Raw genomic sequence first — 56,539 nt, forward strand, 5'->3', positions numbered from 1 at the left:
TGGCGTCCGCGAGGTGTGCCAGAACCGCCTGCGAGAGCCGGGGCCCGCTCTTCTGATCGTCGTTCTGCTCAGTCATGCCCGCCTCCTTGAGTCGTGGCACTCCGGCGAAGGTCGCCGGTGACCTCACAGTCGCAGATCGCACCGACAATTTCGCCGGCCGGGAGATCCCGTGAACCGCTCGAGATCGCCCGACGCTTTCTCAGGCTCCCGTGGGCGGCCGGACGAGGAGCTTCCCCTCTCCCCGTCCGGCCCACGCCGCGGGCCGTGCCGCATCCGTCTCCGCCGACGACGAAGGCACGAATCCAACGGGGTGGGCGCGAGCCGCGAGTCCCACGCCCACTCCATCGAACATAGATTCGATCATGTCCACTGTCAAGGCTGTCAACGAATACGTGTTCGAGGAGTGCGACGCAAACGCGGGCACGAGACGACGGAAGGGCCCCGCGCGACCACCTCGCGCGGGGCCCCTCCGGGGATGGCGTCAGCGCCTGAAGGCGCCCCTGACGTGCACCGGGACGCCCTTGCCGAGCATGCCCGGCAGGACCTCGGCCACGTTCATGGGCAGCCGCACGCAGCCGTGCGACGCCGGGTACAGCGGCACCGACAGCGCGCCGTGCAGCGCGATGCCGCCGTTAAAGAAGATCGGGTTGTAGAGCTGCCCGAGGTAGGACCGGTGCCAGCCCTTGACCCGCCAGGTGGTCTTGTAGTCGCCGGTCGGCGTGCGGGCGCTGCCGGAGAACCGCTGCCGCCTGCCGTTCCAGGTGGCGTACTCGGTGTAGGGGATGCCGCTGCCGCTGGAGATGTGGCTGATCATCACCGGCGCGCCGCCCCGGTACAGAACCATCACCTGTTTGGTCAGGTCCACCTCGACGCGGGCCGGCTTGCCCCGGGGCACCAGGACCCTGGGCGCGCGGGGGTTCTCCAGCGCCCTCCAGGTGCGGGCGGCGATCGTGCTGGTCGGCTTGATCCCCTGAACCTTCTGGAACGCCCAGACCGCCGTCAGAGTGGTCCCGCCGTACCGGCCGTCGGCCGAGCCGGGCATGTACCCGAGCTCCTTGAGCCGGGACTGCAGCGCCTTCACGGCCGAGCCCTTGGCGCCGAGCTTGAGCGTCTTGCCCGGCGCGGTGAACGGCGGGTAGGCGGCGCGCCCGGGCACGGCGGCCCGCGCCGGGAGCGCCGGGAACGCCGGAAGCGCTGACGGCACGGTGCTCGATGACAGCACGGTGCTCGTGGTCACCGTTCCCGCGGGCGCGGTGGTGCGCGCCTGCGCCGTGCCGGTGACGCCGGTCGCCGCGAACGTCACGGCCCCCACCGCGACGAGCGTGGCCGCGGCCAGTCGCCGTCGACCCCTCATCATGACCAACCCCTCATAAGCCCGATTCTCGATCAAAGGACCCACCTTACGATCCGATTGTGAGCCGCGTGATCATAAGTGGCCACAATCGGCGGCGTATGTCCTCGCAATCCGTTTAGAGTGACCGCGTGGCAGAAAAGTTGCATCCGAACGTCGTCCGAGTTCAAGAGGCCCTGCGGGCCCACGAGGTGGCGGGCGAGGTCGTCGTGCTGGACGAGGCCGCCCCGACGGCCGCCACGGCGGCGGCCCGGCTCGGCTGCGAGGTGGGCGCGATCGCCAACAGCCTGATCTTCGACGCGGACGGCGCGCCGCTGCTGGTGCTGACCAGCGGCGCCCACCGCGTGAACACCGATCTGATCGCGCGGCTGGTCGGCGCGGCGAAGGTGCGGCGGGCCACGCCGGAGTTCGTCCGCGAGCACACCGGGCAGCCCATCGGCGGCGTCGCCCCGGTCGGGCACCCCGCGCCCGTACGGACACTGGTGGACACCTGGCTGGGCAAGCACGACGTGGTGTGGGCCGCCGCGGGGCACCCCCACACCGTCTTCCCCACGTCCTACGAGGAGTTGCTGCGCATCACCGGGGGCACGGCCGCCGAGGTGGAGTGACGCCTGCCGGACCGGCCCGGCGACGTTTTGCTAAGGTGCGACGAGTGATCCAACTGCGACGCGTGGGGCCCGACCGGTTCAGGGCGGTGCTGGACACCGTGCTGGAGATTTACACGGTCGCCATGCGCCCGCCGTCGGACCAGCTCGCGGGGCGCATGGCGATCATGCGTAACCACTCCACCTATCCCGACTTCGACTGCGTGCTCGCCGAGGACGCGCAGGCGCCCGGCGGCGTCGCCGCCTTCGCGTACGGTTTCCACGGCGGCCGCGGGCAGTGGTGGCACGACGTCGTACGCGGGGCGCTGCAGGACCGGGCCGGGCCGGTCGTGGCGGAGGACTGGTTCGGCGACGCCCTGGAGATCGCCGAGATCCACGTGCGCCCCGAATACCAGGGCCGGGGCATCGGCCGGCGTCTGATCCACACGCTGTGCGAGGGCCGCCCGGAGCGCACCGCAGTGCTCTCGACGCACGACGCCCCCACGGTGGCCCGGCATCTGTACCGGGACGTCGGGTTCGCCGACCTGATGACCCGGTTCGTCTTCCCCGGCGGGTACGAGGAGTACGTCATCGCCGGGGTGCGGCTGCCGCTGCCCGAGCGCGCGGCCCGCGAGGGCTGAACGGGCCGGCCGGCTCAGCCGGCGACGGCGGCGGGCACGCTGTGCAGCGCCTGGAACACCTCGCGGGTCGCGCTCGACCGGTTGAAGGTGATGAAGTGGATGCCGGGCGCGCCCTCGTCGAGCAGCTTCTGGCACAGCTCGACGGCGTGCTCGATCCCGAGGCGGCGGACCGCGGCCGGGTCGTCGGCGACGGCCTCGAACCGCTCGGCCACCTCGGGCGGGAACGGCGCGCCGGACAGCTGCTCCGACCGGGCGATCGTGCTCATCTGCGTGACGGGCATGATGCCGGGGATGATCGGGGTGTCGCACCCCTGGGCCGCCACGCGGTCGCGCAGCCGCAGGTAGTCCTCCGCCCGGAAGAACATCTGAGTGATCGCGTAGTCGGCGCCGGCCCGGCACTTCTGCACGAAATACTTGGTGTCCGACTCGATGCTCGCCGACCTGGGGTGCTTGTAGGGGAAGGCGGCCACCCCGACGCAGAAGTCGCCCGACTGGCGGATCAGCCGCACCAGCTCCTCGGCGTACAGCACGCCCTCCGGGTGCTTGACCCACTCGTCCAGGGGGTTGCCCCCGCGCGGGTCGCCGCGTACGGCGAGGATGTTGCGCACGCCCGCGTCGGCGAACCGGCCGACGAGGTGGCGCAGCTCGCGGATCGAGTGGTCGACCGCGGTGAAGTGGGCGACGGGGGTCAGCGTCGTCTCGTGCGCCAGCCGCTCGACGATGTCCACCGTGCGGTCGCGGGTCGAGCCGCCGGCGCCGTAGGTCACGGAGACGAACGTCGGCCGCAGCGCCTCGAGCTCGCGGATGGCCCGCCACAGCTGGCGCTCCCCCTCGTCGGTCTTCGGCGGCATGAACTCGAACGAGAACGAGCGCTCGCCCGCGGCCAGCAGTTCGCGGACCGTCGGGACGCGATCAGGAAGCCGCGAGGGCAGACCGAGAGCCATACAGGAGAGGTTACAGCGCCGCTCTTTTCCTGATGGTCGCAGTCTTGCTATGTGGACGTTTTCCCTTACTGGGGGAGTTAACCCACTTGAAGGGGGATCTGGTGATGGGTGTCCGGATCAACCCCGGTTAGTCTCAGAGCATGACCGCTTCCGCCGTCTCGCTCGATTCCATCCGTACGGAGGTGGACCGCGCACTCCGGGAGTTCCTCGACCGGCAGCGACCACACTTCGGTGACCCGCAACTGGCCGCCCTGCTGACCGCCGCGGAGGACTTCCTGGCCGGCGGCAAACGGCTGCGCCCCGCCTTCTGCCACTGGGGGTGGCGGGCCGCGGGCGGCGGCGACGACCCGGGGCTGCACTCCGCGGCCGCCTCGCTGGAACTGCTGCAGGCGAGCGCGCTCGTCCACGACGACGTCATGGACGCCAGCGACGTGCGCCGGGGCATGCCGTCCGCTCATCGCCGGTTCGAACGGATGCACACCGAGGCGGGCTGGCACGGCTCCGCGCGGCAGTTCGGCGAGGGCTCGGCCGTGCTGCTGGGGAACCTGCTGCTGGTGTGGTCCGGGGAGATGTGGCGCACCTGCGGCCTGGCGCCCGAGGCGCTCGCCGCCGCCCAGCCGGTGCACGACCACATGCTCACCGAGCTGATGTGCGGGCAGTATCTCGACCTGCTCGAACAGGCGCAGGGCGAGAGCACCTACGACAGCGCGCTGCGGGTGGCCCTCTACAAGAGCGGCAAGTACTCGGTCGAGCAGCCGCTCCGGCTCGGGCTCGTCCTCGCCGCCCGGGCCCGGCACGCGTGGATCGACCGGCTCTGCGTGCAGTACGGCCAGCAGGTGGGCATCGCCTTCCAGCTCCGCGACGACATCCTCGGCGTGTTCGGCGACCCGGCGGAGACCGGCAAGCCCGCCGGCGACGACCTTCGTGAGGGCAAGCGAACCGTCCTGATCGCGCGCGCGCTCGACTCGGCCACCCCCGCCCAGGCGGCGGTCGTGCGGTCTCTTCTCGGCGACCCCGGGCTGGACGCCGAGGGCGTCGGGCGGCTGCGCGCGGTGATCGAGGAGACCGGCGCGCTGACCGCGTGCGAGGGCATGATCAAGCGCTACCTCGACGACGCGCTGCACGCCCTGGACCACGCGCCGATCGAGGAGGAGGCCCGCGCCGCGCTGGCCGCCCTCGCCGTCGCCGCCACATCCCGCCGCACCTGACGGAACTCGCCCCCGGGCGCCGCGCCCCGTCGCACCTGACGGGACGCGGCGCGCGGGCGGCTCAGTGGCGGCTCAGTGGCGGCTCAGAGCGGGACGGCGGACAGCCGGGCCTTGAGCGCGGCGGCGGCGGCGCCGGGGTCGTCGGCCTCGGTGACGGCCCGGACGACCACGGCCCGGCGCACGCCGTGCGCCATCACCTCGTCGAGGTTGCCCAGGTCGATGCCGCCGATGCCGAACCACGGCCGGTCGGCGCCCAGGCGTGCGGCGTGTTCCAGCAGCGCGGGGCCCGGCGCGGGCCGGCCGGGTTTGGTGGGCGTGGGCCAGATCGGCCCGCAGCAGAAGTAGTCCACCCCGGGCTCCACGGCGGCGGCCGACGCCTCCGCCGCCGAGTGCGTGGACCTGCCGATGAGCACGCCGGAGCCGAGGATCTCCCGGGCCACCGGGACCGGGAGGTCGTCCTGCCCGAGGTGCAGGATGTCGGGCCGGGCGGCGAAGGCGACGTCCGCCCGGTCGTTGACCGCCAGCAGCGCGCCGTGCCTGTCGCACGCCGCGCGGAAGACCTCGAGCAGGTCCAGCTCCTCGCGCGCCTCCAGGCCCTTCTCCCTGAGCTGGACGATGTCCACTCCGTTGGACAGGACCGCGTCGAGGAACTTCTCCAGGTCGCCGCGGTCCCTCCTGCCGTCCGTGCAGAGATAGAGCCTGGCCTGCGCGAGCCGCTGTCGCCGGGTGTCAATCACCCGACCACAATGCCATGCGGCCGTACGGTCAGAAACCCAGGGCCTGGGCCCTGCGCTTGACCTCGGTGTGCCGGCCCTTCACGATCGCGTCGATCGGGGACCCCGGCAGCGAGTCGTCCGGGGTGAACAGCCACCGGATCGACTCCACCTCGTCGTAGCCCGCGTCGGCCAGGAGCGTCAGCGTGCCGGGCAGGCCCTTGAGCACGTCGCCGCCGGCGATGAACACCGCGGGGATCTGCGGCTCGCCCCCGCCCCTGCGGACGCCGGCGAGCTTCTTGTCCTTGAGGAGTTGCTTGGCGCGGCCCATGCTGAGCCCCAGCCTCTTGGCGGCCTCCGAGAGGGGGAGCCACTCCCCTACGAGCTGGTCGGTCTCCCGGTCGATCTGCGCAACAGTAAGCGTCACGGATCCACCATTACCACAGGCGGGCCGCCGGGAAACACCTCGATTACGTCATAATGCAGTCGCGGAGCGGGACGGCCGGATCGGCCACCCGCCGGGGGTCGAGCCGCTGGCCGCCCTCGACGATCCTGCGGCCCTGCACCACGTCGCGCGGCCGGTCCACGGTGAGCACCGCGGCGAGCCTGTCCTCGGCCGTCAGCCAGCACACCGCCCACTTCGCGTCCGTACGCGGGTCGCCGCGCAGCAGCACACGGTCACCGGCCTCCCGGTGCCCGGCGAACTGCACCATGTGGCCGAACTGCTCGGACCAGAAGTACGGCACGGGGTCGTAGACCGCCTCCTCGCCCAGGAGGGTGGCGACGGCCGTGTCGGGGGCCTGGAGCGCGGTGTCCCAGTGCTCGACCCGCAGGCGGGTGCGGAACCTGCGCGACCACCAGTTGGCGCAGTCGCCCACCGCGACCACGTTGGACAGCGACGTGCGCAGGTGCTCGTCGACCACCACCCCGTCGTCGAGCCGGACGGCCGAGCCCTTCAGCCAGTCGACGGCGGGCCGCACCCCGACCCCGGTGACGACCACGTCCGCCGGCACCCGGGCGCCGGAGATGAGCGTGAGGCCGTCGGCGTCCACGGTGCCGACCATCGCCCCGAGGCGCAGCTCGACGCCCGCCCGCGCGTACCAGCCGATGGTGTGGCTGCCGACTTCGGGGCCGAGCGCCACGGCGAGCGGGCTCTCCCCCGCCTCGACGACGGTCACCGCGCACCCGGCCCGGGCCGCGGCGGTGGCGACCTCCGCGCCGATCCAGCCCGCCCCGACCACCGCCACGCGGGCGCCGGGGACCAGCCGCTCGCGCAGCGCGAGCGCGTCCTCGATGGTGCGCAGCACGTGCTGGCGGCCCTCGCCGCGCAGGCGGATCGGGGCCGCGCCGGTGGCGATGACCAGGCCGTCGTACTCCAGCTCGCCCTCGGTCGTCTCCAGCACGCCGTCGCGCAGACCCTTGGCCGCCGTGCCGAGGCACAGCCGTACGTCGAGGGCGTCGAGGTCGGAGTCGACCACCGTGGAGTCGGTGCCTCCGAGCAGCACCGCCTTCGACAGCGGCGGCCGGTCATAGGGGCGATGGTGTTCCTCGCCGATGAGCGTGATGCGCCCGGTGAATCCACGGGCCCTCAACGCCTCGATGCTTCGCACGCCGGCCAGGCCGGCACCCACCACCACGACGTGATCCACAGTTTGACCATAGATTGTCAGCGGGGGGCCTGGCCAACGGCCCCCTCATAACGAGTTGGGCAAGTAGCGCGCACTTCCGCGGGGGCCCTCGTTGTGAAGAAGTCCCTCACTCCACCGACGGCGCGCGTCCGGATGCCCGCCCGTGCGGCGCGGGTCCTCCGCCGATCGTGCGACGGCGGGCGGCCTCCGGCGATCGGCCATGACGGGCGGCGTACTACGCTGGTGCACGTAAGACGCGCGGGAGCCCGGCGGACCGGGCTGAGAGGAGAGCGCGAGGCTCTCGACCGCCCCGACCTGATCCGGGTAATGCCGGCGAAGGGAGCGCGGTGTGCCCCCCACATACGACGTCGTGATCGCCGGCGGCGGCGTGGCCGGCCTGGCCGCGGCCTGGCGCACGGTCCGCCGCGGCCTGTCGGTGGCGGTGGCGGACCCCGCGCCCGGCGGCGGCGCCACCCACGCGTCCGCGGGGATGCTCGCGCCGGTCAGCGAGGTGACCTACACGGAGGAGCCGCTGCTGCGGCTCGGCCTCGCGTCGCTGGCCGCCTGGCCGGGGTTCCGCGCCGAACTCGAGGACGAGAGCGGCGTCGAGCTGGACTACCGGACCGAGGGCACGCTCGAGGTCGCCCGCGGCGCGGACGACATGGCCTACCTGGACGACCTGGCGGCGTTCGAGCGGACGCTCGGCCTTCGGGTCGAGCGGCTCACCGGGCGCGAGTGCCGCTCTTTCGAGCCGATGCTCGCCCCCTCCGTACGCGGCGGGCTGCTGGCCCGCGACGACGCCTGGGTCAACCCGCGCAGGGTCGTGCGGGCCCTGCTCACCGCGTTCGAGAAGGCGGGCGGCACGCTGGTCGCCGGGCGCGTGTCCGGGATCGACGCCTCCGCGACGGGCGGCCCGTCCGTACGGCTGACGTCCGGCGAGGCCGTCGCGGCGGGCCAGGTCGTCGTGGCGGCCGGATCGTGGTCGGCGTCCCTGCTGCCCGGCCTGCCGGTACGCCCGGTCAAGGGTGAGATCCTCCGGCTTCGCGGGCCCGAGGGGTTCCTCACGCGGTGCGTCCGGGGGCTGGTGCACGGCTCCCCCGCCTACCTGGTGCCCCGGGGCGACGGGGAGATCACGCTGGGCGCCACGGTGCAGGAACTGGGGTACGACGCGCGGGTCACCGCCGGCGGCGTGTACGAGCTGCTGCGCGACGCCCGCGAGCTGGTGCCCGGCATCACCGAGCTCGAACTGGCCGAGACCACGGTCGGCTTCCGCCCGGGCACGCCCGACAACCTGCCGCTCATCGGCCCCGCCGGACCGCCCGGCGTGTTCGCGGCGACGGGGCACGGCCGCAACGGCGTGCTGCTGTCCCCGATCACCGCCGACGCCGTCGCGGCGCTCCTCACCGGCGACGAGCCACCCCCGGTCACCGGGGCCTGCGATCCAGGGAGATTCAGCGAGTGAAAGTCACGATCAACGGAGGCACGGCCGAGCTGCCCGTCGGCGCCACGGTCGGCGACGCCGTACGCACCCTCACGTCCCTCACGTCCGGGGTCGCGGTGGCCCTGAACGGCGAGGTGGTGAGCCGGAGCGCGTGGGACTCCACTGCGGTGGCCGACGGCGACGGCGTCGAGGTGCTGACGGCGGTGCAGGGAGGATGAGCATGACCGAGGACGTCTTCGTGCTGGGCGGGGAGAAGTTCACCTCGCGGCTCATCATGGGCACCGGCGGCGCGCCGTCGCTGGAGGTGCTCGACCAGGCGCTGGAGGCCTCCGGCACCGAGCTGACGACCGTCGCGATGCGCAGGCTCGACCCGGCGTCGCGCGGTTCGGTGCTGGACGTGCTGCGCGCCCGCGGCGTCAAGGTGCTGCCGAACACGGCGGGGTGCTTCACGGCCGGGGAGGCCGTGCTGACCGCCCGCCTGGCGCGTGAGGCCCTGGAGACCGACTGGGTCAAGCTGGAGGTCATCGCCGACGAGCGCACCCTGCTGCCCGATCCGATCGAGACCTTCGACGCCGCCGAGCGGCTGGTCGCCGACGGCTTCGTCGTGCTGCCGTACATCGGCGACGATCCGGCGCTGGCGCGCAGGCTCCAGGACGCGGGGTGCGCGGCGGTGATGCCGCTCGGCGCCCCCATCGGCTCCGGGCTGGGCATCCGCAACCCGCACAGCATCGAGCTGATCGTCGAGGCCGCCACGGTCCCGGTGATCCTCGACGCCGGCATCGGCACGGCCAGCGACGCCGCGCTGGCGATGGAGCTGGGCTGCGACGCCGTGCTGCTGGCCAGCGCCGTGACGCGGGCGCACCGGCCGGACCTGATGGCGGCGGCCATGCGGCAGGCGGTCACGGCCGGACGGCTGGCCCGGCTCGCGGGACGCATCCCCCGCCGCCGCTACGCCGAGGCGTCCTCCCCCGGCCGCCCGTCCTGAGGACGCCGAAGCGTGTGTCCCACCCGCCCGGCGTGCTGCCGCCGGCGGGCGGACAGGCGCGGGAATCCACGTCTGGTAAGCCCGGTTTTCGGATTCGGCACGGCTTTTCGGACGGCGCGGTAGGCTGCCGAATCGGTCTCGGTTTGGGATTCGGGAACACGCCCGGCGGCAAATCACCCGTAAACTCTGGCGAGTGGACACGACGCTGACCGACCCGCTCGTGGGGCAGTTGCTCGACGGGCGCTACCGCGTCGAGTCCCGGATCGCCCGGGGTGGCATGGCCTCCGTATACCTGGCTCTGGACGTCCGGCTCGACCGCACGGTGGCCGTCAAGGTGATGCACCGCTCGCTGGCCGAGGACCCGCAGTTCGTGCGGCGGTTCATCGGCGAGGCCAAGTCGGTGGCGAGCCTTTCTCACCCGAACATCGTGCAGGTCTTCGACCAGGGCACGGACGGGGCGAACGTCTACCTGTCGATGGAGTACGTCCCCGGCAGGACGCTGCGCGACGTGCTGCGCCGCCGCGGTCACCTGCCGGCGCGCGAGGCGCTGGAGATGGTCATCCCGGTGCTCGCCGCCCTTGGCGCGGCCCACCAGGCGGGGCTCATCCACCGGGACGTCAAGCCGGAGAACGTGCTGCTCGCCGACGACGGCCGGGTGAAGGTCGTGGACTTCGGCCTGGCCCGCGCGATCGAGGCGACCAACCAGACCAAGACCGGCATGATGATCGGCACGATCGGCTACATGTCGCCCGAGCAGGTCACGACCGGCACCGCCGACGCCCGCAGCGACGTGTACGCCGCCGGGATCATGCTGTTCGAGCTGCTCACCGGGCGGCAGCCGTACGCGGGCGAGACGCCGATGTCGATCGCCTACCGGCACGTGCACGAGACCGTCCCCGTGCCGTCCTCGATCGTGCCCGACGTGCCGCCGGCGATCGACGCGCTCGTCGCAGCGGCCACCGACAAGGACCCCGCGGCGCGCCCGGTGGACGCGACCGCCATGCTCGTCGCGGCCGTCGAGATCCACCGCACGCTCCCGCGGACGGGGCACACCGGCGCGCACGCCACCCCTCACGGCGCCCACGACAGCGGCGCCTTCACCGGCGCCCACAGCGGCGTACGGACGGGCGCGCACCGGACCCTCCCGCCGCCCGGCGGGGCCTCGCCGTTCGGCACGTCGCAGCACGGGCGCCCGGAGGCCGAGCCGCCGGTCGGGCAGACGATGATCCAGCCGCGGTCGGAGCTGCTGACCGGCGCCGGCGAGACGGGCCGGCGGCGGCGGGCCAGGGTCAGGCCCGTGTGGTTCCTCGCCGCGCTGGCCCTCGTCATGGTCGCGGGCGTCGCCTTCACCGGCTGGTGGTTCTCCCAGGGACGCTACACGACCGTGCCCGACCTGGTGAACCAGAACATCACGGTCGCCAGGCAGGAGGCTCAGAAGGCCGGCTTCGAGGTGCGGATCGGCAAGGCGAGGTTCGACGACAAGGTGCCGAAGGACATCGTCCTCGACACCGAGCCCGGCGCGGGCGCCGAGGTGGTCAAGGGCGCCGTCCTCACCCTGATCCCGTCGGCCGGCCCGGAGACGATTCCCGTGCCGAAGGTCGAGGGCCTCAGCCTGGCCGACGCCCGGGCGAAGATCGCCGAGGTCGGGCTGACCCCCGGCCGGGTCAGCAAGAGCGCGAGCGACACCATCCCCCGCGACCAGGTCATCCGCACCAACCCGCCGGTGGGCAAGCGCGTGAAGAAGCGCGGCGTGGTCAACTTCGTCGTCAGCGCGGGACTGCTGATGCCGGACGTCACGCAGATGATGCGCGACCAGGCGGAGAAGATCCTGCGCGACAAGGGCTTCAACGTCCAGATCGACGAGACCACCGACGACGCCCCGCCGGGCACGGTGATCGCCCAGGACCCGTCCGGCGGCGCCGAGGTGGTGGCCGGGGCGACCGTCCACCTGACGGCCTCGCGCGGCCCGGACCAGGGCTTCCGCTGGCCGTGGGAGACCGACCCCGCCGACCCCGGCCAGACTCCGCCCACCGTCGTCAACGTGCCCAACGTGATGTTCAAGTCCGTCCACGACGCGGTGAACGAGCTGAAGGCGGCCGGTTTCAAGGTCAACGTCCGCAAGGTGGTGGGCACCGACCGCGTGGTCGGTGAGAAGCCGCTCGGTCAGCAGCCGCCGGGCAGCACGATCACCATCTGGCACTGACGCTTCCGCCCGACCGCCGGTCGCCCACGGCCACCGCTCGTGGCCGTCGGCACGCCACCCGGGCGGAGCCCGACAGCCGTCAGGCGGCGTCGGGGCCGGCGCCCCTGAGGATGTAGAGGTCGTCGCCGAACACCGCGCAGATCTGAATCCTCCCACCCAGCGCCTGCACATAACGGGCTATGGCCTCGACGGTGGACACCTCATCACGCTCGATCTGGGAGACGCGGCTCTTGGTGACGCCCATCAGATCGGCGAGGCCGGCCGTCACGTCCGCCAGTCGAGCAGGGCTCAGGGGGTGAGGGTGCCGAGGAGGCGGAGGCGGGCGAGGCCGCCGTCGGGGTAGATGTCGAGCCGGGCGTGGGTGACCCTGCGGTCGCCGTCGAGGCGGAAGCGGTGGCGGGTGTCGGGCTGCAGGCGGGTCCTGGGCAGCAGCGGGAACCAGGCGTCCCCGTCCTCCGGCGGCGGCCGGTCCGCGTCCGCGCCCTTGAGGGACGCCCAGCCGGGGGCGTTGAAGATCAGGTTGGTCGTGTCGATCTCGGCGACGGCCACCCGGCCCGGCCCGGCGAGGGCGACCACGAGCCAGTCGTTGCCGCCGTCGCGGCGGCGCGCGGTCTCCCAGCCCTCGGACTGGTCGCGGGCCAGGCCGGGCGCGAGGACGTTGTTCGGCGAGGAGTAGAACTCGTCGGAGCAGGCCGTGACCAGGCCGCCGTTCTCCAGCGCGGCGAGGTCGACGGTGAGGCCCTCCAGGAACGCGCGGTCGGGCACGACCCGCCCGTGGACCCGCAGCCGCGCGACGCCGCCGTCGGGGAAGATGTTCAGCCGCACATGGGTGAAGCGGCGGGGATCGGTCACGGCGAACTCGTGGACCGCGTCGCCCTTCAGCGGGCTCTTCGGCACGATCTCCACCCAGCCGTCCAGCTCGTCCGGTGAGGGGTGCCCCTCGGCCGCGCACGCCTCGACCGACGCGTACGGCGGGTAGTTGCCGCGGAACCACGCGGTGTCCACCACCACGCCCCGGATGACTCCCGGCAGGCCGAGCCGGACGATCGCCCAGTCGTGGCCGGGTTCGCGCCGCCGCCGGGTCTCCCAGCCGTCGTAGACCTGGCCCTTGGCGCCGAAGGTGTGCGGCCGGAACTCGGCCGGTCCCGGCCTGATCAGGGCCTCCCGTTCGGCGAACGACTCGTCGCTGGCGGCCACGACCGACCCGCCGTACGTGCGCAGGGCGAGGTCGGGCAGGCGGGTGAAACCGGTCATCGTGCTCCTCGGGTCAGCAGCCGGCCGCGCGGGGCGGCGAAGTCGACGGGCACGCCGCGCAGCCAGGTGGTGCGCACCACGCCCGCGAGCCGCGCGCCGTGGTAGGGGGACACCGGGTTGCGGTGGTGGAGCGCCGTCACGTCGACGGTGAACTCCGCGCCGGGGTCGAAGGCGACCAGGTCGGCGTCATTGCCCACGCGGATCGCCCCCTTGCGCGGCAGACCGGCCAGGCGGGCCGGCCCCCCGGCCATCCAGCGCGCCACGTCGGCCAGGCCGTGCCCCCGGACGCGGGCCGCGGTCCACACGGCGGGCAGGCCGACCTGGAGCGAGGAGATCCCGCCCCAGGCCGCGGCGAAGTCGGGCACCTTGAGGTCGGGCGTCGACGGGGAGTGGTCGGAGACGATCCCCATGAGCACCCCCTCGGCGAGCGCCCGCCACAGCGCGTCGCGGTTGGCGGCCTCCCGGATCGGCGGGCAGCACTTGTAGGCGGGCCCGGTGACCTGCTCCGCCGCCAGGGTCAGGTAGTGGGGGCAGGTCTCGGCGGTGACGCGCACCCCCGCCGCCTGGGCCGCGCGCAGCGGCTCGACGCAGGCGGCGGCCGACACGTGCACGATGTGCGCCCGCGCGCCGGTCTCCGCCGCGAGGGCGATCACCTGCTCGACGGCCCCGCGCTCGGCCTCCTGCGGGCGCGAGATGAGGAAGTCGTCGTACGCCGGGCCGCGGGGGTCGGACAGCAGGCCGGGGTCCTCGGCGTGCGCGATCAGCAGGCCGTCGAAGGCCGCCACCTCGGCCAGCGCGGCCCGCAGCCCTTCGCGGTCGAGCGCCGGGAACTCCTCCACCCCGGACGGCGACAGGAAGCATTTGACGCCGGCCACGCCGGCCTCGTGCAGGGGCCGCAGGTCGGCGAGGTTGCCGGGGATCGCACCACCCCAGAAGGCGACGTCCACGTGGCACCGCCCCTCGGCGGCCTTCCGCTTGACCTCCAGCGCCGCCACGTCCACGGTCGGGGGCAGCGAGTTGAGCGGCATGTCCACGATGGTGGTCACGCCCCCGGCCGCCGCCGCTTTGGTGGCGGTCGCGAAGCCCTCCCAGTGGGTGCGGCCGGGCTCGTTGACGTGCACGTGGGAGTCGACCAGCCCGGGCAGCAGCGGCAGCTCGCCGAGGTCGGCGGACTCCTCCGCCGCCGGCGGCTCGTCGTAGGGGCACAGGGCGGCGATCACACCGCCGCGTACGGCGACCGCGAGCGGGCGCTCCCCCTCCGGGGTCACGGTCCGCCGGGACCTCACCACCAGGTCGTACGGTTGCCCCACGCGCCACTCCTCATGTCGTGAGATGCCGGGCGGCGATGCGCGCCGCGAGCTTCTCCAGCAGCGGCCCGGCCTCGGCCATGCAGCGGCTCGCGTCGGGCTCGATGTCGGTCAGCGCGTACGCCGCCTCGATGCCGGCCGCCCGCAACTCGTCGTCGCCCACCGACCGCCGGCCGCAGACCGCGACGACCGGTACGCCGTGCTTGGCCGCGGCCGCCGCGACGCCCACCGGGGCCTTGCCGCGCAGCGTCTGCTCGTCGATGGAGCCCTCGCCGGTGACGACCAGCCGGGCGCCCTCGGCGTGCCGGTCGAACTCCACGAGGTCCAGCAGGTAGCCGATGCCCGGCCGGATCTCGGCGTCGAGGAACGTCAGCGCGCCGAAGCCCACTCCGCCCGCGGCCCCGGCCCCCGGTCGCCCGGCCACGCCCATCGCGCGGACCACGCCGTCGTGCTCGGCGGCGCCGGCGAGGCCGTGGGTGTGCGCGGCCACGGCCGCCAGCCGGGCCAGCCCGGCCTCCAGCACGGCCACGTCCCGCGGGCTCGCCCCCTTCTGCGGGCCGTACACCGCCGCCGCGCCGTACGGCCCGAGCAGCGGGTTGTCGACGTCGCTCGCGACGATCACCTCGAACCCGCGCAGGCGGCCGGAGGCGTCGATCGCGTGCAGGTCGCGCAGCGCGGCGCCGCCCGGCGGCAGGTCGTTCCCGGCCGCGTCGAGCAGCCGTACGCCGAGGGCCTGGGCCATCCCCGCGCCGCCGTCGGTGCAGGCGCTGCCGCCGAGGCCGAGCACCACGCGGGTCGCGCCATGGCGTACGGCGTGGGCGACGAGCTCACCGGTGCCGCGGCTGGTGGCGGTCAGCGGCGCAGGGTCCGCCGGTAGCCTGCGCAGGCCGGACGCCTCGGCCAGTTCGATCACGGCGACCCGTGCGCCGGGCTCGTCGCGTACGGCGTAGCTCGCGGTGACCGGCCGGCCGACGGGCCCGGTCACCTCCGTCTCCACCCGGGTGAAGCCGCTCGCCACGACCGCGTCGACGGTGCCGTCGCCCCCGTCGGCCACCGGGAGCTCGACGACGGGCACGTCACTCGATCCCGGAGAACGCAGACCGGCGGCCACGCGCGCGGCCACCTCGGGCGCGGTGAGCGACCCGCGAAACTTGTCCGCCGCGATGACGACGTGCTCTGTCATACCCTGCTCCCTCGATCCGTCCGGGATGTCTCAGACATGATCTCCGGTGGTCAGGCGACGATGGGCACCGGCCCCGGCCCGTGCGGCCTCCTCGCCGGAGACCGTGCGCAGTTCGCCGCCCTCGACGACGGTCCGGCCGCCCACCAGCAGCCGTTCCAGCGGCGGCGTGGCGCCGTACGCGAACGCCACGACGGGATCGTCGATCGCGGCGTGGAAGCCGCCGAGCCGCCACAGGGCGACGTCGGCGAGCTTGCCGGGCTCCAGCGAGCCGATCTCGTCCTCCCGGCCGAGGCAGCGGGCGCCGCCGAGCGTGGCCATCTCCAGAGCCTGGCGAGCGGTCAGCGCGCGCGGGCCGTACCGGGCCCGCTGCGTGAGGACGGCCATGCGGATCTCCCCGGCGAGCGGGGTCATCTCACTGGAGGCCGCGCCGTCGACGCCCAGCCCGACCGGCGCGCCCGCCGCGAGCAGATCGGCGACCCGGGCGATGCCCGCGCCGAGACGGCCGTTCGACGACGGGCAGTGGGCCGTGCCCGTGCCGGTCTCGGCGAAGCGCCGCACGTCCTTGTCGGTCAGGTGCACGCAGTGGGCCAGCCACACGTCGGGGCCCAGCCAGCCGAGGTCGTCGAGGTACTCGACGGGCAGCACGCCGAACTGTTCCCTGCAGTGCTCGTCCTCGTCGGCCGTCTCCGCCACGTGCGTGTGCAGCCGTACGCCGTGGGAGCGGGCGAGGTCCGCCGAAAGGGTCATGAGCTCGCCGCTGACCGAGAACGGCGAGCAGGGGGCGACCGCGACGCGCAGCATCGACCCGAACGACGGATCATGATATTTCCGGATCGCGTCGTCGGTGGCCCGGAGGATCTCGTCGAGGTCCTCCACGACCTCGTCCGGCGGCAGGCCGCCGCGCGAGGCGCCCCGGTCCATCGACCCCCGGCAGGGGTGGAAGCGCAGCCCGACCCGGCGCGCGGCCTCGATCTCCGCCTCGAACAGGTCGCCCCTGCCCTTGGGGAAGACGTAGTGGTGGTCGGTGGAGGTCGTGCAGCCCGACAGGGCCAGCCAGGCCAGGCCCGCCGTCGCGGCGCCCGCCACCACCTCGGCGTCCATCCGGGCCCACAGCCGGTAGCTCGCCACCAGCCACTCGAACAGCGTCCCGTCCGGCGTCACCCCCTGCGACGCCCATTGGTAGAGGTGGTGGTGGGTGTTGACCAGGCCGGGGGTGGCCAGGCAGCCGGAGCCGTCGACGCGTTCGGCCCCCTCGGGGACGACCGCCGCCCGGCCGGGGCCGACCGCCGTGATCAGGCCGTCCTCCACGACGACGTGGCCGGACGGGATCTCCTGTCCGACGACCGGGACGACGTGGGCGTTCTCGATGACCACTCGTCGCGGTGCGAGATCACGCAATGGAGACTCCCAGGTCAGAGGGTGCGGGCACGATTTTCTGCATGATCACGGAGGGTTCCGGCGCAGGTCACGGGGGATGCGTGCGACAAACTACAAGATCACGGCGTGGGCTGGTGGTGGCGGCGGGCGGCGGCGAGGCGGACGGCGTCGAGGATCTTCTCGTATCCGGTGCAGCGGCACAGGTTGCCGGCCAGAGCCTCCCGGATGTCGGCGTCCGGCGGCACCCCCTCCGCGTCCGCGAGCAGCGCGTGAGCCTGGACGACGAGACCGGGGGTGCAGAACCCGCACTGCACGGCCCCGGCGTCCACGAACGCGCGCTGCACCTCGTGCAACCCGCCGCCGGCTTCACCGTCCGGCCCGTCCCCGGAGCTTGCCAGGCCCTCGACCGTCACCACCTCGCGCCCCTCCGCCTGCCCGGCGGCGACCAGGCAGGCGCACACCGGCGTACGGTCGAGATAGACGGTGCAGGAGCCGCATTCGCCCTGCTCGCAGGCGTTCTTGGCGCCCGGCAGGCCGAGCCGCTCACGCAGGACGTACAGCAGGCTCTCGCCCTCCCACACGTCGTCGGCCGTCATCGGGCGGCCGTTCACAATCACGTTCACCCTCATCGCGCGCTCCCCCTGAAGTCGTCCCAGGCCCAGCCCAGCGCGCGGCGCGCCATCACGGCGAGCGCGTGAGCGCGGTAGGCGGCGCGGCCCCGCACGTCGTCGATCGGCGCGGCGGCGGCGGCCACGAGCTCGCCGAACCGGCGGGCCACGCCGGGGCCGAGCGGGCCGCGGCCGTCCCAGTCCAGCGCGCCGGACGCGAAGTCCTCGGCGTCCCGGGCGCGGCGCGGGGTCGGCGCGGCCGAGCCGATGCCGGTGCCCACCCGCCGCTCCCCCGGCTCCAGGACGGTCGCGAACGAGCACACCGCGATCACCATGGCGTTCCTGGTGCCGATCTTGGAGAAGTACTGCGGGCCGGTGGCGGCCGGGACGCGCACGGCGCGGATCAGCTCGTCGGGTGCGAGCGCGTTGCGCTTCACGCCGGTGTAGAACTCGCCTATCGGGATCAGCCGGGCGCCGCGCACCGACTCGGCCTCCACGACCGCGCCGCTGGCCAGCAGCGGCGGGTGGCTGTCGCCGGCGGGCGAGGCCGCGCCGAGGTTGCCCGCGACCGTGCCCCTGTTGCGGATCTGCGGCGACCCGACCGTACGGGACGCCTGGGCCAGCGCGGGCAGAACGCCCCCGAGCTCGGCGATCAGCCGGGAGTAGGTCACGCCCGCGCCCACGCGGATCTCGACGCCCTCCCGCGACCACTCCCGGAGCTCGGGGATCGGCGTGAGGTCGAGCAGGGCGGCCGGGCGGCCCTTGTCGAGATTGATCTCCACCATGACGTCGGTGCCGCCCTGGATCGGCGTGGCCTCGGGCCGCCCGGCCTTCAGCGCCAGGGCCTCCGCCCAGGTCCGCGGTCGCAGGAAGTCCATCGGCTACTCCCAGGCCGGGCCGGGCTCGGGCGCGTCCTCGCGCAGCACCGTGCCCTCGATCAGCCCGTACGGCCGGTCGGCGGCGAAGAAGACCTCGCCGTCGTTGTCCAGGCCGAAGGGCGCGAGGTCCACCGGGAAGTGGTGCTTGTTCGGCAGCGACAGCCGCACCTCGCAGACCTCCGGGCACTCGGCCAGCACCCGGGTGCCCATCGCGTACAGCGTCTGCTGCAGCGACAGGCTGTAGGTGTCGGCGAAGGCCGCGAGCAGGGCGCCCCGCGCGTTCTCGTAGCTCTTGTCCCAGTCCTGTGGAGGCTCGTCGTGCCGCCACGCGGCCTCAACGGCGGTGGCGAGGACGCGGTCGCGGGTCTCCGGCAGCGTCGTGTACTCGTCCTTCGCGAAGCCCCAGAACTCCGAGTTGGTCGTGTTCAGCACGACGAGGTCGCGCAGCCCGGAGACCACCCACGACCGCGTCCCGTCGTGGTGGGCCACGCAGGTGCGGACCTCCCTGCCGGAGCGGACGAACGAGTGCCCGAACGCGCCGTTGCGCTCCCAGGCGTGCTCCTCGATCGCGACCCTCGCGTGGTGGATCGCGGGCCGGGCGTCCGTGAAGTGGCGCGCCAGCAGCAGCGCGAAGTCCTCGATCGCCCCGACGCCGTGCTTCTTGGCGAACGCGAAGACCGTGTTCTTCTGCGTGTCGGTGGGCAGGACGGCGGAGTTGTCCCCGCTCAGGTGGACCTCGGTCATGTCGCCCGACAGCGCCGTGCTGACGGTGAGGTCCTTGATCCGGTGGGCGTCGCCGTGCCGGGTCACCCGCACGACCCTCGTCTCGGCCTTGCCGTACCTGTTGGGCCCCAGAACGGCCACGCTAGCTCCCCCGGTAGGTCGAGTAGGCGAACGGGCTCAGCAGCAGCGGCACGTGGTAGTGCTCGCCGGCCTCCCTGATGGCGAACACGACGCTCACCTCGGGGAAGAACGCCTCGTCCCCCAGGTAGGCGCCGGTGTCGAACACGAGCCGGTAGGTCCCCGGGCGGGGGTCCCCGGCCGGGTCCCACTCCCGGCCCAGCGGGGTCCACTCCCGGATGCGGCCGTCGCCGTCGGTGCGGCCCTCCGCCACCGGCACGAAGCCGTGCGCGGCGCGCCGCGACAGCCGTACGAACACGTCCTTGGCCGGCCGCCCGGCGGCGGTGTCGAGCACGTGGGTCGAAAGGCTCACCGGCCCTCCCAGAGCTTGGCCAGCCGCAGGTCGACGATCTTCGCCAGTTCCTCGCGGACGACCTTCCGTTCGGTCTCCTCGTCGTGGCCGAGCCGCTCGTGCAGCAGCGCCAGCATCTCGCCGGCGGTCCGTCCGGCCGCGCAGACCAGGTAGACGTGGCCGAAGCGGCTCTCGTAGGCGGCGTTGCCCTCGCGGAGCGCGCCGCGCACGTCCCGCCCGGCGTCCGCGGTCCCGGCCTGCTCGGCGCGCGACCACGCGGCCTCGCGGCCCGCGCCGTCGGGGCGCTCGCCGATGCGCGGATGCGCCGCCAGCGCCTCCAGCACGTCGTCCCAGTTCAGCGCCGCGACGGCCGACTCGCCCGCGCGGCGGAGCCCGTCGAGATCCTCGTACGGCCCGCGCGCGGCGACCTCCTCCACCCAGGTGGCGCAGGAGCAGCAGGACCGCAGGTCCTCGCGGCTGAGTTCGCGCATGCCCGTCAGTCAACCGCCGGGCCGCGACGGGATCCAGCGGCGTGAAGTCCGAACCGCGCGCCCTGCTCCGGGGGCCGCTTTGTACGTTGTGACAAAGGGGGCGGCACTAGCCTGGAGGTCATCATGACTCCTTCCAATCTGATCGGCGGCCACGTCTTCGTCGCCGGCGGCCTGGCCAAGGGCGGGCTGAAGTACGCGGCGGACATCGGCGCCGAGATGGTCCAGGTCTTCGTCACCAACCCGCGCGGCTGGGCGCTCAGCGAGGGGAACCCCGCCGAGGACGCCAAGCTGCGCGAGTCGGGGGTCCCGGTCTTCCTGCACGCCGCGTATCTCGTGAACTGCGGGTCGCCGACCCCGGAGACCCTGGAGAACTCGATCGCGGTCATCCGCCACACCCTGCGCAGGGGCGTCGAGACCGGCGCGCTCGGCGTGGTCGTCCACACCGGCTCGGCCGTGAGCCAGTCGCGCGAGGCCGCGATGCGCCAGATCCACGAGCGCCTGCTGCCGGTGCTGGACGAGCTGCCCGACGACGGCCCCGACCTGCTGCTCGAACCGATGGCGGGCCAGGGCCAGATGCTGTGCGCGACCGTGCAGGACCTCGGGCCCTATCTGGAGGCGCTCGACCACCATCCCAAGGTCGGCGTGTGCCTCGACACCTGCCACGCCTTCGCCGCGGGGCACGACCTGGCCGCGCCGGGCGGGGTGAAGGAGATGATGGACGCGCTGAACGAGGTGGCCCCGGGCCGGCTCAGGCTGGTCCACGCCAACGACTCGAAGGACCCCTGCGGTTCGAAGCGGGACCGGCACGAGAACATCGGCGCGGGGCACATCGGCGCCCAGGCGTTCGGCGAGCTGATGCGCCATCCCACGGCGGCCGGGGTGCCGTTCTGCATCGAGACCCCGGGCAAGGCGGACAAGCACCGCGAGGACATCGAGCTGCTCAAGCAGCTGCGCGGCGACTGACCGGCGCCACCCCGGGCCCGCCGGTCACCGTGGGTCTTCCTGGCGTCTACGGGTGTACAGGCGTGGCTGCCCTTCCGCGGCAGGCGGAATCGGGCGTTCGCGGCGATCCGGGCCCCCGTATGGCCGGATCGCCGCGCACCCCCCCGATACGCGTCGGCGGGGCCCTTCCCCCCCGAGTAGGGCCCCGCTTGGTAACCAACCGGTGACAACCTGCTCACTTTGTGATTACCCCGCGTGTCTTGCGACGTGCGAAAGACTACGAGGTGTAGTCGGGCGGGGGGATGCCCGTTCGGACGAGCGGTCTCTAGTTAGCGCCATGCGGCCCGCTCCCGCACGACGAGCGGGCCTCCGGGGGCGACGAGCGGTAGGTCGGGGCGTGTGAAGACGCCCCCCGGGCCCGCCGCGGTGCCGCGGTGCCGCGGTGCCGCCGAATGAGCGTCCCGGCTGCGTATCCACGCCTTTCACTCCTCGGCGAGGTCGCCCATCGGCACGGAAATCGGTCCTGTCCTACGTTGGGACGTCACTTCGCATTGCGCCAGTAGGTGAGCGTGCGACTCGTGCTCTTGACTACTTGGGGGACGGACTCGTTTTGCGGCCAGATCTGCAGCAGATAACGATCGATGATCGCATCATTCGAGCAGTCCGATTCTGTGGCCCGGTCCATGTGGACGGCGTGATACCGCAACCGGTACCAGCCCGGGCCCGACGACAAGTCGGGTAGCTTGTGAAATCCCTCGCCTCCCCACTCGATAAGGAAGATCCGTCCTGTTTGGGTGTGGAAGCTGATTTCCACGATGTCCTCGTACTCGTTGACGTCCGGCTCCGGATCGCGGTCCGACACGGTCACCGAGAAGCCGACCGTCCCCGTGTGCAGGCCCGTGACCAGGAGACCTTTACCGTCCTTCACCCGAAGGATGCCCACAGGGTGCTCGGGATGGTCATCGAGGAAGGCTTCAGGAGCCCCCATGTCGTCGGCGAGGTCGTCGAGGTAGATCTGACGGTAGCTGACATGGACATCGAACGACACGGTCCGATTGGTAGTCATGGTCAGGGACTCTACGGCTATGGATGGAAATTTCCGTCGACTGAAGGACCCGCGTCGCACCACGGAGAGCCGGCCCGGAGCGCGGCGCCGGTGCTGCCGTCGCGCGTCCCCGGGCTGTTCGCCGAACCTGGGCCTGCGAACTCGCCTGACACGATGGACCGAGCGCGGGAGCCGAGCGGTGCCACCGGGTCCATGGAGAATCGGGACTGGGGGAAAGCGGTCATCGCGGTGGGCTGGCGATGTTACGGATAAATACTCCAGCCGCGCTTTGTAATCACGTTTCGAGTCCGAGACGTGAGACGGCCACCGCTGTGATCATCGGGACCACGCTGGGTCGGGACCTCCATCCGTCGTCCAGGTCTACATCCGAGCAGTTGGCATGTGGCCGAGGTGGTGGAGGCGCCCCCGCGAAGGCGCAGCGGCGGCCACGTGATCACGGGGGCTCAGGGGCGGAACTGACGGACGAGCTGCTCGCGCACCTGGCGGGTGTGCCGCCTGCTCACCGGCAGCGTCTCGCTCCCCACCTGCAGGACCACCCGGCCGGCGTCGAAGCGCAGCTCGCTCACGTGCCGGGCGTTGACCAGGGTGCTGCGGTGGGCCCGGACGAAGCCCGCGCCCGCCCAGCGGCGTTCCAGCGCCGCGAGGGACATCCGTACGAGGTAGGCGGCGTCGGCCGTGTGCAGGCGGACGTAGTCGCCGTGGGCCTCGGCGTAGCACACGTCCTGCCGCGCCACGAACTTCGTGCGGCCCCCGAGCTCGACCGGGATCGTCTCCAGGTCCTCCTCGGCGCCGGGCGGCGCCACCGCGGCCGAGAGCCGGCGTACGGCCTCGGCCAGGCGTTCGGGCCGCACGGGCTTGAGCAGGTAGTCGACGGCCTCCAGCTCGAAGGCCTGGACGGCGCAGTCGTGGGCGCTGACGAAGACCAGACGGGGCGGCGTGGGGAACCCGCCGATGAGCCGGGCCAGGTCCAGGCCGTCGAGTCCGGGCATGCGCACGTCGAGGAAGACGCCGTCCAGGCGCTCCCCGTCGGCGATCATCTGGACCATGTCGTGCAGGGCGGCCCCGCCGTCGGTCGCCGTCCTCACGTGCTCCACCCGGGCGTCCTGACGGAGCAGGAAGGCGAGCTCGGACAGGGCGGGGACCTCGTCGTCCACCGCGAGGACACGCAGCATGGCCTACACCGTGCCGCGTGTCCCGCCCTCCGCGCAAGGGGTGACCGAACGGTAGGTGACATTCCTGATACTCTCCGCTGCCATCCTCTCGGGTGCCGGACCAAGAGTAGGTAGAGCTATTCGCCGTTTTGCCCCCTATATGGACTTTTGTCCGCCAGGACTGTCTACCGTGAGAAGGAGACCAGGCCGATCGAGGAACTTGGATGAGCATCAGGCCGGGCACGTTCCTTCCCCTCTCCACCTCCATCCGGGCACGGGTGACGCTGACCGTGGCAGCGGTGTCCGTGCTCGTCGCCGCGGTGATCGGCGTCGGCCTGTGCCTGCTGATCCGCCACCGGATCGAAGCCGAGATCTACAGGGAGACCCGCCGGGTCGCGACCGAGTGGATCGGCCTGATGGAACGCGGGCAGGTTCCGCCGCCGACGCCGACGGCACGGGTGCCGCTCGTCCAGCTCGTCGACTCGCGGGGCCGGGTGACGGCGGCCGGGCCCATGGCCGGCGACCGGCCGCTGAGCACGGTCCGGCCGACGGAGGAGAACCGCTTTCGCGACGTGACCGAGTGCCCCGAGAGCGAGCGCTGCGTCCTGCTCACCGCCGCCCGGGTCCCGTCGCTGCAGTCCTGGGAGCTCTGGCAGGGTGAGCCCCACTTCGTCTATGCCGGCACGGACCAGCCGCCCGCCCTGCGCGGGCGGCGCCTGGAGTTCCTCATCGGCGCCGGCGGGGTGCTGCTCGCGGCCCTGTGGACGTGGACGACCTGGCGGGCGGCGGGCCGCATCCTGCGCCCCATAAACGCGATCCGGCAGCGGATGTCGGAGATCAACGCCAACGACCTGTCCCTGCGGGTGCCGCAGCCGTCCGGCCGGGACGAGATCGCACAGCTGGCCCGTGCCGCCAACCAGACGCTCGGCCGGCTGGAGTCGGCGGTCACACGGCAGCGGGAGTTCGCCGCCATCGTGTCCCACGAGCTCAAGTCTCCGCTCACCGGCCTGCGCACGGGGCTGGAGGAGGCGCTTGTCTACCCGGAGACGGACGCACGGCAGGCGATCGCCAGGTCGCTGCCGGCCGCCGACCGCATGCAGCAGATCATCGACGAGCTGCTCGCCTTCGCCCGGCTCCGCAACACGCCGTGCTCGTCCGAGCAGGTCGACCTCGGGGCGCTCGTACGCGACGAGGCGGCGGCGCGTACGACGGGCGTGCCGGTGTACGCCACGGCCGAACCCGGCGTGCGGGTCTTCGGCAACCGCGTGCAGCTGGCCAGCGTCGTGACGAACCTGCTGGTGAACGCGCAGCGCCATGCCGTCGGCCGGGTGAACGTCACCGCCGGGTGCGACGGTGCGCAGGCGCTGGTGGTGGTTCTGGACGACGGCGACGGCGTGGCCGAGGAGGACAGGGAACGCATCTTCGAGCCCTTCCTGCGGCTGGAGGCGGGACGCCGCCTGGATCCCGGCGGCAGCGGTCTCGGCCTGGCCCTGTGCCGGGCGATCGCGGCGGCGCACGACGGCAGCCTGTGCGTCGAGGACTCCCCGCGCGGCGCCCGCTTCGTCCTCCGGCTCCCTCTTTCGAGCGGCTGATCGCCGGCCCGGGCAGGCCGGTACGGCGACGCCGGCGGGCTCAGGAGCGGGCCGGGACGGCCCGGGGACGGGTCTTGGGGATGCGCAGCCGGATGCGGGTTCCCTTGCCGGGCGCCGTCTCGACCATGAGCCCGTAGTCCTGGCCGTAGAGGTGGCGCATGCGCAGGTCGACGTTGCTCAGCCCGATGCCGGTGCTCTCCTCCGCGAGCGCGGCCCGCAGATGCTCGGGGTCCATGCCGACGCCGTCGTCCTCGACCCAGATGTGCGCCTCCGGCCCCGCGTCCCTGATCACGACCCGGACCTCGCCCGGCATGCCGTGCTTGATGGCGTTCTCCACCAGGGGCTGCAGGCACAGGAACGGCACGTCGACCTTCAGCACCTCCGGCGCGACCTGCACGGTGAAGCGCAGCCGGTCGCCGAATCTCGCCTGCTCCAGCAGCAGGTAGCGGTCCACGCAGCCCAGTTCGTCGGCGAGCGAGGTGAAATCGGCCGCCCGGCGCAGCGCGTACCGGATGAAGTCGGCGAAGTCGAGCAGCAGCTCGCGGGCGCGTTCGGGCTCGGTCCGGACGAACGACGCGATCGTGGTCAGCGAGTTGTACACGAAGTGGGGCGAGATCTGCGCCCGCAGGGCCCGCGCCTCCGCCTCCAGCGTGCGCCTCCGGGAGGCGTCGAGCTCGGCGAGTTCGAGCTGGCCGGACATCCAGCGGCCCACCTCGGCCGCCGTGCGCAGCAGGGCGGCGCCGGCCTGCGCGTCGTACGCCGCGAGCGCGCCGACCACCCGGTCCTCCACGGTCAGGGGGACCACCACGCCGTGCCGATCGTCCCCCCGGTCGGGGACGACGCGCGGCCTGCCGGTCGCCATGGCCGCGCGCACCTCGGCGAGCACCGTCTCGTCGTCCGGCACCCCCGTGCCGTCCCTGGCCAGGACCCGATCGCCGGTGGCGACGGCGAGACCGGCGGCGCCGAGCAGCGCCCGCAGGTGCCGTACGGAGCGGCGGGCGGCGCCCCGGGTGAGCCCGGCGCGCAGCGAGCCCGCGGCCAGCCCGGCCACGCGCAGGGCGAGGAAGGTCGCCTCGCCCGGCGGCTCACCGGGGGACGGCCCGCGACGGGCGAGAGCGCGGCCCAGCGCGCCGCCGCAGACCCCGCAGAGCGCGCACAGCGTGACCCAGACGGCTGAAGACACGCCGGACACCGTAGCCGCTCGGCGGCCTCACGGCGGGCCGTCGCCCGGGTCCTCCTGGTATGAGTAGCGCTGCTCTTTCCAGGGGTCGGCCACGTTGTGGTAGCCGCGATCCTCCCAGAACCCGCGCCGGTCCTCGGTCAGGTACTCGACCGCGCGCACCCACTTCACGCTCTTCCAGGCGTACAGGTGGGGCACCACGATCCGCACCGGGTAGCCCCGCTCGGGGGACAGCCGGTTCTCGTCGAGGTGCGTGGCGAACAGCGTGGTCGGGCGGTCGAAGTCGGACAGGCGCAGGTTGGCGCTGTAGCCGTACTCGGCCCAGACCATGACGTGGCGCACGCCGGGCGCCGGGGGGACGCGTTCGAGCAAGGCCGACGTGGGAACGCCGCTCCACTCGTTGCCCATGATGGAGAACTTGGTGACGCAGTGGAAGTCCGCCACGACCGTCGCCGTGGGCAGGGAGGAGAACTCCTCCCAGGAGAAATCGTGGACCCGGCCCGAGGCCGTGGCGCCGAACACCTGGAAACGCCACGTCTCCCGGCGGAACCCCGGGACCCTGCCGTAGTGGACGACGGGCTGCCCGCGTGGGACGTACTGGCCCGGTGGCAGTCGCGTCTCCTCCTCAGGTTTCTCCGGCACGCAGGCCATCCTGCCATCCGCCGCGAGGGCGACCGCACCGGCCCCCTGACGCGCAGTTCGACACGATCAAGGAATCGTGCGCTATATTGCCGCACATGCGCACCGCTTGGTCGTTTTGGTATGGCGACGGACCCGTGAGGACCGATCGCCTCCATGCGCTGCGCTGACAGCCACGGCGAACGAAGGCCCCGGGTCCACACGGACCCGGGGCCTTCGTCGTTTTTCCGGACCCGCACCACTAACCGCGACAGGAGTCACCATGGTCATCGTCATGACCCCGGAAGCCACCCAGGACGACATCGAGGCGATCATCGGCCTCGTCGCCGCGGCCGGAGGGGAGGCGTTCGCGAGCCGCGGCGTGAACCGTACGATCGTCGGCCTCATCGGCGACGTCGAGCAGTTCGCCACACTCAACCTGCGCGGCATGCCGGGCGTCGCGGACGTCGTACGGGTCTCCACGCCGTACAAGCTCGTGAGCAGAGACAACCATCCGCAGCGCTCCACGGTGACCGTGCGCGGTGTGCCGATCGGCCCGGACACCGTCACGCTGATCGCGGGCCCGTGCGCGGTCGAGACGCCGCGGCAGACGCTGGAGGCGGCGCTGATGGCCAAGGCGGCGGGCGCGACGCTGCTGCGCGGCGGCGCCTACAAGCCGCGCACCTCGCCGTACGCCTTCCAGGGCCTGGGCGAGGAGGGCCTGCGCATCCTGGCCGACGTGCGTGAGCAGACCGGGCTGCCGATCGTCACCGAGGTCGTGGACGCCCACGACGTGGCGCTGGTGGCGTCGTACGCCGACATGCTGCAGGTCGGCACCCGCAACGCGCAGAACTTCGCGCTGCTGCAGGCCGTGGGCGCGGCGGGCAAGCCGGTCATGCTGAAGCGGGGCATGACGGCGACCATCGAGGAGTGGCTGATGGCGGCCGAGTACGTCGCGCAGCGCGGCAACCTCGACATCGTGCTGTGCGAGCGCGGCATCCGCACCTACGAGCCCGCCACCCGCAACACGCTCGACGTCTCGGCGGTCCCGGTCGTGCAGCGGCTGTCGCACCTGCCGGTGATCGTCGACCCGTCGCACTCGGGCGGCCGGCGCGACCTCGTGCTGCCGCTGTCCCGGGCCGCGATCGCGGCCGGGGCCGACGGCCTGATCGTCGACGTGCACCCGCACCCCGAGCAGGCCCTCTGCGACGGACCGCAGGCCCTGGTGGACGGCGACCTGGACGACCTGGCGGCCGTGCTGCGCGACTTCCCCCCGCTGCTGGGCCGCACCGCGACCACGTCCGCGTCCCTCGTTCCCGCCTGACCGCCGCACCTGACCGCTGGGCCGGGCCGGGGCCCCGGGACCGCCGGACGCGGTCCCGGGCTCCGGCTCAGACGTCCAGCTTGTACGGCTGGATCGAGTCGGCCAGCTGGGCGGCGAGGTCCTCGGCGTCGAGACGCCGCTCGATCTGCTTGAGGTCCTCGATCTTCGCGCGGGTCTCGGCCTGCCGCGGCGCGAGCAGCGTGCAGCAGTCCTCGTCGGGCAGTTCGGAGATCTCCAGCGTCCCGATCCGGCGGGCCTCGGCCATGATCTCGGTCTTGTCCAGGCCGATCAGCGGGCGCAGGATCGGCAGGTCCACCGCGTGGTCCTGGGCCGTGATGTTGGCCAGGGTCTGCGAGGAGACCTGGCCGAGGCTGTCGCCGGTGACCAGCGCCTCGGCGTGGATGCGGTGGGCGACCTCCTCGGCCGTCTTGAGCATCAGGCGCCGCTGCGCGATCACCGCGAGCCGGTCCTGGCCGGAGTTCCTGATCGACTGCTGCGCCTTGCCGAACGGCACCACCCACAGCCGCGACTTGCCCTGGAACTTGTCCAGGTTGCGCACCAGCGCGTACGCCTTGTAGATGGACTCCGAGGTGGTGAACGGGATGCCGGAGAAATGCAGGAAGTCCACCCGCAGACCGCGCCGCATCATGCGGTAGGCGGCGACCGGGGAGTCGATGCCGCCGGACAGCAGCGCCAGCGCCCGGCCGCTGGAGCCGACGGGCAGGCCGCCCTGGCCCGGCCGGCCGCCGGTGAACAGGAACGCCTCGTCCTTGTCCACCTCGATGTGCACGGTGAGCTCCGGGTTGCTCAGGTCGACCGGCAGCCCGAAGGTGTCGTTGATCGCCCCGCCGACCACGCGGTCCAGCTCGTTGGAGCGCAGCGGGAAGCGCTTGTCGCGACGCCGCGACCGTACGGCGAAGCGCGCCTTGCGGGCCACCTCGTCGCTGTCCCTGATCAGTTCGATGGCGGCCTTGGTGATCGTGTCCGGGTCCTTCGGCACCCGCCACGCGAGGTGGACCAGCACGATTCCGGGCACGTCGGCCACGCGGGCCGCCACCGTCTCGGCCTCCTCCACCTCGGTTCCCGAGGGCAGGAACAGCGCGATCACCCCGTGCCGCTGGCGGATGTCGACCCGGTGGCCCTTGAGGGCGTGCTTGATGTTCGCCCGCAGGCGCATCTCGAAGATCTCGCGGTTCCGGCCCTTCAGGACCACCTCGCCTAACTTGAGCAGCACCGAGGGCTCTCCGAGGGCGGTCATGGTCATCTGTGGAAAACCTCCGGACGGACAGGGACGGCCGTCACACCGGGGAGGGCACGGCCGGGGGAACATACGCCAAGGACAACGCGTCACCGCGATGCGGGCTTCCCCACTGTAATGCCGCCGCCGCGGCAACGCCGATTATCCGCCGTCGAGTTCGACCAGGCCCTTCTCGATCGCGTAGCGGACCAGCTCCACCCGGTTGTGGAGCTGGAGCTTGCTCAGCGTGTTCTGCACGTGGTTCTGCACGGTGCGATGCGACAGCACCAGCCGTCCGGCGATCTGCCGATATGTCAGGCCCTTGGCGACCATGCGCAACACCTCGGTCTCCCGGTCGGTCAGCCGGGGGCCGTCCCGTTCGGCGTCCCCGCCCCGGTCCGGCGTCAGGTGGGCCAGCCTGCGGTACTCCCCCAGCACCAGCCCGGCCAGGCCGGGAGTGAAGACGGCGTCGCCCTGGGCGGTCCGCCCGACCGCGTCCAGGAACTCCTCCCGGCTCGCCGACTTCACCAGATACCCCGAGGCGCCGGCCTTGACCGCCTCCAGCACGTCCTCCTCCTCGGCGCTGGCCGACAGGACGAGCACACGCGGCGGGGCCGCGGACGCGCCCAGGCCCCGGGCCACCTCCACGCCCGCCAGATCGGGCAGGCGCAGGTCGAGCACCACCACGTCCGGCCGTACGGCCACCGCTACGCGCAGCGCCTGGCGGCCCTCGCCGATGGCGGCGACCACGTCGTACCCGGCCTCGGTGAGGTCGCGGGCGACCGCCTCCCGCCACATCGGATGGTCGTCCACCACCATGACCCGCACCGGCGGCCGTCCGCCCTCGTTCACGAGCGCCTCTCGCCTCCTTCGCCCGGTCGCGGCGTCCGTGCCGGGACCGTCAGCTCGATCTCCGTCCCCGGCCCCGACGAGGTGACCGTCACCGTACCGCCGAGGTCGGCCACGCGGCCCCGGATCGACCGGGCCACGCCCATGCGCCCCTCGCGCGCCGCCTGTTCGAGCCGCCCCTCGGGGATGCCCGGCCCGTCGTCGCGGACGGTGACGACGACCGCGCCGCCGTCCTCCTCCGCGAGTATCCACGCGCGGGTGCCCTCGGGACAGTGCCGCACGACGTTGTCGAGGGCCGCGCCGACGGCCGCCGCCACCTCCCGCGCGCTCTCGGCCGGCAGCGGCAGCGGTGTCGCGGGCGCGGACACGGTCACGCGCGCCGTGCCGTACGGCCGCAGCAGGTCACGCAGGTCGGCCTCGGGCTCCGCCGTCGTGGTGTTCGTCACATGGCGGGACGTCTCTTCACGGGCGAGGGCACGGCGAGGGCGCGCCGGCGATCGGAGCCTGCCGCGGAGCCCGGGCGGCGGGGCGGAGTCCGGCGGCCGCACGACGGGCGGCGCCTGCACCAGCGCACGCAGCGCCGACTCCTGCTCCCCCGCGAGCCTGCCCAGCTCCGCCGCCTCGCCGCCGATCTCGGCGCCCCTGCGCTGCACGAGCGCCAGCACCTGCAGCACCGAGTCGTGGATGCCCCGGGCCAGCCGCTCCCGCTCGCGGCCCGCGGCCTCGATCCGCTCGGCGCGCCGCATGCGCTCCTCGGCCTCCCGCGCGAGCCGGGCGACGTGCCCGACGACGACTCCGGCCATGAACATGAGCACGGCGCCGTTCACCGGGAACGAGGCGATGTCGACCCCGCCGGCGCTGCGCAGCCACAGGTCGGCCGCCGACACCACCGCGGCGGCGACCGCGCCCGCGCGGCGTCCCCGGGCCACCCCGTACGCGAGGACGGGCCCCGCCACCCAGGTCGCGGTGATCGGCATCGCACCGGCCAGCACGTCGCCGCGGCTCTGCGCGAACGGCGTGACCAGCAGGCAGCCCACCGTGACGAGGAGGTCGGCCGCCAGCAGCGGCCCGCGCCGCGCGGCGGGATACAGGACGAGCGTGACGGCCGTCCAGGCAAGCATCACGCCGACGACGGCCCAGGCCACGGCCGGACGGGCGTAGCCGCCTGCCCTGAGCACGAGCAGCGCCGCGTACGCGAGCGACGCCAGGCGGAAGACCGCGATCGCCCGCCAGAACGGTCCCTCGATGCCCATCGCGCGGCGCACTCTCCTGATGATCGAGCCGGGAGGGCGTGCCCGCGCCTCCCGCTCACATACTCGGGCCGCTCACATGCGCGGGCAACCGCCGCTTCTCCGCCTCGATTGTCCGCCGGATCGCGGGGGCCTCGCATGAGTACGGCTCCCGCGGGGCGTCGCGGGAGCCGTACGGGATCGTGCGCGGGCCGTGGCGACCGGCCCGCGTCCGATCAGCCGAAGAAGACCTCGGCCTCTTCGTAGCGGGAGGCCGGCACGGTCTTGAGCTCGGCGGTCGCCTCGGCGAGGGCGACGCGCACGATGTCGGTGCCGCGCAGCGCGATCATCTTGCCGTAGTCGCCCTCGTTCACCGCGTCGATCGCGCCGAGGCCGAAGCGGGTCGCGAGCACCCGGTCGTAGGCGGTCGGCGTGCCACCGCGCTGGATGTGACCGAGGACCGTGGTGCGGGCCTCCTTGCCGGTGCGCTTCTCGATCTCCTTGGCGAGCATCTCGCCGATGCCGCCGAGGCGCACGTGGCCGAACGCGTCGAGCTCGCCGGTCTGCAGCGCCATCTGGCCCTCGAGCGGGTGGGCGCCCTCGGCGACCACGATGATCGGGGCGTACCGGGTCTTGAAGCGCGACTCGACGTAGGCGCAGACCTTCTCGATGTCGAACGGCTTCTCCGGGATGAGGATGACGTTGGCGCCCGCGGCCATGCCGGCGTGCAGCGCGATCCAGCCGGCGTGGCGGCCCATGACCTCGCAGATCAGCGCGCGGTGGTGCGACTCCGCCGTGGTGTGCAGCCGGTCGATGGCCTCCATCGCGATGTTGACCGCGGTGTCGAAGCCGAAGGTGTAGTCGGTGGCGTTGAGGTCGTTGTCGATCGTCTTGGGCACGCCGACGACGTTCACGCCGCGGTCGTGCAGCTGCTTGGCCACGCCCAGCGTGTCCTCGCCGCCGATGGCGATCAGAGCGTCCACGCCGGTCGCGGCGAGGTTCTCCTTGATGCGCTCGACGCCGCCCTCGATCTTGATCGGGTTCGTGCGGGAGGAGCCGAGGATCGTGCCGCCGCGCGGCAGGATGCCCCGCACGGCCTGGATGTCGAGCGGCATGGTGTCGCCCTCCAGAGGGCCACGCCAGCCGTCCCGGAATCCGACGAACTCGTGCCCGTACACGCCGACGCCCTTGCGGACGACGCCGCGAATGACCGCGTTCAGCCCGGGGCAGTCGCCGCCTCCGGTGAGGACTCCAATACGCATGACGGGTTTTCCTCCATCTGGGATTACGCGTGGAATGGCGTGGCCGGCCCGACGCAGACCCGGCACTCCACGGCACCGCATTCTGCCCCAGCCCCGCACAATGGTCTAGACCAAAAGAAGAGGCTACGCCACCTGGCCGACCGGACCAACTCAGTCTCGCACGGCGAGACCGCGCGCGTCGTGAGAGGGCGTCTTCCCAACGGGCCGTCACGGCCCTATGTTTGACTCCGTCAAACATTTCCTTGAGACAGGCAAGGGAAGATATGGACATCGTGCCGGAAGTGCGCGCGTTCAACCGCTTCTACACCTCCGTCATCGGGGTGCTCGGAGCGGGAATGCACGACACCCCCTACTCCCTGACCGAGGCGCGGGTGCTGTTCGAACTCGGCACCCGGGAGTCGGCCGACACCGCCGGCATCAGGGGCATGCTCGGTCTCGACGCCGGCTACCTGAGCCGGATCCTGACCAGGTTCGAGACCGACGGGCTCGTGTCCCGCGAACGGTCGGCCGAGGACGCCCGCCGCCAGGTCGTACGGCTCACACCCAAGGGCCGCGACACCTTCGCCGTGCTCGACCGGCGCTCGGCCACCGAGATCGAGACCCTGCTCGCGAAGCTGACCGACCCCGAACGCCGGCGGCTCGTGTCCGCCATGGCCACCGTACGGAGCCTGCTCGAGCCCGCCGAGCGGCGCGAGCCGTACGTGATCAGGCCGCCGCGCGCGGGCGACCTCGGCTGGGTGGTGCACCGGCACGGCGCCCTCTACGGGCAGGAGTACGGGTGGGGCGTGGCGTTCGAGGCCCTGGTCGCGCGGATCGTCGCGGACTACGTCGAGGACCACGACCCCCGGCGGGAGGGCTGCTGGATCGCCGAGGTGCGCGGCGAGCCGGTGGGGTCCGTCTTCTGCGTGCGCAAGGACGACACGACGGCCCAGCTCCGCCTGCTGCTGGTCGAGCCGTCCGCGCGCGGCATGGGCATCGGCGGGCGGCTGGTCGAGGAATGCCTGCGTTTCGCCGCGGCGGCCGGCTACCGCCGGATCATGCTCTGGACCCGCGACGTGCTCGCGAGCGCGCGCCGGATCTACCAGGCCGCGGGGTTCGAACTGCTGGAGCAGCACCCGGGTGAGGAGTCGGGCACCCTCGTCAACGATCAGATATGGGGCAGGGACCTGTGACGTTCCGGGTCCGTCCGGGTGGTCCCTACCATGATCTGCATGCTGGGATCGGCGCGGCGGACCGCGGGAGCGGCGCGCAAGAGCGCGGGAGGGATCGCTCTCGTGATGTGCGTGACGGTCCTGACGGCAGGGAGCGCGGCGGGGTGCGCGGTCTCGCGTGAGCTCACGCTGCCCGCCGCCCCCACGGCCGAGGCCACGGCGGTGTCCGAAGCCGCGCACAGCGTGGTGCGGGTCCGGGGAGTCGCCTCCTCCTGCAGGAAACGGCTGGAAGGGACCGGATTCGTCTACGCGCCCGAGAGGGTCCTCCTCAACGCCCATGTCGTCGCGGGGGCCGACCGCGCCCTGGAAGTCGTCCTCGACGACGGACGGCGGTTCCCCGCACGGGTGGTGGTCTTCGACCCGGAGGTCGACGCCGCCGTCCTGCGGGTGCCCGGGCTGACCGCCCGGCCGCTGCGGCTCACGGAAGCCGCGATCACCGCCGCCGCGGTCGTCGGCTACCGCAAGGGCGCGGCCGTCCCGTCCACGCTCCCCGCCACGGTGCTACCGGACCAACCCGCGGGGTCGTACGACATATACAACCGCACACGCGTGTCGCGGCAGGTCCACCGCTTCCAGGGTGCGGTCATCACGCCCGGCATGTCGGGCGCTCCGCTCGTCGCCGACGGAAATCGCGTGGCGGGGATGGTCTTCGCGGCGGACATGGACAAGGCCGACGTCGGCTACGCCCTCACCGCGGCACAACTCGAGGAGGTCGCCGCGACCGGCATAAAGGCCACCGCCACCGTGCCGCACGACCCCTGCGACTGACAGCCCCCGAACGCCGGCAGCCGCCCCCTGCCGTCCTCGGCCCGACACCGGCCTGCCCCGCGGGCCGTGGCCGGCTCATGCGCGGACGAGGTCCTGGAAGGGCCCGCGGACCTCGACGGTCACGGAGGCCGGGGCGGACCGCGCATCGTGTGGTGGACGGCAGGAGAAGTAGAGCCGGTCACCGGCCGGCGAGATCGAGGGGCCGGCGACGGTCCAGCCGCCCGTGACGCCCGGGAACGGCACCGCCCGGTCCCCGGCAACGAGGGTGATCTCGTCGTCTTCCCCGCCCCCCGGCCGGCCGGCGGTGTCGTGCGCGACCGTCAGGCGCCCGCGGGCGGCGTCGTACGCCCACACCCGGCCGTCCCCCTCGGTGACGAACCGCAGCAGGCCGTCGCGGTAGTGGCAGTCACCGCCGCGCGCGAACCTCCTGGCCCCTTTCACCTGTTCGCGCAGCGGCATGTGCCCGGCGAGGGGCACCTGCTCGCCGAAAGGCACCTGGGCCGTGGCCGGGACCGGCACCCGCTCCCAGGCCACCACATCCTCGCCGGGCGCGCCGGTCATCACATCGAGCACCCCCGTGGTGAGGTCGCCCCAGTCGTCCGGGCGGAACCGGTACAGACATCCGTCCGGATCCCCTTCCGTGAGGTAGACGACGCCCCGGTCTGGATCGCAGGCCACTCCGCCGTGGGGGAACAGGCCCATCGCGAGCCGGGGCATGGGAGCGCGCAGGCCGTACGGGTCGCATTCGAAGACCCGTCCGTGCGGCGTCCGCTCGCCCGACAGCCACGTGTTCCACGGTGTGACGGCGCCGGCCCCGCTGCGGTCGGCGCCGGACAGGACGCGGTAGCCGCCGCGCAGGGTCCCGTCCGGGGCGAAGCGCAGCGCCGTCACGCCGCCGAGCAGTGGCAGCGCGCAGTTGGACACGTAGATCCAGCCGTCCCCGTCAGGGAAGCACCCGCCGCCGTCCGGGGCGGCGTGCCAGACGACTCCCCCGGCCCGCTCCCCCGACCGCGCCACGACCCGGCCGGTGAAGCCCGGGGGGCAGGGCCCGAAGCATCTCGGGCGGAAAGGGGCCGCCCGGATCACCCTGTGCGTACGGCACGCTCCGGCCGGGCGGCTCGCGCCCGTCGTCACGGGCGAACGCCGCGCGCCACACCGCTCCCGGAAGCACCGAGAGCTCCGCCGACCGGACGGAAGTCCCCTGCACCGCTGACCGCCTCCTCGACCTGCCCCTGGTCGTGCCGGTCCGCCCCCGGCGGGCCGATCGTTGCCGCGCGGCCGTCGCCCGGACCGGGGGCGTGGCCGCTCCGCTCCCCTTACCCACCCGGCGGCGTCCGACGGGTCTTTCCGTCCCGTGGCCTCGGTGCCGCGTCTTGTCGTGCGGCTCCACCTCGCGGCGCCCAGTCGACCCGTCCCGCGTGAACGGCGCGAGAAGCGGCATGCCTCCTCAGGACGAACACTTCGGAAACCGTGACGCCGCGATGACGGAGACGATGTTGACAGTGTCATTGTGACAGTGTCATGGTGGTGGCATGAGCGACACCTGGACGATCGGCGAGCTGGCGGAGCGGGCGGCGGCCCTGCTCGGCGCGGTGCCTCGCGTCTACGGCCAGGAGCAGCGCGCGGACGGCAAGGAGCAGCGCGCAAATGGCAAGGAGCAGCGCGCGGACGGTCCGGAGCCACGCGGCAACGGCAGGGTCCGCGAGGTGCCCAACGAACGGCTCATCCGGTGGTACACGACGATCGGGCTGCTCGACCCTCCCCTGGGCAGACGCGGCCGGGTGGCTCTCTACGGCCGCCGCCACCTGCTCCAGCTCGTGGCGGTGAAGCGCCGCCAGGCGGACGGCCTGTCCATCGCCGACATACAGGCGGAGCTGACGGGTGCGACCGACGCCATGCTCCAACGCGTCGCGGGGCTCACCGGACCGCCGCCCGCGCCACCCCCCGAGCCGCCGCCGCCCGTGCCGGCGCCCCGGCCAGTGGTCCCGCCCTCTCCCCCGTCTCCGGCACCGGCACCGGCACCCGGCTGGTGCGGGACGCGGCCGGAGCCTGGCACCGTTCCCGCGACACCGGACGTCGCACGACCCTCGGCACGCGATCGCTTCTGGACACGCCCGGCCTCGTCCGCCGCCACGGCGGCCGCCGGTCACTCCGGCACCAGTCACTCCGGCAGCGGGCGCACCGACCCCAGGCGCACCGACCCCAGGCGCACCGACGCCATGGACCCCGGCACCGCGCGCACCGACACCGCGGATCCCGCTGCCACGCCCGTCTGCGCCGTGCATCCGGACACCGTGCTCCCTGACACCGTGCTCCCGGACGCGGTGCATTCGGGCACCGCGCATCCGGGCACCGCGCATCCGGACACCGTGCTCCCGGACACCGTGCATCCGGACACGGTGCTTCCGGACGTCGTGCACGGCGTACGGCTCGCACCCGGCGTGACGGTCCTGCTCGACTCGGCCCACCGGGCGCCGGACGGACATGAGGTGGCCGCGCTGCGCCGGGCCGCCGCGCCGCTCCTCACCGCGCTCGCCACGCTCGGTCTGGCCGGGCCGTTCCACCGCCCCGACGACACCGCCGCCTTCGATCCACGCGCTTCCGACACGCTGGAGGGATGACGCCATGACCGTTCCCATCACACCTCTGCGGCCGGAGGAATGCCGGCCCGTGCCGGACGCCGGGCTCGGCGCGCTGGAGACCGAGAAGGGCAACCTTCCGCTGGAGAGCGTGGACGTCGCCGCCCACCTCACCGGGCTGGTGGCCGGCGTCGAGGTCGTCCAGACCTTCCGCAACCCCTTCGACGTGTCACTGGAGGCGACGTACGTCTTTCCGCTGCCGCCGCGGGCCGCGGTCACCGCCTTCCGGATGGAGGCGGACGACCGGGTGATCGACGGCGTGCTCAAGGAGCGCGGGCAGGCACGGGCCGACTACGACCGCGCGCTCGCCGAGGGCAGACGTGCGGCGATCGCCGAGGAAGACCGGCCCGACGTGTTCACGATCAGGGTCGGCAACATTGTTCCCGGAGAGCGGGTGGTCGTCCGTCTCACGCTGAGCCAGCCCCTCCCGTTCGAGGACGGCGCCGCGGAGTTCCGCTTCCCGCTGGTCGTGGCGCCCCGCTACATCCCCGGAGCTCCGCTGCCGGGGCCCGCGGCCGGCGACGGGGTGTCTCCCGACACCGGCGCGGTGCCCGACGCCTCCCGGATCACGCCGCCCGTCCTGCTTCCCGGTTTCCCCTATCCGGTACGGCTCTCGCTCGCGACGACGATCGATCCCGCCGGTCTCGGCTTGCGGGAGGTCCGTTCCAGCCTGCACGAGGTCGACCGGGAGGGCGACACGATCAGGCTGCGGCCCGGCGAGCGGCTCGACCGCGACTTCATCCTGCGTCTGGCGTTCGACGCCTCCTCGTCGCTCGCGCTCGTCCCCGACCACGCCACGGGCGGCACCATGGGTAACGCCACGGACGCCGGCCCAGCCGAGAAAGGCACGACCGGCGAGGACACGACCGGCGGCGGGCGGGGACCCGCGGTGAACGCGGTGAACGCGGTGAACGCGGTCAGTGCGGCGGACGCGGCGGACGCCCAGGGGACCTTCGTGCTGACCCTGCTGCCGCCGCCGCTGGACATCAGCCGGAGCGCCCCCCGGGACGTCGTCCTGCTGCTCGACCGCTCCGGCAGCATGACGGGCTGGAAGATGGTGGCCGCGCGGCGCGCCGCGGCCCGGATCGTCGACACGCTGACGCGGCACGACCGGTTCGCCGTGCTCTCGTTCGACTCCGTGGTGGAGCGTGCCTTCTCCGGCGGCTTGGTGGAGGCGAGCGACCGCAACCGGTATCGCGCCGTCGAGCACCTGTCCAGGCTCGACGCCCGTGGGGGCACGGAAATGCTCGCGCCCCTGGAGGAGGCGCTGCGGCTGCTCGACGGACGCGACGCGCCCGCTCGCGGACACGCCACCGGCTCGGACTCGGGCGACCACGACCGGTTCCGCGAGGACGAGCGGCCCGGCGAAGCCGGTCGGTCCGGCGAGCAGGCACACGATCGGGTGCTCGTCCTGGTGACCGACGGCCAGGTGGGCAACGAGGACGAGATCCTCGAACGCGTCGGCGCCGGGCTCCACGGCATCCGTGTGCACACCGTGGGCATCGACCGGGCGGTGAACGCGGGATTCCTCGGGCGGCTGGCCCTGCTCGGTTCGGGCCGGTGCGAGCTGGTCGAGTCGGAGGACCGGCTCGACGCGGCGATGGAGCACATCCACCGCCGCATCGGCTCGCCGCTGGTGACGGACATCACGGTGCGGGCGGAAGGCATGGATCTCGTGGCGGACACCGTCACGCATGCCGGTTCCCTCTACCCGGGCGTTCCTCTGGTGGTGAGCGGGCGTTACCGGGGACGGCGGCCCGCCGGAGCCCTCACCGTGCACGGCCGCACCGCCGACGGCCGCCCCTGGGAGGAGCGGGTCGAGGGTGGCCCCGCCCACGACCCCGCTGCCCGGGCGGTGTGGGCGCGGGCCCATCTGCGCGGCCTGGAGGACCGGTACGCCACGGGTGACCATGCCCTCGAACAGCGGATCATCGACACCTCGCTGCGTTTCGGCGTGCTGTGCCGCTTCACCGCCTTCGTGGCCGTCGACACTCGCGTCACCGGCGAGGGCGGCCCGGAGCATCGCGTGATCCAGCCGGTCGAACCGCCGAGCGGCTGGGAGATGCCGACCGCGATGCCGATGATGGTCGCGGGCGCGCCGATGATGGCGAGGATGGCCTCCTTCACGGCCGGACCGGAGACCGCCCCCGGCTCGGCGGCGGACCTGACCGTCGCAGCGCCCCCGCCGCCAGCCGCGCCTCCCGCCCCGCCTTATGCCGCCGCACCCGCACCGCCGCGACGGGCGGCGCGCGGGTTCTCCGTCGGCGGCTCGCGCGGGTTCTCCCCGGGCGGGTTCCTCCCGCATCCCGGCGAGGGGAGGGCACCGGTCACGGACTTCGAGGGGATTCGGCCCCTGCTGTCGGAGGAGCTCGCGAAACTGCGCCAGGCGGAGTCGCTGCCCGAGCGGGACCGGCGGCGCTATCTGGCGGATCTCGCCAGCCGGCTGCGCGTCGTCGCCCAGATGGCGGGCGGTCACGCGGATCTCGCCGCGCTCGCCGACGACCTGGAGAGGGCCGAGTGGGCCGAGGTCTCCCTCGGCGACCTCTGGCGGCGGGCTGCCGACCTGCTGACCGCTCTGACCGTCGGCCCCGGGTCCACGCCTCCGGGCTCCGTCGCCCCGGGGTCCGTCGCCCCGGGTTCCGTATCCCCGGGTTCCGCGTCTCCCGGCTCCGCTTCCGGCGCGAAGGAAGGCCGGCGTCCCTTCTGGAAGCGATCGTGAGACGGCGCCGGGTGTGGTGTCCCTGACGGGAAGAAACCAGCGCGGCCGGGACACCGGCGGGAATGCCGGTCCCGGCCGCGTCGGTCCGGGTTCCGCTGTGGGCGAAGCCCTCAGGAGGGTTCGGGTAGGCGGATGACGTCGGACGGCGGGGTGGGCGCGGGACGCCGCGGCTCCCTCACCCCTCCCGTGTCGGGCCGGTCGTCGCGTCCACCTGCGGGGACGGGAGACCGGCGGTGCAGCAACCGTTTGACGAGCCCTTTGAGCCCCATGTGCCGCCAACGCCCGGGGCCGTCGATCGGTTCCTTCGCCCCGGCCCACCCGCGCGACAGCACCACCCGGCGTGCCGAGGCCGGGCGTTTGGATGGCGGCGAGAGCCGGTGCAGCGGACCGCGAACGCTGGAGTCGGCGGCCGCCACCCGGCTCGGACAGACCGCCACCCGGCTCGGACAGACCGTCGCCTGCCCGGACACGTAATGTTGCCCGATATGAACCCAATCGTCCTTGACGGCGGTCTCGCCACCCACCTGGAGACACTCGGCTGCGACCTGAGCGACGACCTGTGGTCGGCACGGCTGCTCGCCGACGATCCCGGCGTCATCCGCCAGGCCCATCTCGACTACTTCCGGGCCGGGGCCGGTGTCGCCACCACGGCGAGCTATCAGGCGAGCGTCCCCGGGTTCGCCCGGCACGGCCTCACGCCCCGGGAAGCCCGCGATCTCATCCGGCTGTCGGTGCGGCTCGCCGTACAGGCGAGGGACGAGGCCGGGCACGGGCTCGTCGCCGCGAGCGTCGGGCCGTACGGCGCCTACCTGGCCAACGGCGCGGAGTACACCGGTGACTACGACCTGGACGAGGACGGCCTGGCCTGCTGGCACCGGGAACGGTTCGAGCTCCTCGCAGAGGCCGGAGCCGACCTGCTGGCGTGCGAGACGATCCCCTCACACGCCGAGGCGCGGGCGCTCGCGAGGCTCCTGCGCGAGACGCCGTCCGTGCGGGCGTGGGTCACCTTCTCCTGCCGGGACGGCGAGCACGTCAGCGACGGAACGCCGTTCGAGGAGTGCGCGGCGGTCTTCGCGGAGCTTCCCCAGGTGGCCGGCGTGGGCGTGAACTGCACCGCGCCGCGGTTCGTACCCGAGCTGATCAAGCACGGAGCGTCGATCGTCTACCCTAACTCCGGCGAGACCTGGGACGCCGTGAACCGGCGCTGGCTGGGCCTCGCCGATCCCGCCGAGTTCGGCAGGGCGGCGGCCGGGTGGGCCGCGCTCGGCGCCCGCTACGTGGGCGGCTGCTGCCGCACCACCCCGGCCCACATCCGCGAGATCCGCGCACACCTCTCCTGAGCACCCCCGCCTGAATACCCCGCCCGAGCGCATCCGCCGTGGGCCGACCGGGTCGGGGGAGTCGCACCGGCGGGCGGGGTCAGCCCATGGCGCCCGAACCCTCGGTGCTCCGCGAGGCGAGCGGGATCTCCTTGAGGAAGAGTGCCACGATCAGCGCGAGGGCGACGAAGGGCAGGCTGGCGAGGAACACGTCGTCGATCGCGCCGGTGAACGCGACCAGCACGTGGTCCTTGACCGGCTGCGGCAGCCGCTGGATCGCCTGCACGTTGTTGGCGTCCACGCGCCCCGGCGGCATCCTGCCGCCGAACTCCGCGGCCAGGTGATGGGCGAGCCGGTTGGTGAGCACCGCACCCATGATCGCCGTGCCGATGGCGGCGCCCATCATGCGGAAGAACGTCGCCGAGCTCGTCGCCACGCCCATGTCGCCGCGCTCCACGGCGTTCTGGATCGCCGTGACGATCGTCTGCATGGTGAAGCCGAGCCCGGCGCCGAAGAGGTACGCGTAGACCGCCACCTGCCAGTACGCCGTGTCCACCTTGATCGTGGACAGCAGCCACATGGCCACCAGGAGGACCGCCCCGCCCAGGATCGGGAAGATCTTGTATCGGCCCGTGCGGCTCATCAGCTGCCCGGAGACGATCGACGTGGAGAAGATGCCGAAGACCGCCGGCAGCAGCGCCAGGCCCGACACGGTCGGCGACATGCCCTGGACCGCCTGGAGATAGACCGGCAGGAAGATCATGCCGCCGAACATCGCCAGGCCCGACAGGAAGCCGAAGCTGTTGCCGACGCTGAAGATCTTGTTGCGGAACAGCCGCATCGGCAGGATCGGCTCGGCCGCCCGGAGTTCGACGAACACGAACAGAGCCGCGAGCGCCACGAACCCGCTGAGCAGGGCCAGCGGGCCGGGCGCGGTCCAGCCGAACTCGCCCCCCGCCCAGTCGAGGTAGAGCAGGAAGCACGACACACCGGCCACGATCAGCGCCGCGCCCAGGTAGTCGATGCGGTGGCTGCGGCGGGTGAAGGGGATGCGCAGCGCCATGGAGGTCACGACGAGCGAGATCAGCCCGATCGGCAGGTTGATCCAGAAGATCCACCGCCAGCCGGGCCCGTCGGTGAAGAAACCGCCGAGCAGCGGCCCGGCGACGCTGGAGGTGCCCCAGACGGCGCCGAAGTAGCCCTGATAGCGGCCGCGCTCACGTGGCGGGATGACATCGCCGATGATGCTGAACGCCAGTGCCATCAGACCACCGCCGCCCAGGCCCTGAATCGCCCGGAACCCGATGAGCTGGCCGATGTCCTGGCTCAGCCCGGCCAGCACCGAGCCGAGCAGGAAGATGCCGATGGCGGTCTGGAAGATGATCCGCCGGCCGTACAGGTCGGAGATCTTGCCCCACAGCGGGGTCGCCGCGGTCGAGGTGAGCAGATAGGCGGTGACCACCCACGACAGCTTGTCGAGGCCGCCGAGCTCGCTGACGATGCGCGGCAGGGCCGTGCCGACGATGCTCTGGTCGAGGGCGGCCAGCAGCATCCCGGCGGCCACCCCGGAGAGCACGACCAGGATCTGGCGGTGCGGCAGGTATCCGGGAGCGGCCTGCCGTTCCTCACGGACGCTCATGCCGCCCCCTCCCCCGACGGCTCGGGCCGCGTCGTGCCGGCGGCGCGCAGGTGAGCCGGCCGAATCGCGCTGCGCCCACAAAATCGCTCGCTCATGCGGCGCACTCGCCGGTGCCGGGGATCCGGCGTCTTCCGAGAGGCGGGCACGGGCGCGTCGGGGCCCCGGGCGGGGCCCACGGGTGGTACCTGCGTGCTGGCATGTTGTGCGCCTTCCGATCCGGACGACGTGTCTTTACGTGCGCGGCGGACAACGCCACGTTACCCGTCCGGTCCGGAAGTATTAGGAATTCTCGCGAGCCGCCCTGGTCATTTCCGTCTTGGCCGCCGCGGCGTACTTGTCGACGTACTCCTGGCCCGACAGCTCCATCAGCGCGTACATGATTTCGTCGGTGACCGCGCGCAGCACCAGGCGGTCGTTTTCCATGCCGTAGTAGCGGGAGAAGTCGAGGGGCTTTCCGTACCGGACGCCAGGGCGGATGCCGAACTTGGGGATCGGCCGGCCGGGGGGCATCATCTCGAACGTGTTGACCATCGCCCACGGGATCACCGGTGCGCGGGACTCCAGGGCGAGCCGCGCCACGCCGGTCTTGCCCTTGTAGAGACGCCCGTCGGGCGAGCGGGTGCCCTCCGGGTAGATGCCGAGCACCTGGTTCTCCTTGAGGATGCGCAGGCCGGTGCGGAGCGCCGCCTCGCTCGCCTTTCCGCCGGAGCGGTCGATGGGCACGGTGCCGACGCCGGAGAAGAACGCGCGGCTCACCAGCCCCTTGACCCCGCGTCCGGTGAAGTACTCCGCCTTGCCCAGAGAAATGACCTTGCGCGGCAGGAATCCGGCCCCGAAGAAGTGGTCGGCGAACGACAGGTGGTTGCCGGCCAGAATGACCGGACCCTCCTTCGGCACGTTCTCCACCCCTTCTGCCCAGGGGCGGAACACGAAGCGGAGGATCGGCCAGATGATGGCCTTGACCACCCAGTAGAACACTCGGGCACCCCCCTCGGCTCAGATGTGCAGTCATCTTCGCACGCCCAGCCCTCTCGCACTAACGCTGACCAACGTGCGAGTATCGGGCGGAACACGCCACCGTTTCGCGGAGGTCTCCCATGCCAGTGCTGCCGGGTGCGGAGCCGTACCACCACGAGGGCGGTGAGATCGGCGTCCTGCTCTGCCACGGGTTCACCGGCTCGCCGCAGTCCCTGAGGCCGTGGGGTGAGCATCTGGCCCGGGCGGGACTGACGGTGTCCCTGCCCCGCCTGCCCGGCCACGGCACGTCGTGGCAGGAGATGAGCCGCACCCGCTGGGAGGACTGGTACGCCGAGCTGGACAAGGCGTTCGCCGACCTGCGCGGCCGGTGCGCGCAGGCGTTCGTGATGGGCCTGTCCCTCGGCGGCTGCATGGCGCTGCGCCTGGCCGAGGTGCACGGGGACGCCGTCACGGGCGCCGTCGTGGTCAACCCGTCCGTGGTCAACGACGTGCCGCTGCTCCGGCTGGCCCCGGTGCTCAAGCACGTCGTACGCTCGATCCCCGGGGTGGCGGGCGACATCAAGAAGGAGGGCGCGAGCGAGCTCGGCTACGCGCGGACGCCCGTCCGGGCCGCCGCCACGCTGCCCCGGCTGTGGAGGCTCGTCCAGTCCGACATCGCCAAGGTGACCCAGCCGGTGCTGGTGTTCCACAGCAGGGACGACCATGTGGTAAAGCCGGGGAGCGTCGCGTTCCTGCAGGCGAGGATGGGAAACAATCTGGAAGTCAGAGAGCTGGCGGACAGCTACCATGTCGCCACCCTCGACAACGACGCGCCTGTGATCTTCGAAGGGAGTCTGGAGTTCATCCGCTCCCACGCCTCGGTACCCTTGACCAAGGACTTGTGACCCGGGATCGACGTGACGCCGCAAAGTGACGAGGACGAGGTCTGGCGCCAGATCGTCGCCTCGTTCAACGAGACAGCCGAGGACGCCTCGGCCGAACAGCCATGGCCTGACCGCGAGAACGTCACCGAGGAGACCGGCGCGGGCACCGCCGACGGTGCCCCCGGCGACAGGTTCCCGGGCACAGGTCCCGACGACACCGGCTCCGGCGACGAGCCGGGCGAGGGCCGGGCCCCCGCCCGCGCCCCCGCCGGCGACGACGAGGACCACTACGTCCCGCCGCCCCCGCCGCCGCTTCCGCCGGGGGACGCGCTGAGCCGGCTCTCCTGGCTGGCGCTGTTCGGCGGCCCCGCCTACCTGCTCCTGGCCGCGCTGTTGCACTGGCCCATGGACGGGTGGATCGTGTTCGCCGCGGTGTCGGCGTTCATCGCGGGGTTCGTGATCCTCGTCGTACGCATGGGCGACGGCCCGCCCGCCGACTCCGGGTGGGACGACGGCGCGGTCGTCTGACGCCGGCGCGCGTCCTCACTCGGCCGCCGGGGCCGCCTTCACCGCGGCGTCCTCGGCGGGAGGCGGGCCGAAGCGCTCCACGAGGTCGATGTAGCGGCCCTTGCCGTCCAGCGTGTGGCCGACGGCCATGGTGAGGTCGCCGACGTGCGCGACCGCCTGCAGCCGCACCCTGCGGTCCTCGGCCGCCGCCTGGCCGCGCAGCGTGGTCCAGCGCGATCCGTCGTACCGCAGCAGGAAGCCCTCCGCCTCGTGCCCCGGGTCGTACCCCGAGATCCAGAACATGCCGTCGCCGTCGCCGGTGACTCCGTACAGCTCGGCGCGCCGCTCCGGCGGTGTCACCCGCTTCCAGTGCCTGCCGTCCCATTCGAGGATCAGCGGGGAGATGCCGCCGTCGCTCTGGTAGACGCCCCCGACGGCGATCGCGTGCTTGCGGCCGTCCGCGTACACGTCCCGGAGGAAGCCACCCTTGATCTCCGGCAGGCCGCTCTGTTTCCACCCGGCGGCGGTCAGGCGCATGGCCAGGGGCCCGGAGCCGGTGTCGCCCACCGCCCAGCCGTCCGACCGGCCCGCGAGCGCCACGCCGTACAGCGCGCCCTCGGGGCCCTGACCCGTCTTCCAGGTCGTGCCCTTGGCGGCGCCGCCGCTGCTCAGCAGGAACGCCTTGCCGTCCCGGCTGCCGGCCGCGACCACCCGGCCCGAGGAGGCGGCGACCCCGCCGAGCCAGTCCCCCGTGCGCAGTTGCGGGACGCCGACGCGGTCGAACCCGTCGCGGGTGCCCTTCGCCACGTACGGCAGGCCGTCGTGGCCGTCGCCGACGGCCCAGATCTCGGTGGCGGAGGCGGCGGCGACCGATCGCAGGTGGCCGGCGCCGGTGGCGTCGCCCCGGATGGGCACCTCGCTCCAGGAGGAGCCGTCCCAGTGGGTGATGATCCCCTGGTTGCGCCACAGGTCCCAGGCGTTCTGCTGGCCCACGGCCCAGATGTCCTTGGCCGACAGGCCGGCGATGTCGGACAGCGAGCCGTCGGCCTGGAGGCGCCCGGTGGAGGAGCCGGCGCCCTGGGCGAGTTCGTCCCCCGACGGGCCGCGCTCCGCCTGGGCGCGGACGATCCCTGTGTACGCGTGCGCGACCGGTGTGGCGCACGGGAGGAGCCCGGCCACCAGGCCGGCGGACAGCACACACAACGGCACCGCACGCCGTATGAGGCGGCGGGTCATGAAACGATCGTACGGGTGACCGGGCACTCCCCGTCACACAGGCGGCGAATCCGATCAGCGGCCGCAGGGCACGCGGACGGCGGAAGCGCTTTCCCGGCGTCAGCCCCCTGCGGGCGGCGTGGGCACGAGCTCGGCGACGACCGGCCGGTGGTCGCTCGCGGCGGCCAGGTCGCCGGGCGGGGCGTCCGCGCCGCCGTACGACACGACGCTCAGGCCCGGGCCCGCGAAGATCGCGTCGATCCGCACGCGGGGTTCGCGGGCCGGGAACGTCGCACCGGCCCGGGCGTCGTCTCCCCGCCCAGCGGGGCCCGGCGCGGCGGTGAAGCAGTCGGTGTAGCGGCCCCCGAGAAGGCGCCAGACGGGGGCCTCGGGGGCCTCGTTGAGGTCGCCGGCGAGCACCGGCGCGGCCTCGAACTCCCGGGCGGCGCGCTCCAGGAGCGGCACGATCTGGGCCGCGTGGCTCAGGCGCGCCCCCGCCACGAGGTCGAGGTGTGCCGAGCACACGGCATACCTCTCGCGGTCCTTCTCCACCACGGCGAGCGCGACGGAGCGCCATTCCAGCCCGGCGAACCACCGCAGGCGGTGCCCGCGCCCGCGCAGGAGCCGTACGGCCGGGGCGGTGAGGACGGCGGTCCCGCCCACCCGGCCTCCGGCGGCCACCGACAGGCCCGCGGCGCGGGCCAGCGCCCGCCGCTGCCGCCGCCACCCCGGCAGGCGCGGCGCCTCCTGGAGGCAGAGCACGTCGGGCCGCAGGGCGCGGATCACCCGGACCAGCGCCCCGCGGTCGTCCCTGAGTCCCCGGACGTTGTAGGTCGCGACCCGCAGCACGCCGTCAGCGGAGCCTGGCGAGGTCACCGGCTCCCACCAGCCCGGCCGACGGGCCCATCTCGGCCACCCTGATCTCGGCGAGCGGGCGGTGTCCGCGGCCGGTCAGCCGCGCGGCGAACTCCTCGCGCACCCGGTCGACGAACAGGTCCGCCGCGCCGGAGACGCCGCCGCCGATGATGAAGCACCCGGGGTCGAGGACCGCGGCCATGTCGGCCAGCCCCTGGGCGAGCCATCCGGCGAGCGACTCGAAGGCGGCCAGCGCCGCCCGGTCGCCCAGGCGCGCCGCCTCGGTCACGTGCTCGCCCTGGATGCCCTCGACCGAGCCGCCGAGCCGCAGCAGGTGCTCGGCGCCCTCGGGGTCGGCCTGCGCGTTGTCCTTGGCCTCCATCAGCAGCGAACTGCCGCTGGCGTACCGCTCCCAGCAGCCGCTGTTGCCGCAGCCGCAGGCACGGCCGCCGGGCACCGCCTGCATGTGGCCGAGCTCGGCGCCCATCCCCCACCGCCCGCGGTAGAGCTCGCCGCCCAGCACGATCCCGCCGCCGATGCCCGTGCCGACGGTCACGCACACCACGTGGCTCTCGCCCCGGCCCGCGCCGAAGCGGTACTCCCCCCAGGCCATGGCGTTGGCGTCGTTCTCCACGACGACCGGCAGGCCGACCAGCTCGCCCACCTTCTCGCGCAGCGGCTCCTCGCGCCAGGCGAGGTTGGGGGCGAAACGGATGACCGACCGGGTCTCGTCGACGAAGCCCGCCGCGCCGATGCCGACCGCCTCGACCTCGTGCCGCGCGGCGAGCTCGGTCACCGCGTCGGCGATCGTGAGCGCCATCTTCTCGGGGCTGCCCGCCGGGCTGTGCCGCAGGCCGCGCTCGATGATGGCGCCGTCGTCTCCGACGACACCGTACGCGATCTTGGTACCGCCCACGTCCACGCCGATGGTCAGCGCCATGCTGTCTTCCTTCCGCCCGAACCGCTCACACACGAGCAACGCCGCGCCGATTGAAGCCGATCAAGCCGGGTTGTGGCAATCCCACCGACATCCGAGCGCAACCGGCTCGTCATCCCAGGTCGATGTGCTCCACCGTGGAGTCGCCGGGCCGGCGCTCCCCCGCCGGGCGTGACGGGGGACGCTGCAGGGCGTCGACCGCCTGCCGGAGGGCCGCGAAGAGCTCTCCGCCCGCCGCGACCAGATGGCCGGTGACGTCGCCGCCGGCTTCCCGGCGCGCGGCGATGACCCGGCACACCGGGCAGGCCCGGCAGACGTACTCGTCGTGGTCGTCGGAGACGGCCTCGCTCCACACGTCGTCGCCCCGGCCGCCCGCGCCGCCGCCGCCGAAGGCGGCCCCGAAGCCGCTCACTCCGCCCTTCACCAGCCCCTTGCCGAACTCGCGGCCCATTCGCCGCTGGACGGCGTCCAGAAGCTTCATCGCCTCCTCCGCCGCCGACCCGAGCGGGTCCTGGCTGCGGGGTTTGGTGTCGTTGGAATCCGTCATATCGCCCCTCCTGCCTCGAACCGTACCCGGAGCCGGCCGTCGCGGAGCGCGGCCGAGGAGATCCGGCGCCGGGCGAGGGCGGCGGGCAGGGCGATGACCCGCCGGTAGGACCCTGCGGTGACGATGATGTCGTCGCCCTTGCGGGCGAGGTCGAGGTCGTCGCGGTCGGCGAGCGGCAGGGACAACGTCAGCTCGTCGGCGGTGAACCTCAGGGGCGGCTCGGCGTCCGGGCGGGCGAAGGGATCCCGGTCTCCGTACATCCGCGCGGCGAGGTCCGCGAGGGCTGCGGTTCCGACCGGCTCCGCCGGAAGATAGGGGGCGGTGAGGACGGGCAGCGGCGCGAACGACTCGTGCACCGCGGCGAGCTGCCTGGCCTGGGCCTCCACCCAGCCCAGCCGCCACTCGTCGGCGCCCTCCGCGGGGAAGACCCGGTTGGCGATCACCGCGTCGACGCGGTAGCCGTACAGGCTGAGCGAGGTGAGCGTACGGCGGGCCTCGGCGACGACCACGGCCTCGGGGGTCAGCACGAGCCGCACGGACGCGTCGTCGCCGGTGAGCAGCGCGCGCACCTCCAGCAGCCCCCGGTGCAGCCGCTCCCCCGCCGAGACGACCTCGCCCTCGGGCACGCTCACCTTGGCGACGTGCCGGATGACCGGCGACAGCGCTCTCAGCACCCGCCTGCCCACGGGGAGCAGACGGTTGACGTGCCAGTCGAGCGCCTCCGGCAGGGCGAGCAGGCGCAGGGTCTCCGCGGTCGGGGCGCAGTCGACGACGATCACGTCCCAGCGGCCCGTGCGGGCCTGCTCGCGCAGTTCGAGCAGCGCGAGGATCTCCTCGGCGCCCGGCAGGACGGTGATCTCCTCGGAGGTGACCTCGTCGAGGCCGAGCTCCGCCAGCACGTTCCCGGCGTAGTCGCGTAACTCGCCCCAGTGCCGCTCCAGCGACTTCTGGGTGTCCACCTGCTGCAGGTGCAGGCCGGGGGCGGCCTCGACCGGCTCGGCCGAGGGCGGCACGCCGAGCGCGTCGGCGAGCGAGTGCGCGGTGTCGGTGGACACGACCAGCGTCTTGTTGCCGCGCGCGGCCGCGAGCGTGGCGGTCGCGGCGGCCGCCGTGGTCTTGCCGACCCCGCCCTTCCCCGTGAAGAGGAGGACCCTCATCGGCTCTCGACGCGCCGCTTGAGCCCCTTCAGCGCCGTGTCGACGATGACCTTCTCGGCCTTGCGCTTGATCATGCCGATCATCGGGACCTTCAGGTCCACGGCGAGGTCGTAGGTGACCTCCGTGCCGCCGCCGTTCTCGGTCAGGCGGTAACTGCCGGTCAGGCCCGAGAGCATCCGCCCGGCGTCGGCCATCCGCCAGCTCACGCCCGCGTCGTCGTCCCAGTCGTACCCGAGGACGTACTCGTCGCTGATCACTCCGGCGTCGAGGACGAACCGGACCCGGGTGGCGCGGCCGTCCGCGCCCGTCTCCAGGACCTCGGCCTTCTTCACCTGGCCGGCCCACTCCGGATAGGCCGGGAAGTCGGCGATGACGGCCATGATTGTCGACCGGCCGGCGCCGATCGTGATGCTCGACGAAGTGCGATCAGCCATGCGCCAACCGTACTTCACCATTCCAGGGCGAAAGGCGTGCCACGGCCGCGGAAATGGCCGACGTTGACGCACTCCGTGCGCCCCACACGGGTCCTGCTGACCAGCGGCTGGTGAACGTGGCCGAACAGCGCGAACCGGGGCTGCGTCCTCCTGATCGCCTCCAGCGTGGCCTCGCTCCCCCGTTCGAACCGCCGGGCCACCACGTCGTACAGCAGGTCGGGGATGGCGGGCGGGATGTGGCAGCACAGCACGTCCACCTCGCCGACCGCCTCGACCTTGCGCGCGTACTCCTCGTCGTCGATCTCGTACGGCGTGCGGTACTTGGTGCGCAGACCGCCGCCGACGAACCCGAAGGTGAGCCCGCCGATCTCCACCACCTCGCCGTCCAGGACCCGCTGCCCGGGCCGCAGGTGGTCCGCCCACAGGCGCGGCATGTCCACGTTGCCGTACGTGAGGTAGGCGGGCGTCGGCATGGCGGAGAAGATCTGCTCGTACTGGCGCCGGACCGCCGCCTCGATGACGTCGCGGGGGTCGCCGTCGAGGGAGGCCCACAGGCCGGCCGACAGCTCCCGCGCCTCGCCGAAGCGGCCCGCCGAGCGCAGGCCCACGAGCTCGCTCGCCTTCTCCGCGCCGAACAGGTCCGGGAAGATGCCCTGCGAGTGGTCGGCGTAGTCGATGAACAGGAGCAGGTCGCCGAGGCAGATCAGGGCGTCGGCCCCGTCGCCCGCGCGGGCGAGCGCGTCGGCCCGGCCGTGGACGTCGCTGACCACGTGGATGCGCATGCGCACATCGTAACGGCCGCTTTACCTAGCACCCGCTTGGGTCACGGAAAGGTGTCGCCCCCGTCGCCCGGGGGACACTGATAGCGTCGATTTGTCCCTGGATAACGCCTGGGTGACGGATCTACCCGTGCGTAACTTTGCACGGTAGCGTCCAGTGAGACACGAAGAGTGATGCCCGCAACGCGGTCCCGGCACGGCGCTCCGGAGACCGCGCGGCCGTGCGCGAAGGAGTGACCCGTGCGCGAGTTCAGCGTTCCCGTGCTGGTGGACGTGCCTCCATCCGCGAACTGCACCGACGTGGTGTTCCAGCGCGGCGTGGACGAACCGGACACCGTCGTCATCCGCCGTAAGGAGGGTGAGGATCCGGGCGCGCCGTGGACGCCGGTCACGGCCGCGCAGTTCAGGGACCAGGTGGCGGCCGCCGCCAAGGGGCTGATCGCCGCCGGGGTCGAACCCGGCGACCGGGTCGGGCTGATGTCGCGCACGCGCTACGAGTGGACGGTCGCCGACTACGCCATCTGGGCGGCGGGCGCGGTCGGGGTGCCGATCTACGAGACGTCCTCCGCCGACCAGGTGAAGTGGATCCTGAGTGACAGCGGCGCCAAGGCCGCGATCGTGGAGACGGCCGCCCACGAGGAGACCGTGCGCGAGGCCGCGCCCGATCTGCCGCTGCTGTGGCGCATCGACGACGGCGGGCTGGCCGAGCTGGAGCGGCTCGGCGCCGAGGTGGGCAACGACACGCTGGCCGAGCGCAGGGCGAGCCGCGGCGGCCGCGACCTCGCCACGATCATCTACACCTCCGGCACGACCGGTATGCCGAAGGGCTGCCGCCTCACCCACGACAACCTGCTGTTCACCGCGCGCAACGTCTCCCTCGGGCCGCTGGAGTCGCTGTTCGACGTGGATGGCCGGGCCGCGCTGCTCTTCCTCCCGCTGGCGCACAGCTTCGCCCGGATCATCCAGGTCGTCCTGATCGAGACGAAGACGGTGCTCGCGCACAGCCCGAACATGAAGAACGTGGCGCCCGACCTGCGGGAATTCCGGCCCACCTTCCTGCTCGGCGTGCCCCGCGTGTTCGAGAAGGTCTACAACGCCGCCGAGCAGAAGGCCACCGCGGAGGGCAAGGGCAAGATCTTCCACGCCGCGGTCCGGGCCGCGATCGAGTGGAGCAGGGCCGAGAGCTCCGGCGGGGCCGGTCTCGGCGCCCGGCTCAAGCACGCGGCCTTCGACAAGCTCGTGTACGGCAAGCTGCGGGCGGCCACCGGCGGCGCGCTGACGGCGGCGGTCTCCGGCGGATCGGCCCTCGGCGAGCGGCTCGGCCACTTCTTCCGCGGCGTGGGCATCGAGGTGTTCGAGGGCTGGGGGCTGACCGAGACCAGCGCGCCCTCGACCGTCAACATCCCGGGCGCCAACAAGATCGGCACGGTCGGCAAGCCGTTCCCCGGCGTGAGCATCCGCATCGCCGACGACGGCGAGATCCTGGTGAAGGGCCGGCACGTCTTCGACGGCTACTGGAACAACGAGCGGGCGACCAAGGAGGTCGTCGACCCCGAGGGCTGGTTCCACACCGGGGACGTCGGCAGCCTCGACGACGACGGCTACCTGAGCATCACCGGCCGCAAGAAGGAGATCCTCGTCACCGCCGGCGGCAAGAACGTCGCGCCGGCGCCGCTCGAGGACGCCATCCGCGCACACCGCCTGGTCAGCCAGGTGATGGTGGTCGGCGACGACAAGCCGTTCATCGGCGCGATCATCACCCTCGACCACGAGGCGATGGAGCAGTGGAAGGAGGCCAACGGCCGCTCCGGCGCCTCCATGGCCGAGCTCTGCTCCGATCCCGCCGTCGTCGCCGAGGTGCAGCAGGCCGTGGACGACGCCAACCGGATGGTCTCCAAGGCCGAGCAGATCAAGAAGTTCAGCATCCTCGACATCGAGCTGAGCGAGGAGACCGGCCACGTCACGCCGAAGCAGTCGATCAAGCGGCACGTCGTGACCCGGGACTTCGCCAAGCAGATCGACGAGCTGTACGGCGGCTGACCCGGGCGACCCGGCCGCGGACGCCGTGGCCGGGTTGTCGCGCACCATACGGCGACGGGGCCACTGAAACTTTCGGACAGCCGGAACCGGCAAGAAACGCATGCCGAACAGGCTTTTCGGAGCTCGTGAGGCCCAGCCGTCCACGACGCCCGGCGTCGGCCACCGAAAAATATCGCCCTGGCATCGCAATGTTGCGGTTCGCCTGGTTATGCTCCAGACGCATCCGTGATCGGCGACTGGAGAGGGACGGGCGATGGGTGACAGGGTCGGCGGCTGGAACTGGACGCACCGCGATCCCGACTATCTCCCCCCGGAGGTCGACACGACCAAGCCCAGCATCGCGCGGGTGTACGACGCGTTCCTGGGCGGCAAGGACAACTTCGCGGTGGACCGCGCGGTCGCGACGGAGGGCATGCGGCACTTCCCCGACCGCGGCGAGGGGGCCCGCAACAACCGCGCGATGCTGTTCCGCGGCGTGAAGTACATGGCCGAGCAGGGCATCGACCAGTTCCTCGACATCGGCTCGGGCCTGCCCACGATGGACAACACCCATTCGGTCGCGCAGCGGATCAACCCCGCCGCGAAGGTCGTCTACGTCGACAACGACCCCATCGTGCTGGCCCACGCGCGGGCGATCCTGCAGACCGACGAGCGCACCCGCGTGATCACCGCGGACATGCGCGAGCCCGAGGTGATCCTCAACCACCCCGACGTCGAGGGCTTCCTCGACCTCTCCCGTCCCATCGGCCTGCTGATGGTGGCCGTGGTCCACCATCTCGCCGACGCGGAGGACCCGAACGGCCTCGTGGACGCCTACAAGGCACGCCTGGCTCCGGGCAGCTACATGCAGCTCACCCACTTCTGCTCCTGCGCGCCGGAGATGCGCGAGCTGGAAGCCGTGCTGCTGCAGATGCTCGGCACCGGCAGGGCCCGGGACCTGCCCGAGATCGTGCGGTTCTTCGACGGTCTCGACCTCGTCGAACCCGGCGTCGTGCACGTGCCCGAGTGGCGTCCCGAGGAACCCGTGCGCTACCCCCTCGATCTCGGCGGCATCTGCGTCGCCGGCGGCGTCGGCCGCAAACCCTGACCGCCCGCCCGCGAACCCTGACCCGCCGGCCGCGACCCCTGCTCGGCCCGGGCGCGACCCGGCCACCGGGGCGGCACCCGGCGAAGGGTTCTCTCCCGGCGGTGCCGGGAGCGGTACGTCGACCGCGCCCGCCTGTCCAACCATTGGGTCCTTCGTTAGGTGTCGCTCCTGTGGTCCCGATGCGCCACGTGTTGGGATTTATGCGTGACCCCCCACCACACGCACCAGTGGGGTCGCGCCCTTAGCCCGCGTAAGGCCTGCGGCTCCCTGTGGTTTTCCTACGCGAGGAGTCATATGTTCCGGCACACCCGTCGGCTCCAGTTCGAGGCCAAGCCCGAAAAGCCCGACCCGGTATACGCGCGCAAGCTCCAGGAGCTCATCGGCGGCGCCTTCGGCGAGATGACGGTGACCATGCAGTACCTGTTCCAGGGCTGGAACTGCCGCATGCCCGGCAAGTACAAAGACCTGATCATGGACATCGCGACCGAGGAGATCGGGCACGTCGAGATGCTCGCCACGATGGTCGCCCGCCTCCTCGAGGGCGCGCCCTCCACGACGGTCACGAAGATGGCCACCGCCGACCCCGTGCTCGGCGCCGTGCTGGGCGGCATGGACCCGCAGCAGGCGATCGTGGCCGGCGGCGGCCCCCTGCCCGCCGACAGCAACGGATACCCCTGGAACGGCCGCTACATCGTCGCCAGCGGCAACCTCCTGGCGGACTTCCAGGCCAACGTCGCGGCCGAGGCGCACGGCCGGCTGCAGACCGCCCGGCTGTACCACATGACCGACGACCGCGGCGTGAAGGACATGCTGAAGTTCAACCTCGCCCGGGACACCCTGCACCAGAACCTGTGGCTCAAGGCGATCGAGGAACTCAGGACGGACGGCCTGGAGGACGTCGTCGTGCCCAACGCGCTGTTCGACGAGGAGCACGCCGAGCACGCGGAGACGATCTGGGACCTCTCCGACGGCACCGAGGCCCAGGCGGGCGGCTGGGCCGGCGGGCCGCAGCCGGACGGCCGCCACCAGTTCACCTATCTGCTCAACCCGGAGCCGCTCGGGGGTCCCGCCATGGCGCCGCCGCCCGACCCCAAGCTGTACGACACCTACGACGGCAGCATGGGCGAGCCGCAGGGCCCCGCGCTCGGCACCGAGGTGGGCCCCATCGGCAAGCTCAAGGACAAGCTCACCTGACGCCCGTGCGCGCAAGCCCGCCGGGGCTCCGGCGCCGGTAGCGCCCGCGGCGGGCCGGGTCCGCCGCGGGCCGGGTCCGCCGCGGGCCGGGTCCGCCGTTCGCCGTTCGCCGTTCGCCGTTCGCCCGAGCGTGACGGGCGGGCACCGGGGCCCGTCCGCCCTTTCGCCATCCACGCACTCCTCGGCCCCCGCGCCGCTCCGCGCGTGTGCCGCACCACGTCCCGGCGCCCGGTGCGCCCGGCCGCGAGCCGCGCCGCACCGGGCCCGGGGCGGCCGCCCGTCCAGACCTCTGTCCTGTGAGGCTCTCGTGCTCGACTCCCGCCGCCCCTCCGACGGGCGTGCGCCCGCCGTTCCCACCGCCCCGCCCGCCGCCCGCCGGGCGGCACCGGGCCGCCTCGCGCGGCTGGCCGGCCTGTGCGGCCCCGCGTTCGTCGTCTCCGTGGCGTACGTCGATCCCGGCAACTTCGCGACCAACATGGCGGGCGGCGCGCAGTACGGCACCATGCTGCTGTGGGTGATCGCCGTCGCGAACGTGCTGGCCATGTTCGTGCAGGCGCTGTCGGCCAAGCTCGGCATCGCCACCGGCCGCAACCTCCCCGAGCTGTGCCGCGACCATCTGCCGCGGCGGGTGAGCCTGCCGCTGTGGGTGCAGGCCGAGCTGGTCGCCGCCGCCACCGACCTGGCCGAGTTCATCGGCGGGGCGATCGCGCTGAACCTGCTGTTCGGCGTGCCGCTGCTGCCCGCCGCCGCCATCACGGCCGTCGTCTCCTCGATCCTGCTCATGCTCGCGCCGCGCGGACGCCGCCGGTTCGAGGTGACCGTCGCGGCGCTGCTCGCCGTGGTGCTGGCCGGCTTCGCCTACCAGGTGCTGCTGTCGGGGTCCCTCGCGGGCGTGGCGGGCGGCTTCGTGCCCCGCCTGGCCGGGCCGGACAGCCTGCTGCTGGCCACCGGGATCATCGGGGCGACCGTCATGCCCCACGTCGTCTACCTGCACTCGGCCCTCACACAGCACCTGGGCGTGCCGGGCGGGCCCGGGGAGAGCGGGCGCAGGGAGGCGGTGCGGGCCAGCCGGATGGACATCGGCGTGGCCCTCGGCGCCGCCGGGCTGGTGAACATGGCGATGCTGACCGTGGCCGCCGCCACCTTCGGCGGTGGCGATCCCGGCAGCCTGCAGGCCATCCACGCCGGCCTCGGGCAGGTGCTCGGGCCCGGG

At 72.9% G+C, this 56,539-nt stretch carries 54 protein-coding genes and 1 riboswitch (1 of these 55 cut by a window edge); of the genes, 21 read left to right on the forward strand and 33 right to left on the reverse strand.

Annotation, left to right across the window (positions count from 1 at the left end; all coding sequences use genetic code 11):
- Positions 1 to 481: 481 nt before the first annotated feature.
- On the reverse strand, positions 482 to 1,357 hold the full coding sequence (locus tag AAH991_RS10965; RefSeq protein WP_346225652.1) for a L,D-transpeptidase family protein: 876 nt from the start codon (positions 1,355 to 1,357) through the stop codon (positions 482 to 484).
- A gap of 125 nt (positions 1,358 to 1,482) precedes the next feature.
- Here AAH991_RS10965 and AAH991_RS10970 point away from each other — a divergent pair, with 125 nt between their 5' ends.
- Together AAH991_RS10970 and AAH991_RS10975 are read left to right on the forward strand one after the other, a co-directional pair.
- Positions 1,483 to 1,959, forward strand: a complete 477-nt coding sequence (locus AAH991_RS10970) for a YbaK/EbsC family protein (protein ID WP_346225653.1) — start codon at positions 1,483 to 1,485, stop codon at positions 1,957 to 1,959.
- Between the two features lie 44 nt (positions 1,960 to 2,003).
- On the forward strand, positions 2,004 to 2,576 hold the full coding sequence (locus AAH991_RS10975) for a GNAT family N-acetyltransferase (RefSeq protein ID WP_346225654.1): 573 nt from the start codon (positions 2,004 to 2,006) through the stop codon (positions 2,574 to 2,576).
- Positions 2,577 to 2,590: 14 nt separating this feature from the next.
- Here the strand turns inward: AAH991_RS10975 and metF are convergent, their stop codons facing one another.
- The gene (metF, locus tag AAH991_RS10980; RefSeq protein ID WP_346225655.1) at positions 2,591 to 3,520 is read right to left on the reverse strand and encodes a methylenetetrahydrofolate reductase [NAD(P)H]; all 930 of its coding nucleotides are present in this window, start codon (positions 3,518 to 3,520) and stop codon (positions 2,591 to 2,593) included.
- 140 nt (positions 3,521 to 3,660) lie between these two features.
- On the opposite strand from metF, the gene AAH991_RS10985 reads away from it, so the two are divergent.
- A complete protein-coding gene (locus AAH991_RS10985) occupies positions 3,661 to 4,728 on the forward strand; it encodes a polyprenyl synthetase family protein (RefSeq protein WP_346225656.1) in 1,068 nt (355 codons plus the stop codon).
- An 83-nt stretch (positions 4,729 to 4,811) separates the two neighbouring features.
- Here AAH991_RS10985 and thiE read toward each other — a convergent pair whose 3' ends face one another.
- Genes thiE through AAH991_RS11000 form a run of 3 tightly spaced genes read right to left on the reverse strand, consistent with a single transcriptional unit; the run spans position 4,812 to position 7,090 of the window.
- The gene (gene thiE, locus AAH991_RS10990) at positions 4,812 to 5,465 is read right to left on the reverse strand and encodes a thiamine phosphate synthase (protein ID WP_346225657.1); all 654 of its coding nucleotides are present in this window, start codon (positions 5,463 to 5,465) and stop codon (positions 4,812 to 4,814) included.
- 28 nt (positions 5,466 to 5,493) lie between these two features.
- Positions 5,494 to 5,868, reverse strand: coding sequence for an Rv2175c family DNA-binding protein (locus AAH991_RS10995; protein WP_346225658.1), 375 nt, complete (start codon positions 5,866 to 5,868; stop codon positions 5,494 to 5,496).
- Between the two features lie 43 nt (positions 5,869 to 5,911).
- On the reverse strand, positions 5,912 to 7,090 hold the full coding sequence (locus tag AAH991_RS11000) for an NAD(P)/FAD-dependent oxidoreductase (RefSeq protein WP_346225659.1): 1,179 nt from the start codon (positions 7,088 to 7,090) through the stop codon (positions 5,912 to 5,914).
- Positions 7,091 to 7,317: 227 nt separating this feature from the next.
- Positions 7,318 to 7,428, forward strand: a riboswitch (TPP riboswitch).
- Between AAH991_RS11000 and thiO the strand changes: the two genes are divergently transcribed.
- The 4 genes from thiO to pknB all read left to right on the forward strand — a co-directional run bounded on the left by thiO (position 7,419) and on the right by pknB (position 11,698).
- Positions 7,419 to 8,531 (forward strand): glycine oxidase ThiO, encoded by a 1,113-nt coding sequence (gene thiO / locus AAH991_RS11005; RefSeq protein ID WP_346225660.1) that lies wholly within the window; start codon positions 7,419 to 7,421, stop codon positions 8,529 to 8,531. (Overlaps the previous riboswitch by 10 nt.)
- Positions 8,528 to 8,728: a sulfur carrier protein ThiS gene (gene thiS, locus AAH991_RS11010; protein ID WP_346225661.1), complete on the forward strand. Its 201-nt coding sequence runs from the start codon at positions 8,528 to 8,530 to the stop codon at positions 8,726 to 8,728. The genes thiO and thiS overlap by 4 nt, the downstream gene beginning before the upstream one ends.
- Positions 8,725 to 9,495 carry a thiazole synthase gene (locus tag AAH991_RS11015; protein WP_346225662.1) on the forward strand — a complete coding sequence of 257 codons (771 nt, stop codon included), beginning with the start codon at positions 8,725 to 8,727 and terminating at the stop codon, positions 9,493 to 9,495. Before thiS ends, AAH991_RS11015 begins: the two co-directional genes overlap by 4 nt.
- Before the next feature lie 193 nt (positions 9,496 to 9,688).
- The gene (pknB, locus tag AAH991_RS11020; protein ID WP_346225663.1) at positions 9,689 to 11,698 is read left to right on the forward strand and encodes a Stk1 family PASTA domain-containing Ser/Thr kinase; all 2,010 of its coding nucleotides are present in this window, start codon (positions 9,689 to 9,691) and stop codon (positions 11,696 to 11,698) included.
- Positions 11,699 to 11,777: 79 nt separating this feature from the next.
- On the opposite strand, the gene AAH991_RS11025 is transcribed toward pknB, so the two are convergent.
- From AAH991_RS11025 to uraD, 10 genes are all read right to left on the reverse strand, one after another.
- A complete protein-coding gene (locus AAH991_RS11025; protein WP_346225664.1) occupies positions 11,778 to 11,966 on the reverse strand; it encodes a helix-turn-helix domain-containing protein in 189 nt (62 codons plus the stop codon).
- 20 nt (positions 11,967 to 11,986) lie between these two features.
- Positions 11,987 to 12,952: an allantoicase gene (gene alc / locus AAH991_RS11030; protein ID WP_346225665.1), complete on the reverse strand. Its 966-nt coding sequence runs from the start codon at positions 12,950 to 12,952 to the stop codon at positions 11,987 to 11,989.
- Positions 12,949 to 14,262, reverse strand: coding sequence for an allantoinase AllB (allB, locus tag AAH991_RS11035; RefSeq protein WP_346225666.1), 1,314 nt, complete (start codon positions 14,260 to 14,262; stop codon positions 12,949 to 12,951). The genes alc and allB overlap by 4 nt, the downstream gene beginning before the upstream one ends.
- Before the next feature lie 10 nt (positions 14,263 to 14,272).
- Positions 14,273 to 15,442: a glycerate kinase gene (locus tag AAH991_RS11040; protein ID WP_346225667.1), complete on the reverse strand. Its 1,170-nt coding sequence runs from the start codon at positions 15,440 to 15,442 to the stop codon at positions 14,273 to 14,275.
- Between the two features lie 30 nt (positions 15,443 to 15,472).
- On the reverse strand, positions 15,473 to 16,840 hold the full coding sequence (locus tag AAH991_RS11045; RefSeq protein WP_346225668.1) for an 8-oxoguanine deaminase: 1,368 nt from the start codon (positions 16,838 to 16,840) through the stop codon (positions 15,473 to 15,475).
- 98 nt (positions 16,841 to 16,938) lie between these two features.
- Positions 16,939 to 17,448, reverse strand: a complete 510-nt coding sequence (locus tag AAH991_RS11050; protein ID WP_346225669.1) for a (2Fe-2S)-binding protein — start codon at positions 17,446 to 17,448, stop codon at positions 16,939 to 16,941.
- Positions 17,445 to 18,305, reverse strand: coding sequence for an FAD binding domain-containing protein (locus tag AAH991_RS11055; RefSeq protein WP_346225670.1), 861 nt, complete (start codon positions 18,303 to 18,305; stop codon positions 17,445 to 17,447). The genes AAH991_RS11050 and AAH991_RS11055 overlap by 4 nt, the downstream gene beginning before the upstream one ends.
- Before the next feature lie 3 nt (positions 18,306 to 18,308).
- Positions 18,309 to 19,169, reverse strand: coding sequence for a factor-independent urate hydroxylase (gene pucL / locus AAH991_RS11060; protein ID WP_346225671.1), 861 nt, complete (start codon positions 19,167 to 19,169; stop codon positions 18,309 to 18,311).
- 1 nt (position 19,170) lies between these two features.
- Positions 19,171 to 19,518 carry a hydroxyisourate hydrolase gene (gene uraH / locus AAH991_RS11065; protein ID WP_169944691.1) on the reverse strand — a complete coding sequence of 116 codons (348 nt, stop codon included), beginning with the start codon at positions 19,516 to 19,518 and terminating at the stop codon, positions 19,171 to 19,173.
- A complete protein-coding gene (gene uraD / locus AAH991_RS11070; RefSeq protein ID WP_346225672.1) occupies positions 19,515 to 19,988 on the reverse strand; it encodes a 2-oxo-4-hydroxy-4-carboxy-5-ureidoimidazoline decarboxylase in 474 nt (157 codons plus the stop codon). The genes uraH and uraD overlap by 4 nt, the downstream gene beginning before the upstream one ends.
- 123 nt (positions 19,989 to 20,111) lie before the next feature.
- On the opposite strand from uraD, the gene AAH991_RS11075 reads away from it, so the two are divergent.
- A complete protein-coding gene (locus AAH991_RS11075; protein WP_346225673.1) occupies positions 20,112 to 20,951 on the forward strand; it encodes a deoxyribonuclease IV in 840 nt (279 codons plus the stop codon).
- A gap of 520 nt (positions 20,952 to 21,471) precedes the next feature.
- Here the strand turns inward: AAH991_RS11075 and AAH991_RS11080 are convergent.
- Both AAH991_RS11080 and AAH991_RS11085 read right to left on the reverse strand, forming a co-directional pair.
- Entirely contained in the window at positions 21,472 to 21,996 is a 525-nt protein-coding gene (locus AAH991_RS11080) for a hypothetical protein (RefSeq protein WP_346225674.1), read from the reverse strand.
- A gap of 443 nt (positions 21,997 to 22,439) precedes the next feature.
- Positions 22,440 to 23,168: a LytR/AlgR family response regulator transcription factor gene (locus AAH991_RS11085; RefSeq protein ID WP_346225675.1), complete on the reverse strand. Its 729-nt coding sequence runs from the start codon at positions 23,166 to 23,168 to the stop codon at positions 22,440 to 22,442.
- Positions 23,169 to 23,371: 203 nt separating this feature from the next.
- Here AAH991_RS11085 and AAH991_RS11090 point away from each other — a divergent pair, with 203 nt between their 5' ends.
- Positions 23,372 to 24,739 (forward strand): sensor histidine kinase, encoded by a 1,368-nt coding sequence (locus AAH991_RS11090; RefSeq protein WP_346225676.1) that lies wholly within the window; start codon positions 23,372 to 23,374, stop codon positions 24,737 to 24,739.
- Positions 24,740 to 24,779: 40 nt separating this feature from the next.
- Here AAH991_RS11090 and AAH991_RS11095 read toward each other — a convergent pair whose 3' ends face one another.
- Positions 24,780 to 25,922, reverse strand: a complete 1,143-nt coding sequence (locus AAH991_RS11095) for a sensor histidine kinase (protein ID WP_346225677.1) — start codon at positions 25,920 to 25,922, stop codon at positions 24,780 to 24,782.
- 27 nt (positions 25,923 to 25,949) lie between these two features.
- Positions 25,950 to 26,570, reverse strand: coding sequence for a molybdopterin-dependent oxidoreductase (locus AAH991_RS11100; RefSeq protein ID WP_346225678.1), 621 nt, complete (start codon positions 26,568 to 26,570; stop codon positions 25,950 to 25,952).
- A 250-nt stretch (positions 26,571 to 26,820) separates the two neighbouring features.
- Between AAH991_RS11100 and aroF the strand changes: the two genes are divergently transcribed.
- Positions 26,821 to 27,861 (forward strand): 3-deoxy-7-phosphoheptulonate synthase, encoded by a 1,041-nt coding sequence (gene aroF / locus AAH991_RS11105; protein WP_346225679.1) that lies wholly within the window; start codon positions 26,821 to 26,823, stop codon positions 27,859 to 27,861.
- Between the two features lie 67 nt (positions 27,862 to 27,928).
- Here the strand turns inward: aroF and thiI are convergent, their stop codons facing one another.
- From thiI to AAH991_RS11125, 4 genes are all read right to left on the reverse strand, one after another.
- Complete coding sequence (gene thiI / locus AAH991_RS11110) at positions 27,929 to 29,125, reverse strand: tRNA uracil 4-sulfurtransferase ThiI (protein WP_346225680.1); 1,197 nt, start codon at positions 29,123 to 29,125, stop codon at positions 27,929 to 27,931.
- A 135-nt stretch (positions 29,126 to 29,260) separates the two neighbouring features.
- Complete coding sequence (locus AAH991_RS11115; protein ID WP_346225870.1) at positions 29,261 to 29,917, reverse strand: response regulator; 657 nt, start codon at positions 29,915 to 29,917, stop codon at positions 29,261 to 29,263.
- Positions 29,918 to 29,946: 29 nt separating this feature from the next.
- Positions 29,947 to 31,212, reverse strand: coding sequence for a MacS family sensor histidine kinase (macS, locus tag AAH991_RS11120; RefSeq protein ID WP_346225681.1), 1,266 nt, complete (start codon positions 31,210 to 31,212; stop codon positions 29,947 to 29,949).
- A gap of 200 nt (positions 31,213 to 31,412) precedes the next feature.
- Entirely contained in the window at positions 31,413 to 32,438 is a 1,026-nt protein-coding gene (locus AAH991_RS11125; RefSeq protein WP_169978654.1) for a 6-phosphofructokinase, read from the reverse strand.
- A gap of 263 nt (positions 32,439 to 32,701) precedes the next feature.
- On the opposite strand from AAH991_RS11125, the gene AAH991_RS11130 reads away from it, so the two are divergent.
- Complete coding sequence (locus AAH991_RS11130) at positions 32,702 to 33,610, forward strand: bifunctional helix-turn-helix transcriptional regulator/GNAT family N-acetyltransferase (protein ID WP_346225682.1); 909 nt, start codon at positions 32,702 to 32,704, stop codon at positions 33,608 to 33,610.
- Positions 33,611 to 33,649: 39 nt separating this feature from the next.
- Positions 33,650 to 34,417, forward strand: coding sequence for a trypsin-like peptidase domain-containing protein (locus AAH991_RS11135; protein ID WP_346225683.1), 768 nt, complete (start codon positions 33,650 to 33,652; stop codon positions 34,415 to 34,417).
- Positions 34,418 to 34,492: 75 nt separating this feature from the next.
- On the opposite strand, the gene AAH991_RS11140 is transcribed toward AAH991_RS11135, so the two are convergent.
- The gene (locus tag AAH991_RS11140; protein WP_346225684.1) at positions 34,493 to 35,434 is read right to left on the reverse strand and encodes an alkaline phosphatase PhoX; all 942 of its coding nucleotides are present in this window, start codon (positions 35,432 to 35,434) and stop codon (positions 34,493 to 34,495) included.
- A 515-nt stretch (positions 35,435 to 35,949) separates the two neighbouring features.
- Between AAH991_RS11140 and AAH991_RS11145 the strand changes: the two genes are divergently transcribed.
- The 3 genes from AAH991_RS11145 (at position 35,950) to mmuM (ending at position 41,115) form a co-directional block, all read left to right on the forward strand.
- Positions 35,950 to 37,038, forward strand: a complete 1,089-nt coding sequence (locus AAH991_RS11145) for a MerR family transcriptional regulator (RefSeq protein WP_346225685.1) — start codon at positions 35,950 to 35,952, stop codon at positions 37,036 to 37,038.
- 4 nt (positions 37,039 to 37,042) lie between these two features.
- Positions 37,043 to 39,775: a VIT domain-containing protein gene (locus tag AAH991_RS11150; protein ID WP_346225686.1), complete on the forward strand. Its 2,733-nt coding sequence runs from the start codon at positions 37,043 to 37,045 to the stop codon at positions 39,773 to 39,775.
- A gap of 485 nt (positions 39,776 to 40,260) precedes the next feature.
- A complete protein-coding gene (gene mmuM / locus AAH991_RS11155; protein ID WP_346225687.1) occupies positions 40,261 to 41,115 on the forward strand; it encodes a homocysteine S-methyltransferase in 855 nt (284 codons plus the stop codon).
- 79 nt (positions 41,116 to 41,194) lie between these two features.
- Here mmuM and AAH991_RS11160 read toward each other — a convergent pair whose 3' ends face one another.
- Both AAH991_RS11160 and AAH991_RS11165 read right to left on the reverse strand, forming a co-directional pair.
- Positions 41,195 to 42,733, reverse strand: coding sequence for an MDR family MFS transporter (locus AAH991_RS11160; RefSeq protein WP_346225688.1), 1,539 nt, complete (start codon positions 42,731 to 42,733; stop codon positions 41,195 to 41,197).
- Positions 42,734 to 43,012: 279 nt separating this feature from the next.
- Complete coding sequence (locus AAH991_RS11165; RefSeq protein ID WP_346225689.1) at positions 43,013 to 43,711, reverse strand: lysophospholipid acyltransferase family protein; 699 nt, start codon at positions 43,709 to 43,711, stop codon at positions 43,013 to 43,015.
- Positions 43,712 to 43,830: 119 nt separating this feature from the next.
- On the opposite strand from AAH991_RS11165, the gene AAH991_RS11170 reads away from it, so the two are divergent.
- Positions 43,831 to 44,595 (forward strand): alpha/beta hydrolase, encoded by a 765-nt coding sequence (locus AAH991_RS11170; protein ID WP_346225690.1) that lies wholly within the window; start codon positions 43,831 to 43,833, stop codon positions 44,593 to 44,595.
- 12 nt (positions 44,596 to 44,607) lie between these two features.
- Positions 44,608 to 45,102, forward strand: coding sequence for a hypothetical protein (locus AAH991_RS11175; RefSeq protein ID WP_346225691.1), 495 nt, complete (start codon positions 44,608 to 44,610; stop codon positions 45,100 to 45,102).
- 15 nt (positions 45,103 to 45,117) lie between these two features.
- Here AAH991_RS11175 and AAH991_RS11180 read toward each other — a convergent pair whose 3' ends face one another.
- From AAH991_RS11180 to AAH991_RS11210, 7 genes are all read right to left on the reverse strand, one after another.
- Positions 45,118 to 46,317, reverse strand: a complete 1,200-nt coding sequence (locus AAH991_RS11180; protein ID WP_346225692.1) for a beta propeller repeat protein — start codon at positions 46,315 to 46,317, stop codon at positions 45,118 to 45,120.
- 99 nt (positions 46,318 to 46,416) lie between these two features.
- Positions 46,417 to 47,172: an endonuclease/exonuclease/phosphatase family protein gene (locus tag AAH991_RS11185; RefSeq protein WP_346225693.1), complete on the reverse strand. Its 756-nt coding sequence runs from the start codon at positions 47,170 to 47,172 to the stop codon at positions 46,417 to 46,419.
- Complete coding sequence (locus tag AAH991_RS11190; RefSeq protein ID WP_346225694.1) at positions 47,150 to 48,091, reverse strand: ROK family glucokinase; 942 nt, start codon at positions 48,089 to 48,091, stop codon at positions 47,150 to 47,152. Before AAH991_RS11190 ends, AAH991_RS11185 begins: the two co-directional genes overlap by 23 nt.
- A 109-nt stretch (positions 48,092 to 48,200) precedes the next feature.
- Positions 48,201 to 48,635: a hypothetical protein gene (locus AAH991_RS11195; protein WP_346225695.1), complete on the reverse strand. Its 435-nt coding sequence runs from the start codon at positions 48,633 to 48,635 to the stop codon at positions 48,201 to 48,203.
- Entirely contained in the window at positions 48,632 to 49,792 is a 1,161-nt protein-coding gene (locus AAH991_RS11200) for an ArsA family ATPase (protein ID WP_346225696.1), read from the reverse strand. The genes AAH991_RS11195 and AAH991_RS11200 overlap by 4 nt, the downstream gene beginning before the upstream one ends.
- The gene (locus tag AAH991_RS11205) at positions 49,789 to 50,226 is read right to left on the reverse strand and encodes an SRPBCC family protein (RefSeq protein ID WP_346225697.1); all 438 of its coding nucleotides are present in this window, start codon (positions 50,224 to 50,226) and stop codon (positions 49,789 to 49,791) included. The genes AAH991_RS11200 and AAH991_RS11205 overlap by 4 nt, the downstream gene beginning before the upstream one ends.
- A gap of 14 nt (positions 50,227 to 50,240) precedes the next feature.
- Positions 50,241 to 51,008 carry a metallophosphoesterase family protein gene (locus AAH991_RS11210; protein ID WP_346225698.1) on the reverse strand — a complete coding sequence of 256 codons (768 nt, stop codon included), beginning with the start codon at positions 51,006 to 51,008 and terminating at the stop codon, positions 50,241 to 50,243.
- 237 nt (positions 51,009 to 51,245) lie between these two features.
- Between AAH991_RS11210 and AAH991_RS11215 the strand changes: the two genes are divergently transcribed.
- The 4 genes from AAH991_RS11215 to AAH991_RS11230 all read left to right on the forward strand — a co-directional run.
- Positions 51,246 to 53,045, forward strand: coding sequence for an AMP-dependent synthetase/ligase (locus AAH991_RS11215; RefSeq protein ID WP_346225699.1), 1,800 nt, complete (start codon positions 51,246 to 51,248; stop codon positions 53,043 to 53,045).
- A 253-nt stretch (positions 53,046 to 53,298) separates the two neighbouring features.
- Complete coding sequence (locus tag AAH991_RS11220; RefSeq protein ID WP_346225700.1) at positions 53,299 to 54,132, forward strand: SAM-dependent methyltransferase; 834 nt, start codon at positions 53,299 to 53,301, stop codon at positions 54,130 to 54,132.
- A 294-nt stretch (positions 54,133 to 54,426) separates the two neighbouring features.
- Positions 54,427 to 55,326, forward strand: a complete 900-nt coding sequence (locus AAH991_RS11225) for a manganese catalase (RefSeq protein WP_346225701.1) — start codon at positions 54,427 to 54,429, stop codon at positions 55,324 to 55,326.
- 307 nt (positions 55,327 to 55,633) lie between these two features.
- Positions 55,634 to 56,539 carry the 5' portion of an Nramp family divalent metal transporter gene (locus AAH991_RS11230; protein WP_346225702.1) on the forward strand. Its footprint extends 378 nt past the window's final position, so only the first 906 of its 1,284 coding nucleotides appear in the window; it begins with the start codon at positions 55,634 to 55,636; its stop codon lies off the right edge, out of view.

The sequence above is a fragment of the Microbispora sp. ZYX-F-249 genome (assembly GCF_039649665.1).
GTDB lineage: Bacteria > Actinomycetota > Actinomycetes > Streptosporangiales > Streptosporangiaceae > Microbispora > Microbispora maris.

Bases quoted from the DNA above. Each gene is read 5' to 3' on its own strand.
- AAH991_RS10965 (WP_346225652.1), bottom strand. From the start codon at position 1,357: ATGATGAGGGGTCGACGGCGACTGGCCGCGGCCACGCTCGTCGCGGTG.
- metF (WP_346225655.1), bottom strand. From the start codon at position 3,520: ATGGCTCTCGGTCTGCCCTCGCGGCTTCCTGATCGCGTCCCGACGGTC.
- AAH991_RS10985 (WP_346225656.1), top strand. From the start codon at position 3,661: ATGACCGCTTCCGCCGTCTCGCTCGATTCCATCCGTACGGAGGTGGAC.
- AAH991_RS11015 (WP_346225662.1), top strand. From the start codon at position 8,725: ATGAGCATGACCGAGGACGTCTTCGTGCTGGGCGGGGAGAAGTTCACC.
- alc (WP_346225665.1), bottom strand. From the start codon at position 12,952: ATGACCGGTTTCACCCGCCTGCCCGACCTCGCCCTGCGCACGTACGGC.
- AAH991_RS11040 (WP_346225667.1), bottom strand. From the start codon at position 15,442: ATGACAGAGCACGTCGTCATCGCGGCGGACAAGTTTCGCGGGTCGCTC.
- AAH991_RS11050 (WP_346225669.1), bottom strand. From the start codon at position 17,448: ATGAGGGTGAACGTGATTGTGAACGGCCGCCCGATGACGGCCGACGAC.
- AAH991_RS11055 (WP_346225670.1), bottom strand. From the start codon at position 18,305: ATGGACTTCCTGCGACCGCGGACCTGGGCGGAGGCCCTGGCGCTGAAG.
- uraD (WP_346225672.1), bottom strand. From the start codon at position 19,988: ATGCGCGAACTCAGCCGCGAGGACCTGCGGTCCTGCTGCTCCTGCGCC.
- AAH991_RS11075 (WP_346225673.1), top strand. From the start codon at position 20,112: ATGACTCCTTCCAATCTGATCGGCGGCCACGTCTTCGTCGCCGGCGGC.
- AAH991_RS11080 (WP_346225674.1), bottom strand. From the start codon at position 21,996: ATGACTACCAATCGGACCGTGTCGTTCGATGTCCATGTCAGCTACCGT.
- AAH991_RS11085 (WP_346225675.1), bottom strand. From the start codon at position 23,168: ATGCTGCGTGTCCTCGCGGTGGACGACGAGGTCCCCGCCCTGTCCGAG.
- AAH991_RS11090 (WP_346225676.1), top strand. From the start codon at position 23,372: ATGAGCATCAGGCCGGGCACGTTCCTTCCCCTCTCCACCTCCATCCGG.
- AAH991_RS11100 (WP_346225678.1), bottom strand. From the start codon at position 26,570: ATGGCCTGCGTGCCGGAGAAACCTGAGGAGGAGACGCGACTGCCACCG.
- aroF (WP_346225679.1), top strand. From the start codon at position 26,821: ATGGTCATCGTCATGACCCCGGAAGCCACCCAGGACGACATCGAGGCG.
- thiI (WP_346225680.1), bottom strand. From the start codon at position 29,125: ATGACCATGACCGCCCTCGGAGAGCCCTCGGTGCTGCTCAAGTTAGGC.
- AAH991_RS11115 (WP_346225870.1), bottom strand. From the start codon at position 29,917: ATGGTGGTGGACGACCATCCGATGTGGCGGGAGGCGGTCGCCCGCGAC.
- AAH991_RS11125 (WP_169978654.1), bottom strand. From the start codon at position 32,438: ATGCGTATTGGAGTCCTCACCGGAGGCGGCGACTGCCCCGGGCTGAAC.
- AAH991_RS11130 (WP_346225682.1), top strand. From the start codon at position 32,702: ATGGACATCGTGCCGGAAGTGCGCGCGTTCAACCGCTTCTACACCTCC.
- AAH991_RS11135 (WP_346225683.1), top strand. From the start codon at position 33,650: ATGCTGGGATCGGCGCGGCGGACCGCGGGAGCGGCGCGCAAGAGCGCG.
- AAH991_RS11145 (WP_346225685.1), top strand. From the start codon at position 35,950: ATGAGCGACACCTGGACGATCGGCGAGCTGGCGGAGCGGGCGGCGGCC.
- AAH991_RS11150 (WP_346225686.1), top strand. From the start codon at position 37,043: ATGACCGTTCCCATCACACCTCTGCGGCCGGAGGAATGCCGGCCCGTG.
- mmuM (WP_346225687.1), top strand. From the start codon at position 40,261: ATGAACCCAATCGTCCTTGACGGCGGTCTCGCCACCCACCTGGAGACA.
- AAH991_RS11160 (WP_346225688.1), bottom strand. From the start codon at position 42,733: ATGAGCGTCCGTGAGGAACGGCAGGCCGCTCCCGGATACCTGCCGCAC.
- AAH991_RS11170 (WP_346225690.1), top strand. From the start codon at position 43,831: ATGCCAGTGCTGCCGGGTGCGGAGCCGTACCACCACGAGGGCGGTGAG.
- AAH991_RS11180 (WP_346225692.1), bottom strand. From the start codon at position 46,317: ATGACCCGCCGCCTCATACGGCGTGCGGTGCCGTTGTGTGTGCTGTCC.
- AAH991_RS11190 (WP_346225694.1), bottom strand. From the start codon at position 48,091: ATGGCGCTGACCATCGGCGTGGACGTGGGCGGTACCAAGATCGCGTAC.
- AAH991_RS11195 (WP_346225695.1), bottom strand. From the start codon at position 48,635: ATGACGGATTCCAACGACACCAAACCCCGCAGCCAGGACCCGCTCGGG.
- AAH991_RS11200 (WP_346225696.1), bottom strand. From the start codon at position 49,792: ATGAGGGTCCTCCTCTTCACGGGGAAGGGCGGGGTCGGCAAGACCACG.
- AAH991_RS11205 (WP_346225697.1), bottom strand. From the start codon at position 50,226: ATGGCTGATCGCACTTCGTCGAGCATCACGATCGGCGCCGGCCGGTCG.
- AAH991_RS11210 (WP_346225698.1), bottom strand. From the start codon at position 51,008: ATGCGCATCCACGTGGTCAGCGACGTCCACGGCCGGGCCGACGCGCTC.
- AAH991_RS11220 (WP_346225700.1), top strand. From the start codon at position 53,299: ATGGGTGACAGGGTCGGCGGCTGGAACTGGACGCACCGCGATCCCGAC.
- AAH991_RS11225 (WP_346225701.1), top strand. From the start codon at position 54,427: ATGTTCCGGCACACCCGTCGGCTCCAGTTCGAGGCCAAGCCCGAAAAG.